Genomic DNA, 57,671 nt, shown 5'->3' with positions numbered 1-57,671 from the left:
TGTGGCTCTGGTGTCACGAACCATCAGATTATCCTGCTACCACCAAGGTGCGACACCGATAGCGTTCGCGCAGCGTCTCGTAGAGAAGCGTTAGCGAGTCTTGCCTAGGGCACGCTGGCGCGAACGAGCGTCATAGCCCGTCGTACCCCTACAATACAAGCAAGCTACGCGTAGCGGCAAAGAAGACATCCTTCGGGGGTGGCGTAGCCTATCACCTCCTGGAAAAAAGGGTCGTGTAATAAATTATTTACTGTTCTATCAAATTAACGTTGTTAAGTAACTCAGCAGGTGTAGTTCTCACCTCCAGGCTGTGTTAAATATTGTGGCACCAAACAGGAGTATAGATACGTTGCAAAAGCTTTCTCCAGAATCTCCTCTATTTGTTTTATTAATTATTATTAGTTTTCTAGTAGTAACTTTATCAACTTGGTTATCATCTAAACCATTTGTTTTAAAACCATTTGGGCTTAATGATATTATTCAGTTACTCACATTACAGTTATTTATTTCTTTGTTATTAGAGCGTTCTTTAGAAGTTTTTATAACTACTTGGCGAGGCCCATTTGTTGAACAATTAGATATTAGTATTCAGCAAGAAAAGGCTCTTATGTCTGAGAAGATAAGACTTATGGAAGTCCAACAGAAACAGTTTCCTTCTTCGGAATCAAATCAAGTCAGTGGACTACCGCCTGAAGGAATGAGTTTAGAAGAACAAATCATCCAAAACTTTACACAAAATCAACAAGACTCATTAAAAATTTTCCAGCCACAAATTGATGATTTAAATGAAAAAGAGCGTCAAAGAACAGCCTATAAATCTGATACACGAATAATTGCTCTATGGACATCCCTTTTATTCGGTCTTTTAATGAGCGCAATAGGTATTCGCTCAATCGAACCACTTGTAGTTATTGATTTAGATAATCCAATACAAGTAGTTCTTTTCCGTTGTTTAGATGCATTGCTTACAGGAGGCTTAATTGCAGGAGGTAGCGAGGGAATCCATAAGCTCATAAAAGTTTTTATCGACTTTATGGAAGTTACATCTAAACAAATCAAAAATCAAGGATTATCTTGATAAACGAAGGATTTTACCCTGCACAATACAGGATAATTACATTAGTAATATCTATTCTAGATATATAGTGTCATCTTCCCATAAATAATCTTTAATATCTACAAAACTTTTATTTAATTTACTGAATAAATCTCCCTCAAATAAAACCTTAACTCCTTCAGTTTCTAACTTATTTTTTTGTTGGTTAACATAAGTTATCAAATAAGCTTTAGAGTCTAATATTCTATGTACCGGATAATCAACCGCCGAGGTTTTTTTCAGGTATGTAGGAATAGCTCTTAGATAGCTATTATCTACTCCCATGCCTCTGATTATCTGTTTATATGTAACTACTTTCCCACTTGGAATTTTGATGATAAAATTTAGGAACCGTTCATAGGGATTTTCAGATAATGCTGGAAATTTATTAGCTTGAACCTGAAAATTACTACCAACCTGGATTTTACCTGATTTAATAACTACGCCTAAAATTCCTCTTTTACCTTGGATGCTTTTTAATGATTTTACTAAATGGGCTATTCGCTTACACGGTTCGCAGTGAAAAGTTAGACGAATTGCCGCACCACTTTCAAAGGTTAGCAGAGAACCAGGGATAAAATTATCAAATTCTATCCCTGTAACCACAATATTTTCTCGTAATTCTCCTGGTTTAATTGATAAGTTGAAAATATCTTCATACCTAACAATTAAAACTTGCCTGGGACTTAAAGGATCGGCATTAACATCTTTTTCTATACCATAACCTACTCTTAAATTTAATGTTTTAAGCTCTACCATAGCAGAACCTCGTTTTACCTTGGTGAAAAGATGCATTATTGAAAGAGCCATATTCATTCGGCGGTGCGATCAATTTCCAATTTAGGAGGTAAAGTCAGGTAAATCATTGGATTTACTAAGAATGAATAAACTTCCATCTCCTCCACGTCCAACTCTTAAGGTTTCATCTAAGTAAGTAATGTCCAGTGTGGCAGTTCTGCTAGTAGGATTATTTGCTGGGACAACCTTAAATTGGTTGAGTTGAGGGGTATTAATGCCGATAATTTTCTCAATCGATAGGCAGCGTTTGTCAAAATAGACGTTGAGGCGTTTGTTCGCTAAAGGCTCTGAAACTTCTTTGGCTGGCTCAAAGCTAGCTGTCACTTTGACATATCCCGATACTAGCCCCAGAGAATGTTTAACTTTAGCTAGATTGAAAAACAATTTATTTGCAACATCAATCACTTGATAAACTTTACCCAGCTTTAATCCCAATGGGAGAGAAACTAAAGAACGGATTTCTCTCGCAGTGGAGTATTGCAATTGCCAAGCTCCATCCAGCAAATAAGTAGCGTTGAGAAGAGGATTGAGATTGGGATTGACACTCTCCAGTTCCGTCGTCAATTGTTCAATTTCTTCGGCTAAAGTTTTATCTAGCTTAAAATCGGTAACGGGAGAACCATCGCTCTTGGTTTGAATCTTCTCAAGCTTGGCTTGTAATTTTTCCTTAATTAAGAGTTGATTGTTCAATGGTTGAAGATTGTCCTTTAGAGAATGTTTTAAAAGTTACTAGTGATGTATCAAATACTTCTTGTGCCCCTACAATGGAATATTTTTTTAACTGGAAGTCTCTTATCTAGATGAGATTAGTCAATGAGTTGTGGGGTGGGAATTTGCGTATCGATATCTGCTTGGGACAAAGTTGGGAGCAACCAGCTGCTCTCACCCGCCTTGAATATTTTCGCAGGTTCAACATTGAATTCAATTACACCAGTGGCTGGATTGGTTCTAGCAATAGACTGTGTACCATCGACAAACTTGAGGGCAATTGGTTGGGTCAGTTGTTGTGGTTGAGCGTTCGGGCTTAGAACCACTTGAGAACCTGCGGGTAAGTAAATGCCATCACAATCCCAATCATCATCCGTGATTGTTCCTGCGCCCAGGAAGTAGAGCTGGGTTGGAGATTTTTTTGGTTTATTGGCATAGACAGCCAATGTCTTTCCAGTTTCATTGCGGCACTGTGCCCGCTTTCTAGCTGTTTCTATAATATTTTTCTGAAACTGCAATTTTGCCAGTCGCTGCTGGAACTGCTCAGGTGTATAGCCAGCTTGCTCAGGTGTATCCTTTACAGTTAGAAGTTGATTGAGCGCCTGAGTTACCTCAGCATAGTCAGCCCCCTTAGTAAAATCCTTGCCTGCCGAAGCGGGTTGAGCAATTACCAGGTTCACCATCAACACAAGAGTGACAAGAACAATTTTGAGAAACTGCATATTGTTCTCCTTTTTTTGAAATTAGTGTTTAGTACCACTGAAACTTTACCAGATTTCAAAACCTTGAAAATTTTAACTGGATTAGCAATTTTGATCGCGATCGCGCTAAATAATAGCCATAAGATTAATAGTCCTACAAGCTCTCCCCAATGTCCAAATAACGCTTAAATTTCGGCTGTACTGAACTACAATGGGTAAATTAAAATTCTTAATTTGGATAAATCGCACTTAGTAAAATGTTTATTACTAATGTTTAGTGAATTAGTCGAGCAAAATGTTAAGCAACAAGGGTATAATTACTGAGACTTAATTAGACTAAAAACTTAGCTTAATTAAAAGTATCCATTTTAACCATCCATTTACTTAATCTTCGTTAAGTTTTTGATAAGCACAATTATGGATAAATTGAAGCTGATTTTCCTTAACTATATCTTGGGAGGGGTGACTAATTATTTTAGATATGTAGTTGAAAACTCGTTAACTGACAAATATGAATGCGTTGCACTCTAACCAGCCCTGCAATAAATTGATTGCTCATAGCTCAAGTCCATTAAAATAGACCCAAAAGTATATCTAATCTACTTTAGCAGACTTAAGCTATTAGCTTGGGAATTGATTCCCAAGCGGGACGAAAGCGAAGGAACAAGACTTTGATAATTTTTGTCAGTCAACCAGGATCAAGAAACTTGATTAAGAATTGTCATCAATTAATTACGTATAAGTAGCTAAACACAACATTGGGTAAAAGCATCAAAGAACAAAATCATACATATTATCGGAATGACAATGTTATTTAATATTTGTACTGAAATTAATTATTTCAATTGGTATTAGGAATTGTACTAAGATGCTCTTTCAAAATTAGGGTATAAAGAAATGATTTCAGCAGGAGTTGAAGTAAAAATAAATCGCTTGGAATCTATTGTTGAGCAAATAGGGGAAGCAGTACTTTCTACGACTGAGACAATTGAGCGTCTTGCAGAAAGATTGGAGACTCTCAGCATCCAAGTTGAAGCACAGGGACAGCAGGTGCAACAGCAAGGTTACCAAATTATCGCGTTGTGTGATGCTGTACAGACTCTTGCAGAATCTCATCATGATTCACTGCAAAAACTCAACCAACTGACACAAACTGTAGATCGGTTTATGTCCTTAATTCAAGCATTGGATGACTAATAGCAATTTTAGGTTTTGGTGAAGGAGCACGGTCTTCTCCTACAGCCCTTCTCCTAAAGCAGACGCTCTTGTGTTCGGGCATCCTACGGCAGACGTTAGCCTCTCCCTTTGGTATCTGGGGAACCACTCCTTGGTGATTCCAAGAGTTGAGCAAGTGGCGTGAGACTATGCCGCGCATAGCGCAGCTAAACCGAGTCTTCGTACTCCTACAGGGATCTTGCTACGCCTTGGTCTGGTAGAAAGGGTCTGGGGGCTTCCACACCAGTTGCAACAAGAGTCGCTCCCCATGAGTGACTACACCAAGCCCAAGGGATTCAATCGTCACTGTTAACCAAATGTCAAACCTTTAACTGAGTTACCGCAATATTGCCGGAAAAACATACATCCACATCGCTACCAGGAGTGCGATCGCGTTTGCCATATTCTCCTACATAATAAAAATCATCGCCTTCAATTCGATAGTTGACAGGCAAAGGTTTGGTACAGGCTTGGCAAAACACCACATCAGGATCTGGTTCTCCTGGTTGCAGATGTGGCAAATTCACATTCCAGAAGCTTCCTGGTTCTAGGGGACGCTTGAGTAAGTGCGCTAAAACTTCAGCTGTCAATTTGGCGGCCAGATCCCAATCAAAATTCTGCTTGGCTTTGCGATAGTGGGAAATGGCAATTCCGGGAATACCATGCATTGCAGCTTCCCGCACGGCAGCCACTGTGCCAGAAATGTAGCTATCGACTCCCAAGTTGCCCCCAGCGTTGATACCGGAAAGCACAAATTTGACATCTGTGTTAATTTGTGTTATTGCGATTCTCACACAATCTGCGGGAGTGCCTGCGATCGCATATTCAATCTCAGAACGTCGCTGGAGGTTAATGGCACGAGTGGTGGTAACTTGATGTCCACAGCCAGACTGATGATCAGCAGGAGCAACGATAATAGCATTTTTGCCGTTTACAGCTTTGAGCAGCGCTTTTATACCGGGAGCGTCAATGCCGTCGTCGTTAGTTAAAATTATGGTCATGTATATATTATATTGATATAGGTTTAGCTAAAATATTAGAAAAATGCAGATATCGCCTATCGATGTCTACAGCAAAAAAAGCTACTTGCAGATATAAAAAAATATCCTTGAAGCTGCCAAAAATATTGGTTATACGATATCATCTCTAGATGGTTTGCAAATTCCGCCCTAAGTATTTGGGTTAATTCCTAAAATGGGCAGTATTTCTTGTCAGGTTAATGCTTGCACCCGCGATCAAAACAAATTTGTGCAATCAAAAAATCTTCTAAAATATATATCTGCTGGCAGTAGCAGAAACTTCATACTGGACAAAACCGGGAATGAGGTGATTTTTACAGTGGTTCTATAGTATTTTTGGTGCAAGTCTGTCTTAAGGTTCATATGATGAAACAGCTTCTTAAACAAGTATTTAGCAGTCAAAAACACCTCATCCGGCTAATTCTACCTTTGGTGACGGTTATCATAGCAGCTTCGCTGTTCGCCACACCTGCTTTAGCTACAGGTGTGGATCAAATATCCAACCTTACAGCAGGGAATGACACCTGGGTTTTGGATCAAGGTGAAGTCATCAGCCGTCTGAATGAAGGTAAGATTAGCAGCGCTTTCAAGGATTTGGCAAAGCAAACAGATAAGGAAGTCAGAATAGTTACTGTTCGCCGCCTCGACTACGGTGAAACACCGGAAAGCTTCACCAAAGAGTTGTTTGAAAAATGGTTTCCCACAAAATCAGCCCAAGCTAATCAAACCTTATTGGTTGTTGATACGGTTACCAATGGTACTGCGATTATCACTGGAGATCAAGTTAAGCCTTTACTCACTGACTCTATTGCCGAAAGTGTAGCTACTGAAACAGTAAGTGTGCCGTTACGCAATGGTAACAAATACAATCAGGCATTTCTAGATGCAAGCGATCGCCTTGTTGCCGTCCTCTCTGGGAAAGCCGATCCAGGGCCACCCGAAATAATTGACAATGTACAGGTAGAAGGCACCTTCAAGAAAGCAGAAGAAACTGACCAAGGTAACGCTACTGCTTGGGTAGTAGGATTGTTAATTGCCGCCACCGTTATCCCAATGGCGACTTACTACATCTATCAGATAAATCAGCCATCATCTTAATGGGTAATGGGAGAGTTAGGAGTTAGGAATTTCTAACTCTTAACTTTTAACTTTTAACTCCTCATTCCTAACTTTAATCTTGAACATACTCTTGCTCTGTGACTAAAGCCACCTCAGCCCGAACAAATTCTCGACCCAAATAAGCTGCATGATTTAATTGAGTTACAGCAGGGGGCTGAGTTTCTTCAAAAATCTTCACGCAAAGTTCTTTCGCCGTCCTCGCGCTAAAAACTGTGGTGTGAGTTCGTTCTACCTTTTCTCGTGCAGGAATTACCTTTCCCGTTTCTGGATCGACAGCTAAACCACGCTCATCAATCACATTTGTGAAATGCTTGGCATAAATTAACCTTGCGTCTCGATCCAAGTAAATAATGAAATATCCACCGGGATCAAGGTCAATATGACGCTGGGAAAGTTTATCATCAATTGCAGCTAAATCTTCAACTATTAAATCCATAAGCACTCTAAAAAGCAAATTTCTTTCTTCAAGATTTTTACACCTATATCAAGTGTAATTCCTATCTTACTTAGCATTCTTTATATCTTTAATATATTTGTGATTCTTTTTACTTAAAGGTAAATTCTATTTTTTGCTATAAATTATACTTTTATTGAAAAATAGTCCGCAACAATACTAGTACATAAATTTTTTGAAGCCATAGTTAGAAAAAACTATATACTCACCTCTGAATGAATGTCACAATTGTGAAAAAAGGTAAGCAAGCATCTGTTTGCCGAGTAAAGTTTAATTATTCGGCAAACTCTGCTACGAAAATAGTTCCTTTTCCTCAACCATTTTTCTCACTAAATGGCAACTCTGCATTAATCGCCTCAATCTGCTGCTGTTCGAGTTGATTTACTTCCTTAATATAGGGAAGTAAAATTTGTCCTAAACGATTATTGTAAAAGCGGTGCAGGCTGTGATTGGGCATAGCGGGGAAACCGCGCCGTTTTTTGTGGCGTCCACCCGCACCAGGGTCGAAAATTTCGATGCCGTTAGCGATCGCCCACTCAATCGGCGCATAATAGCAAGCATCGAAATGTAAGCAATCTATTTCTTGAAAACTCCCCCAATAGCGTCCATAGAGTTTGTCACCTTTAAACAAACAAAAGGACATTCCTAAAGGATGAGAGTTATCTTGCTCGCTATATGCAGCAATAAACAAGACTCGATGGCGATAATCGGTGTTTAGCTGCTCAAAAAACCGCTGTGTGAGATACTTGCTACCCCACCAGCCAAACTTATCACAGGTGTCAGCATAGAACTGGTACATCAAAGGAAATAAAGACTGAGGAATTTGATCACCAGTCAACGCTTGCAATTGTAAACCTGCTTTCTCCACAGTTTTGCGTTCCCGCTTGATATTGCGGCGCTGATTGGCGTTGAAAACTTTCAAGTAGTCATCAAAAGTTTTAAAACCAGCATTTTCCCAGACGTAGCTGTGGTGCAGCCAAGTTGTAAAGCCATGCCGTTCCAGCATCGGACGCCATTGGGGATCAACGTAGAGAAAATGACACCCGGAAATTCGATTTTTGGAGCAAAAAGTGTCAATTTCATGCACCATCATCGCTGTGATTTCATCTTCATCTTCTCCTGGGGCAATTAAGAACCGATAGCCTTCAGCGGGAGTAAATGGTGTCATTCCCAGCAATTTTGGATAATATCGGACTCCGATGCGATCGGCTAACTCTGCCCATTGGTGATCGAAAATAAATTCACCAGAACTGTGTCCTTTGAGATAAAGTGGCGCAGCGGCAATCAGCGTTCTATCTCGCCACAATGTCAAGTGATTTGGCAACCAACCAGTTTTAGCCGTAGCACTATGGGAGGTTTCGATATTGTTTAGCCACTCCCATTCTAAAAACGGCGTTTTAAGTGGCATTGCCAAAGCATTCCAGGCATCTTGGGGTACTTGGGCAATTTTGTTCGTCCAAACAACAGAATAGCGAGGCTTAAGTTGTTTCACCATTGTCTGGCTTTTTTTAGAGGAGTAGGGATTAGGGATCAGTAAGAGGCAGGGAGGCAGGGGAGGAATAATTAATGCCCAATGCCCAATGCCCAATGATCAATAACTTTACTTAGCGTAATCTAATCTGCTGGTCGTTGCAGGCGATAGTGCAAAAACACTTCTTGCTCAACTGTATGAACTTCTAGAAGTTGCAATTTGGGAGCTAAATCGGATAAAAATCCTTTCCCTTCAACGGGTGTGGGTGCGGTATTACCACCTAAAATCAGCGGACAGATAGTCAGCCATAATTCATCGATTAAATCTAATCCCAACAAAGAAGCGACTAATTCACCTCCACCTAAAACCACTAAGCGTGTTATATGTAGAGTGGCTAGATGCTTCAAAGCTGCGGGAATGTCAATTTCTCGCGTTGGTGTTTCAAAAACCAGAATCTGCTCAAATTCTGGAAGGCACTTCTGTACTCCGGTTCCCAGAGTTGAGGAAAGTGTTTCTAAGCCTCCTTTCCATGAAAGTGCTCCTGATGTTGTCGTGAGTAACCAGCGTCTAACTGGTTGCTTAAAAAACTTAATTTCCGGATTGAGGTTTGCAGAGTGTGTAGTCACTATATAAACTGGCTGCGGAGGCTTCCCTGCTTGTGCCCGAAGTTCCACTAAAGTTGGATTTGATACAGGAAGTGTTGTTCCGTAGGCGTCCAGAGTACCAGCACCGAATAAAACCGCATCAGAGGCAGCGATTTGTTTTTCTAAATGTGCTTTATCAACCTTTGAGCCAAACCGAGCAGGCGATCGCCTAAAATCCGCTATCTTGCCATCTGCACTCATTGCTAAAACAACTGTAGTATGAGGACGATCTTGCAACATTAGATTGATTTGATAGTTTGAATATTTTCTTTGCTCGTGTGTAGATTCTCAAAAAAATCCATGCTTGCAAGCTACTGTTTTACAATTTCAACACTGTATTTATATGCAACACAAAGCGTTTTTACATCTAGCATATATGAGTTTTGGTATCCCACGTTTCTTTTTGAATTATAGCAATTTGTTATTTTTAAACATTGAAAATAAAATTCTGATAATTTAATAAAATGTCTCATCTAGCTAGTCTAATTACATATCTTTGCTGTTGTGTTTTGCAGATGCAAAGTGAGACACTCGATGACTAATTCCCGCCAATCTTCCTTTCGTCGAATTTTAGTAACGAGAATACTGCTGCTGTTCGTTCCAGTTTTACTTATAGGCGAGATTGTTGCCTTGAATAAGGCACGTTCTAGCATATTGGGAACTGCACGTCAAAATTTAACAGAAAGCGCCATCAGTAAAGGGGAGAGAATTGGAGATGCGATCGCTATCTTAAAAGCGAATTTGCTGAGTGTAAGTAAAACAACGGTGATTCCGTCGGGTTCGTCTATACAAGAGCAAGAAATTCTCACGCAGTTAAGGCAACAACTTCCAGCCAGTATTGAGTGTATCCAATTAACGAATCTCCTAAACCAAAAGATAATTGCTAGTAGCTGTGGGGATCAAGCAATTGGAGAATTGAGATTACCTTTGCCTAGTGACGGAATTGATGTTAAAGCAATCTTTCCGCCAAACACAGGAATAACTGGAAAAAGAAACACACAAAATCAACTGCGATTAGTGTTATCTGCACCAGTCTCTGATAGCCGAAGAAATTTAATTTACAGCTTAAGTATTCAGTCTGCATTGTACCAACAAATCAGAAATCCGCCGGGATCGCTCACAGGCGCTATGGTAGTGATTGCTGAAGACGGGACAATTTTGGCGCACCCATTTGCAGACTGGGTGGGAACTAATATCAATCAGCACCCAAATGCTTCCCAACTCAAGAGCATAATTAAAAATGCAATTGCAGGACAAAACAATTCGATAAATTTGTCTTTTACAAAGGGGAAAGAATTAGTAGCTGGCTATACGGCTATTGCAAATCCTCTCACCCAACAGCAGCAGCAAAAATGGATAGTCTTAGCTGTTACTAGTGTCGATAATGCGCTTTTTGGTTTAGAGGAAATCAAACTAATTCTCATTGTTTTGACAGTTGGTTTGATTGGTACAAGTTTGTTAGCATCCCTATATCTAGCTCCTTACTTGGCACGTCCTGTAGAAGAATTGCGAGACTACGCTCTGAATATTCACTCTCACCACGCCGCACAACCAGTTCCGCACAATTTTCAAATTCGGGAATTCAATCAATTGGCCCAAGCATTAGACCAAATGGTAGAACGGCTAAAAGCTGGTGCAGAAGAACTAGAAATAGCTTGGAAAGAAGCAAAAAGTGCTAACCAAATTAAAAGCCAGTTTTTGGCTACAACTTCTCATGAATTGAGAAACCCATTACATACTATTATTAATTGCATTCGCGTGGTTGAAGATGGATTATGTGATAGCCGGGAAGAAGAAATGGACTTCCTCAAACGTGCCGATGAAACAACGATTCATTTGCTAAGTATTATTAATGATTTACTCGACATTTCTAAAATCGAAGCAGGTAAGCTTTCTGTAGTCACCACACCTCTTGACCTCCGACAAATATTACTAGAGGTGATTAATTTACAATCAGTTAATGTTCAACAAAAGGGCTTGCAATTAAAATGCGAGTTAGATCCTAAACCGATACCAATTAAGGCAGACGCAGCAAAACTGAAGCAGGTGCTAATTAATCTTATCGGCAACGCCACTAAGTTCACCGACACAGGAAGCATCACCATTGCTACAGAAATTCAATATAGTACTAGTAAATCTCAGGTGGTGGTGATAGTCAAAGATACAGGTATAGGTATTGATCCAACTCAACAGCACAAACTATTTCGCCCCTTTGTAATGGTGAATGGCACAACCGCACGTCAGTTTGAAGGTACTGGGCTAGGACTAGCAATTTCACGAAACTTAATCGAACTCATGGGAGGCAGCATTACTCTTGAGAGTGTGGGACTTCATCAAGGTACGACACTGAAAATTACCTTACCTTTGATTGATATCTCGCTGTTACCTGTTCCAAAGAAAGAAGAAAATGTGGGGGATCTAGGATTTTCCTCTAGGAATGAGGAGGCAAAAGCAAGCCACTACACTACCTTACAGGAGTCTGGGGGAAGTCCCTCTTTAGGGATCAACAAGTCTGTGAAAGCAGTTGTAGATAAAGAGAAGTCCCTAAAGTTCCAGGTGTTACTTGGGAACGAGACTTATGAGATTAGTCTTTCGCCGCAGCAAACTATCTTGGTAAGTCTTCCAAAACGTGGAGTTTGTGTGAATGGGACTTTGGAGAGGTAATCTTCGCTACACTCTAATTCAAAAGTTAAAAATTGACTTCCACAACCGATCCTCTGTAGGACTATCGCTTCACCCTGAATTATTTATCAAGCCGTTGGTAAAAGATGCAACAGCGGTGGATATAGTGATTAGACCTCTTGCAAAAGTTCCTAACACCCCACCCCCAACCCCTAAGAGCTTGCTTTTAGAGGAGACAATGCATAGCTTTGGCGGGGTGGGGTTCTTATTTTTGATTTATGCAAGAGGTCTAATGCTTGAAAGATATGCTTCCTAGAGAATTTTGATTCTATATCTAATTGTATATATCTAAAGTTCTGAATATCACAAAGAGCGGATTTTTAGAAAAAGTCTAATCTTAATATTGAAATATTGAAATATTGATATAGATTATGCGTGCAATGATTTTATCAGCACCGCGTCAGCCTTTACGTTTAATTGACTTGCCACTGCCAAAACCCAATCCTGAACAAGTACTAATTCGCGTTCATGCTTGCGCTGTTTGTCGCACAGATTTGCATATAGTTGATGGAGAATTAACACAGCCAAAACTACCTTTGGTACTTGGACATCAAATTGTGGGTACTATCGAGGGCATTGGCGAACGTGTTAAACGATTTACTATCGGTCAACGTGTTGGTGTTCCTTGGCTAGGCTACACTTGCGGCGTTCACTGTCGTTACTGTCTCTCTGGTCAGGAAAACCTTTGTGATTATGCTGGGTTTACTGGTTACAATTTTGATGGCGGTTATGCCGAGTATACTGTCGCTGATCATCGCTTTTGCTTGACCTTAGACCCTAGCTATTCTGATTTACAAGTTGCCCCTTTGTTGTGTGGTGGTTTAATTGGCTACCGGGCTTATAGAATGACTGGTGATGCCCAAAAACTTGGTTTTTATGGCTTCGGTTCCTCTGCCCACATTTTAATTCAACTGGCACGCTATCAGGGGCGGCAGGTTTTTGCTTTTACACGTTCTGGGGATACTGAAGGTCAAAGCTTTGCTCGACAATTGGGTGCAAGTTGGGCAGGGGATTCAGATGTCTTACCGCCAGAACCCTTGGATGCAGCAATTATTTTCGCTCCGATAGGTCAGCTTGTTCCAGCGGCTTTGCGTGCAGTTGTCAAAGGCGGCACTGTAGTTTGTGCGGGGATTCACATGAGCGAAATTCCTGCTTTTCCTTATGAAATTCTTTGGCAAGAAAGGGTATTACGGTCTGTTGCTAATCTGACTCGCAAAGATGGAGAAGAGTTTCTCGCTTTAGCACCCAAAGTTCCGATCCAGACACAAGTAAGTCTTTTCCCTTTAGCTCAAGCTAATGAGGCTTTGAATGTACTTCGCAATGGCTTATTTGAAGGTTCGGTAGTATTAGTCATTGATGGTGAAGGCTGTAGTTGAAAAATCGGCAGCAGCAAGTAGGGAAAAGACATTTTTTCTTTGCAAATACCTAAAATAGAGTTTGAAAGTTCAAAAATTTCTGCCTACTCAAATTTGGGACTTGTTCCAATCCATCAGCACCACATCTACGCAAGCAATCCCCGACTATGGATACTTCGCCAGTAATTTCTTGACCGCAATCTGCTTTCGCCGGATCATCCGACCAGCACTTTTGCAAATACTCGAAACCTGTATTTTCTCTCAAAATCCCTGCCCTGATTGAGTTTTTCCAGTCTTCCAGGGGGTTGGGGTGGGGTATTGGGGACTTTTGCAAGAGGTCTAATGAAGCAATCCCAAACCCTTGTGATTGCTTCACTTCGTACCCTACGGGTTCTCCAAAGGAGTACGCAATGACTGTAATATTTTTGTCCAGCTACTTAATAAAAACAGGTTTGCCGCCTTGCTCAAGAGATACTGTTAGAGCAGCAAGAATTTCTACTAACTGTGTGCCTACCCAGCCAGAGGAAACCTTTGAGGGAGTATTGTTGAGGATAGAGACAACAAAGCCGGAGCAAACTCGCCCTAATGGTTCACCTGGCTCTAATTCCAACACCACCTGTTTTTGATTTACCGGAATAAATTGATTGCCCTGCTGTTCAAACTCCCCATGTAGCAGCGTTAGAGGTGACGATCGCGACATTTCATCGAAAATCAAACTACCAAGGCTACCTACAATCCCTAGCCGTCGCTGCTTATCGGGATTCAGCCAGCACAAATGAATATAAGCTTGAAAGCCATCTGGGTATGTCAGTGTTACCCATACTAGATCAGCTAAACCTTGGGATGGAGAGTGGGTAATTTCCCTATTGGCTTGCCCCTGTAGCCACACTGTACCCGTTGCCTGTAGTTTTACGGGTAGCTGACCCAGCCAAGCGTTAAAGATAGCAATATCGTGAATAGCTAAATCCCACAGTGCATCAACATCTTGCCGAACAGGCCCTAAATGGGTGCGGGTGGCGTAGCCATAGCGTAAATCACCTAATTTACCCGCTTGTACTACAGTTTTTCCTCGCTCAACTGCTGGGTGAAATAAATAAGTATGGTCAACCATGAGTATTAAATGATGCTGCTCTGCCAGTTGGCAAAGTTCCCGACATTGTGCTGGGTCGAGAGTTAGGGGTTTTTCAGCTAAAACATGGTATCCCTGTTGGAGAGCGTCTTTAATTAAAGCATAATGGGTGGTAGCTGGAGTGGCGATCGCCACCCCTGTCAACCCTGGCACTTTCTTTAAATCTTGCCACTGGGTTGTTAATACTACATTTTCATCTAACTTAAACTGCTGCTTTACCGCCGCTAATCGTTCTAGATGGGGGTCTACTACAGCAACTACATTTACTTGGGAATCTACTAAGAAATTCCGCAGCAGATGCACTCCCCAACGCCCAACTCCGATAACAGCAATTTTAATTTGGTTTGTCATTAGTTATTTATCATTTGTATTGAAAGGACGAAGGACAAATGACAATCAACTGATTATCAGCTAATCAACCGTTTTTTCAACTCAGGGTATTTCCGGATTAGAAATTGCTAAAAAAGCTACCTTAGCTGCGGCTTGTTCAGCAGTTTTGATCGAGCGCCCCTTACCAACTCCTAGCTTATTTCCGTTCAGCCAAACTTCAGCCATGAAACGTTCTTGATTGCGGTACGGTTGACTGACTTCCACAACCCGATACTCTGGTAGAACTTTAAATTGTGCCTGAGTCCATTCTTGGAGAGCAGCTTTGTAATTAAGTCTGGCTGGATCGAGGCGAATTTCTGTCGTTAGTTGTTGGAAGTGGGGATCTAGCCAAGAGCGGATCAGTTCCAGATTTTGAGTGCTTAAGTAAAGCGCACCCAAAACTGCTTCAAAAGCATCTGCCAGTCGTGACTCTAGACCAATTTTATCAGCAGTAGCACTACCAGCGACTAGTAAGTATAACTCCAAACCATAAACTCTTGCCAATTGGGCGAGGATGCGATCGCTCACCAACACCGAACGAATTGCCGCAAAATCCCCTACTGGACAATCGGGATAATTTTCCCATAACACAACAGCCGACACCAGCCGCACCACTGCATCGCCAACAAACTCCAGCTGTTCATAATTTGCCGAATCAGAGACAGTGGGATGAGTTAGCGCTAAATCCAGCAGTTCCCACTTTATAGGTGCTTCTAGCGACAAACCTAATTTCTGGACTAAACTTTCGAGTTGGCGCTGACGGCGTGGATAAGCAAGGGGCATTACATGACAAAGGGATGGGGGCAGGGGAGCAGGGGAAGGCAACTAGCTATCTATTTTATATCCCTAAAGTTCTTGGACTATTACTTTAGCAACTTTTCGCTACTTCTCTCTATCTAACTTCTCTTAGATAGCTTGACGGCAAAATTAATCCACTCCTGACCTTCCCTGTTGTAGCCTGCAAGCAAGTGTCAGAGAATAAAGGATTGAAGTTGAAGTCTCCTATATTCTCTCAAGTACAAGCGCTAGAAGCAACGCTAGAGGCTATGGGAACACCTACACCGGAGCAGTCAGCATTGCTCAAGGTGACGATGGAAGGAAGTATTTCAGTGGACTAACGATCACTCTATTATTGGGCGATCGCTAACTCTGGTTACATCTTAATAATAACCGCGATCACGATGCGCCATTGCATACACCGACTTCTGGGCAGCTTACGCAAGAGTTCTGCCGAGCAAGCGACATCTAGCTGTGGGCAAGGAAACGGGCAAGACCAGCTACATTGAGCGGTTCAACAACACGCTCAGACAACAAGTGTCACTGGCCTAAAGCAATAAGTACAAATACTACTTCTATTAGACCACCATTAGTTCTTGCAGCACAACCCGATGCGGTGCGGCGCGTTAATTAGCCACGGGGGAGTGCAGCATGTCTTTCGGCGTCATTGCCCGGAATCAATACGAACCCTTCGTAGCCTTTTGCCGCAACGTCGTCGCATTTCTGCACGTATTGGGGAAAGCCGAGGTAGGGCATGAACATGCGCGACTTACCAGGGATGTTTGCCCCTAGGTACCACGAGTTGCACGTAGGATAGAGCGTAGCACCGGCCACTTCGTTGACGTGGTTGACCCAAGCGTCCTGCGCCGCGAGCGTCGGCTCGATACACGCAAAGCCGTGGTTGAGAACGTAGAGAACGCAGTCGGCGATCCATTCAACGTGCTGCTCGATGGACGGAATCATGTTCGTTAGCACGGAAGGACTGCCGGGACCGGTAATGGTGAACAGGTTTGGGAAGCCGACCGTCGCAACCCCGAGATAGGTGCGTGGTCCCTCGGCCCACGCCTCCTTGAGCGATCGCCCACCCTTGCCGCGAATATTGATTTTCAGCAATGAGCCCGTCATCGCGTCATATCCGGTGGCGAACACGATGGCATCGAGCTCGTATTCTTTGCCCTTCACCGTGAGGCCGTGCTCCGTGATCTCCTCAATGGGCGAGCTGCTCACGTCGACCAAGGTAACGTTTGACCGATTGAACGTCTGGTAGTAGCCTGTATCCACACACAGGCGCTTGCAGGCGACGACGGTGCGAGGCGACAGCTTTTCAGCAATATTCGGATCGTGCACAGCCTCGCGGATTTTCCCATGAATAAACTCTACTGCCGTATCGTTGGCTTCCTTGCTGAACAACAAGTCGGCAAACGCCCCGAGCAATGACAACCCGCCATGCTCCCATCGCTTTTCGTATTCGCGCTGTCGCTCTTCCGGCGGCGTCGCCAACGCTGACACCTCGTTGTGACGAATGTTGATACCGGAAGGCAGCAGCTTGTTGTGTGCTCTGAAATTGGCGTAGTTGGCTTTGACTTCTCGCTGCACCTCTGGGTTCAGCGGACCGTTGTGCGCCGGAATGGTATAGGCGGGAGTGCGCTGGAACACGAAGAGGTGAGACGCTTGCTGGGCGATCAGGGGAATAAACTGAATGGCAGACGAGCCTGTGCCGATCACGCCGACCCGCTTGCCGATGAAGTCGTCTCCCTCGTGCGCCCAGTTGCCAGTGTGATACGATGGACCTGCGAAGTGCTCGCGCCCTTTGAAGTTCGGCGTCTTCGTGGACGAGAGGCATCCCGTCGCCATCACACAGAATTGTGCCGATACCTGATCGCCCGCACTCGTCTCGATGCTCCAGCGCCCTGCCGTCTCATTGAAGGTGGCGGTCAGCACGCGCGTGTTGAGTTGGATATCACGCCGCAGCTCGAAGCGATCCGCAACGTGATTGAGATATCGCAGAATCTCCGGTTGCGAGGCGTACCGCTCCGTCCACATCCACTCTTGCTGCAACTCATCGGAGAACTGGTAGGAATACTCCATGCTCTCGATATCGCACCGCGCCCCTGGATAGCGATTCCAAAACCATGTGCCGCCGACGCCGCTACCCGCCTCGAAGACGCGGGCAGAAAGCCCAAGCCCACGCATACGATGCAGCATGTAGAGTCCGGCGAATCCAGCACCGACAATCACTGCATCGAAATCACCGCCCGGTTCCTGGTTAGTTTCCATAGGGTTCAGTTTTACTTCAGCCATATCTCAGCCTCCTCCAGGGCAAACGCATCTAAATTACTCTTGATCGCTACCAAAATTAAGAACCATCGTTTGATTTACTTTCCAAGACTCAATGCGATGTCTACGACAGGCTACGCCTACGCTAAAAGCTTTGTCAATAAGTAAGGATTAATGAGATTCTTTTTCAGCTTATTGAGAATAAACTAGTATTATTGACATGATACGGCTGCCCTGTAGCCTTTTCGGAGTCGTAATTCAAACTAACAGGGGCTTGGCTCATCGGTCTCTTAGCTAACAATCTATTGTACCCTGAGTTTTAGGTTGTCTTTGGCTAGGATTTGGCACACTTTTCCGATTTGGTAAGTGTTTGGTACTTTCGTCCGTTCCATGATTCGCTGTACCACGTCTAGCGCTGCGCTCCAACTATTTGTAATCGCTTATCGATTTGCTTAACGGCTGACTCTACTGCTCCAGAACCAATCGAGCTTAATTGCTCGGCTTGGAAGTACATATAATTGACCAAACGATGTCTATGTTTGCGTAGGTAGTTTGTAAATTGGCTAACTCCTACATGTTTAGTGTTGTTGAGCTTGGTAATTGCTTGTTCGACTTGTCCGTACCAAAGTTAACGATCGCACAAAATCCGTACAAAAAATAATGGAGTACAAACCGTGAAAGGTTCATACTCCATTGCAGGGAAAGACTAGGTAGTAAGCCGGGTTCTGTTCTCTTGCGAGGGCAGTTATCTATCTGGGACGCTTGTTACCAAACGCCTCTAGCGGCTCTCATTGAACGGAACTGGTAAAAGACCAACCGTAGTTCCTATCGCCTTGCTCCCAACCGGGGTTTACCGAGCCAGCACCTCTCGATACTGCTGGTGCGCTCTTACCGCACCTTTGCACCCTTACCAGATCAGTTAAAAATGTAAAATTAAAAATTAAAAATTACTCATTTTACATTTTTAATTTTTAATTTTTAATTGTTCTGGCGGTATCTTTCTGTGGCACTATCCTCACGATCGCTCGCACTGGACGTTATCCAGCAAGTTTGGTCTTTCGGGAGTCCGGACTTTCCTCAAACCAGTGATTATGACTGATCTGCAACCGCCTGCGCCTACTCTCTCCTTAGATCCAGTGTACCCGGTTGACAGAGGGGGTTGACAGGTTATTGCTTTTTTTTATTCCAAGGTAGAGCGTAAGTCCAAGGTAGTTTTCTGACTGTGAAAGGACAATTGATAATACTAATGGCAGGAAAATCACGACCTGGGGCTAGACCTAAACGCACTTCAGATATCCTAAGCACCAGTTGCAGGGAAAAGTCCAACTCCTTTCTTCCGTTAATAAAGTCGTTGTACAATTTTTTTTGCCCTTTTTGCAGCCCGTTAATATCAATTAGTGGTTTTTTTGCTGAATAGGTTCCAGCTACTTGGTCGCGCTCAAAAACATCTTCTGCTGTCACCGTTTCAGAAAGTGTTTTTTTGGGGGCAATCAGGCTAGGACTTTGAGGCACAGCTAAGTCGCGGGTTAAGTCTGGTGATTTCCGAATCACGCGGCGCGATTGCTTGCTATGTTCAACTACCAAAGAGCTATTGTCCCAGTCAACGTATACGGCAACATTATCAGATTTATTTTCAATGCTAATTCCTAAATCTTTCAGTTCATCAATTGGGTATGAGGATTTGAGTTTAAAGGAAATCCCAATTTTATCGTCGAGATTGTGTTCTTTCAGTTGCTCCTCAACGGTTCCTTTCTTAAATTCATATTTAACTTGGTCATCGATGGATTCAACCATGCGGTTAAAAACATAGGAAACACCAATAATATAAATTGTCAAAACTACTAAATTTTGGTCGTTACTCCTCATAACTCAAAAATCTCAACTCTCGGTGCTAATAAATGTATATTTGACTCATCGTCCATCTGCAATTATTAATTACGCTTCATTGTTACAGAATTTTGCAGCCAGCCTCGTTGCCAAAAAAAGAATAGTAAACCAAATGCGATCGCTAACATTATTGCCCAGCAAAGTGGATAGCCCCAATACCAATTCAATTCAGGCATATTATATGGCGATTTTTCAGTACTGAAATTCATCCCATATACTCCGGCAATAAAAGTCAGTGGAATAAAAATTGTTGAAACTATCGTTAGTACCTTCATGATTTCATTCATTTTATTACTCACTGCCGAAAGGTACACATCCATTAATCCAGATGCTAGTTCTCGGTAAGTTTCCACCATATCCATCACTTGCACTGTATGGTCATAACAGTCTCGCAAGTAGATTCGCACTTCCTCACCAATCAAATCACTGCCATCTCGAATCAAAGAATTAATTGCATCTCGCTGGGGCCAGATAGCACGACGCAGTTGCAATAATTCTCGCCTAATTTGATAAATATGTTGTAGTGTTTGTGGGGTAGGTCTGACTATCACCTCTTCTTCTAACTCTTCGATTCGCTCACCATAAAGCTCTAGCACTGGGAAAAAACCATCAATAATCGCATCTAACACGGCGTAAGCTAAATAATCGGCTCCCTGTTTGCGAATAGTACCTTTGTTTTTTTCAATTCGCAATCGCACTCCTTCAAAACAATCATGTTCTGGCTCTTCTTGTACTGTCAGCAAATAATTTTTCCCTAATATCAAACTCACTTGCTCGCTATAAAAACCACATGTTTTTTCCTTTGCTACTACCATGCGGGCAATGAATAGCAATTGGTCTTCATAATCCTCTATTTTAGGACGCTCTGGTACATTAACTATATCTTCTAAAACTAGAGGAGGTAACTTAAAAACCTTACCCAATCGTTGTAATATATCTTGACTACCTAAACCTTGTACGTCTACCCAAGAAATAGATTCCATTTCTAGATATGGGACACACTCCTCTGGGGTTGCTATTTGCTCACGGATGAAATTAGTTTGGTTATAGTCAATCAAGAAAATTATTGGCGGCGGAGCATCTGCATCAATAAAAATGGTTCCAGGTAGAGTCCCTGGTTGGTGATAGAACTCATCTTCATATGGCCTAGTTACTATTTTGGGAGGGCGGTGCAATTTTCGTGCCATTAGATATTACCTAATAGTTATTAGTAATTTGTCATTTGTCAGTCGTAAAAATAACTGACTAGTTATAGAAGAAGCGTTATGATTTATTTCAGCTTTTGCTAGTAATTTTACAAAAATTAATCCAAAGACAGTTATTTTGAGATTAAGCAACCCTAATGATTATATTTATTTATGTCCAGCGACTTCCCAGCAATACAGATAACATATCGCCTCTAAATCAGCAATGCGATAAAAAACAGTTTGCCTTAATAAGACAAACTGCTTAAAAAATATTTATCTGGGTGAGCAGAAGTTAGAACATGCCGCCCATGCCGCCCATACCGCCCATGCCACCCATGCCGCCCATACCGCCCATACCGCCCATATCAGGGGCAGGAGCAGCGGATTTCTTCTCGGGCTTTTCAACAACGATCGCTTCGGTGGTTAAAACCAAACCAGCAATGGAACCAGCATTTTGCAAAGCTGAACGCACAACTTTGGCAGGGTCGATAATACCAGCAGCGATCAAGTCTTCAAAATCACCGGTAGCGGCGTTGTAGCCAATGTTCAAGTCGCCATCGCGGACTCTAGAGACAATCACAGAACCTTCAGCACCAGCGTTCTCTGCTATTTGGCGCAAGGGGGCTTCTAGCGCTCGTCCGACAATATCAGCCCCAATTTTTTCTTCTTCGTCTTCTAGGCTGTTTTTAATCGTTTCTACCGTCTTGGCTAAGTGAATTAGGGTCGTTCCACCACCAGGAACAATACCTTCTTCCACAGCGGCTTTAGTAGCGTTGAGCGCGTCTTCAATTCGCAGTTTGCGATCTTTGAGTTCGGTTTCGGTTGCCGCACCCACTTTAATCACTGCCACACCGCCAGCGAGTTTGGCGATCCGTTCTTGCAGTTTTTCTTTATCGTAGTCAGAATCGGTTTCTTCTAACTGCCTGCGAATTTGACCAATCCGCTTTTGTACCTCTGGCTTGGTGACACTGCCAGCTACAATGGTGGTGCTTTCTTTGTCAATAGTGATTTTGCGAGCAGTTCCCAGCGCTTCTAAAGAAGCGGTATCCAAACTTAAGCCGATTTCTTCAGAAATCAACTGTCCATCGGTGAGAATAGCAATATCTTCTAACAAAGCTTTGCGGCGATCGCCAAACCCAGGTGCTTTGATCGCAGCTACAGTAAGTACACCCCGCGCTTTGTTCACCACCAAAGTTGCCAAAGCGTCCCCTTCCACATCTTCAGCGATGATCAGCAAGGGCTGACCAGAACGGGCGACTTTTTCCAACACTGGTACTAAATCCTGGATGCTGCTGATTTTTTTGTCAGTAACCAAGATCCGGGCGTTTTCAAATTCTACGATTTGCCGCTCATTGTTAGTGACGAAGTAGGGAGAAATATAGCCCCTGTCAATCTGCATCCCCTCAACTACTTCTAGTTCAGTTGTCAGGGATTTAGATTCTTCAACGGTAATTACACCATCTTTGGTGACTTTTTCCATTGCTTGGGCTAACATTTCGCCAACTTCTTCATCATTACCAGCTGAGACAGTGGCAACTTGAGCGATCGCACTTCCTTCTACTGGCTTGGCTACCTTGGTAATTTCTTTTACCAGTGCTTCAATAGTTTTGTCGATCCCGCGCTTCAAGCTAACTGGGTTACTACCCGCCGCGACGTTCTTCAAACCTTCCCGAATCAAGGCTTGGGCCAAAACTGTGGCAGTGGTGGTGCCATCTCCAGCGACATCTTTAGTTTTTGAGGCTACTTCCTGGATGAGTCTTGCACCAGTATTTTCCAAAGGATCTTCTAATTCAATTTCCTTGGCAACAGTGATACCATCATTGACAATTTGGGGTGCGCCAAATTTTTTCTCTAAAAGGACATTGCGACCTTTGGGCCCCAAGGTGATTTTTACGGCATCTGCAAGGGCGTTAACACCCCTTTCTAGAGATCGCCGTGATTCCTCGTCAAATGCAATAATTTTCGCCATGTTTTATTTCTCTAGCGCTTCCATTAGACAATTTAGCACTCACACGGCAAGAGTGCTAATCTCCCAACTGGCTCAATTTACAAATGGAAATAAAAAAAATTGATTAATATACAGGTGATGCTCATATTAGATACTGGCAGTAATGCTTGAATTGGGAGATGAATCTAGACAACTCCCTTAAGTCCCTTGGTATTGCCGACCCTAGCGGCACCGGCTGGTTGGCGGTAGTATTTACATTCCTCTTGGCTTGTCTTGTAACTTGGCGTTTAATTCCGACAATCCGCAAATTCGCCTTGCGCGTAGGTTGGGCTGACCAACCCAACGCACGGCGACTCAACCGAGAACCTTTACCCAATGCAGGGGGGCTAGCTATCTACGCGGGTGTGATTGCCGCGCTGGTATTAGCTAGCCTTTTACGACCTATCGAACTCCAAAACGTATTGGCTCAGGTGCTGACTATTCTGCTGGGGGGTTCGATATTAGTCCTTGTGGGCTTTATCGATGATCAGTTCGGCTTACCGCCCTCTGTTCGATTGTGGGCGCAAATTGTCACGGCCCTGTTACTAGTTGCTAATGGTATCAGTGTTAAAGTTCTATTTGGCACACCCATCGACTCGCTCCTGTCGATGTCGCTAACAGTACTATGGGTAGTAGGAATTACTAACGCCATCAATTTGATGGATGGTATGGATGGCTTGGCAGGAGGAATCAGCTTTATTACCGCCATGAGTTTGTTGGGGGTTGCAGCCCAATTTAACAATCGGGCGGCAGCAATCTTGGTACTTGCAGCCTTGGGGGGTGCAGCACTAGGCTTTTTGCGCCATAACTTCCATCCATCACGAATTATTATGGGTGATGCTGGAGCATACTTTTTCGGCTATGTACTGGCAGCAACTAGTATTTTAGGCAAACTGCAACAAAACACAGTTTATGCGCTGATTCCTACGGTTTTATTTCTGTTGTTACCAGTGCTAGACACCACTCAAGTATTTGTGCGGCGGTTACTAGCAGGAAATAACCCTCTGAGTACTCCTGGCAAAGACCACCTGCACCACAGTTTACTTGCTTGGGGACTCTCCCAGCGCCATGCTGCATTCACGCTTTGGTCAATTACCTTAGTTTTCAACTTGCTGGCGATGAGAATACAAGGTATGAGTTTAGCTGTGATCCTGACTACTGCCAGTAGCATTATCATTCTTTTGGGCTTTACTGTCTGGCAAAGAATACGCCAACAGCCCTAGTTGCTTGTAGGGTGGGCATTTAACTTCAACAAAATAAATTGGGTGACTGTTAGTATCAGCAACAGAAAGAAAGACTCCATCGATACGAAATGCTGTTTGTTTCAATTCTACTGAAGCGAAATTATATGCATTTGCTTCTGATGATTGCAGATTGATTAATTCAAAAAAAGCACTGGGAAAAGTTTGAAATAAACAATAAAAAATGGAGTCTGTTTTCATGTAGGCGAAGATGATTGTTCTAAGTTTTTTCAGCCTGTTTGTCTCAAAGGTTGGGTGAAGCAAGACAATCAAGTGCGCTGATTAATGTTTTGTAGCTCTTTGTAGGGTGGGTTAAGTGATCGCTTAATCCACCATCAAATGCCATATACAACCAGTCCAAAACTAGTTCAAAGGCCAAAATAGAAGATGATTCAAGAACAGGCAATCAAAATTAAAAGAGGCTTTGTGGATAGGTCGTGGGGTCAAGTGCATTACCGGACGGCTGGCAGTGGTTCGGCACTGGTACTCACGCACAAAACTTACTTTTCTTCTCGTAGTTTTATTAGAGTTATGCCGCTGCTAGCTCCCGATTTTCGAGTAATTGCGCTAGATACTCCCGGTCAAGGCGAGTCAGAAAATCCACCCACTCAATGGACTATTCCGCAATATGCTACAGATTTATTTGAGGTACTGGACACACTTAAAATTGAAGATTTTTACCTGGTGGGTAACAGCACTGGAGCTGCAATTGCTTGCGAAGCTGCGGTTATTTGTCCAAGTAGAATTAAAAAGCTGGTACTTTTTGGAATGCCTCGTTGGAAAGACTCAGCAGCACGCCAAGATTTACGCCAATCACCATTCTTTTATGGGCCACCAGAGGTAAAAGAGGATGGGAGCCACTATAGCGCCAATTGGCAACGGATAAAATCACTATGTGTTGGTGAACCCCCTGAATGCTTTGAAATCTATTTCCAAGAAGTGATGTCTCGGCAAGAGCGCACCTACGAGGGGATAGAAGCAGTCTTGAGGTACGATGAAGCCAGCCGTTTACCACTTATCTCGGTTCCGACTTTACTTATGTGGGCAATGGAAGACGCCATGTTCGTGCCTTTTATTGAGCACACTGCCCGACTTGTTGGGCATTCTATCACTAAGGTTTTACATGGTAGCCCCCTGATGTATCTGCGCGATCCCAAACTTTACGCCGAGACCTTACTAAGATATCTGAAATCGAATGGCACTAAGAAAGCAAACGCCTCATGTCAATAAGGCTAAAATATTATCAATAAACTGAAAATTAATCGCATTAAGCCATATTTATTGACAAAGGTTTAGGCGATCGCAGCACTTCATCAAGGACAATCGCCTGCCCAGTCCCAACACTGTTTAATAGCTTTAAAATCTGTAGCGTTTATCCTGCATCTGGACTTTAGCCTAAAGGATAAATGCAGGTATATTTGCCAAAATTCGTTGATAATAAGAGGTTTACGAGGCGTGAAGTTAATTTAAAAGTTGAAAACTCGATTTAGAAGTTAAAAACTTGATTTAGAAGTTGAAAACTCGATTTAGAAGCTCAAAACTCGATTTAGAAGTTGAAAACTTGATTTAGAAGTTCAAAACTTGATTTACAAGAGTGGACTACCTGAAATCAAATCGGTGCGTTACGCCGAAAGCGTAACACACCCTACGAAAATTGCTGTAGACGCGATGAATCACGTCTCTAAAAATTGTTGTAGACGCAATGAATCGCGTCTCTACTTAGACCATGACCATGCCGCCATCTACGTTAAAGACTTGCCCGGTGATGTAGGCGGCTGCGGGATCGGCAGCAAGAAAGCGCACCATCCCAGCAACTTCTTCGGGCTGACCAAAGCGACCGAGTGGAATATATTTCAGAACATCTTCGGAGTTGTTGAGATTACTGGTCATGTCGGTGGTGATGAATCCAGGGGCGACAGCGTTGACAGTGATGCCGCGAGTAGCAAGTTCTTTGGCAACGCTTTTAGTGAAGCCGATTACACCTGCTTTGGCGGCACTATAGTTTGACTGACCTGGGTTGCCAATTTGCCCAGCAACGGAAGTAATGTTGATAATTCGCCCCGATCGCTGTTTGAGCATGATTTTACTGACGGTGCGTGTACATAAGAAAACACCAGTTAGGTTAAGGTCTATTACAGCTTGCCAATCTTCTGGCTTTAAACGCAAAAGTAGTGTGTCGCGGGTAATACCTGCGTTGTTGACTAAGATATCCACGCGACTGAACTTTTCCATGACGGCGTTAACTAGTGCGTCTACTTGATCACTTTTAGAAACGTCAGCTTGGATAGCGATCGCTTGACCTCCCGCATCTGTAATTTCTGTAACAACTGCCTCGGCAGCTGCACTCGAACTGGTATAATTGACAATTGCGATTGCTCCCTGTGTGGCTAATTCAATTGCGATCGCTCGGCCAATTCCTCGTGAAGCACCTGTGACAATTGCGACTTTATCTTGTAATAGTGTCATTTAATGTTCCTCAATCTTAGAAATATCGCGCTAATTATCTTATGGTGATTTGGGGAACATCTGAATATTGTCTGGATAAAAATCTAACTCTTGCGGGGTGACAATCTTGCTAGCATGATGTAATTGAGATAGTTAATAGATAATAAATAGATAAAGTTCTATGTCGTTTTTAGCTAGATATAACTCGATTAACACAAATTAACGTTTTACTATAATTAAATATCTATAGTTATTTGTCTATTAATGGATGAATAACTTAAATTGTTGATTTAATTGTAGCTGCGACGCCGATAGCGAAGCGTTAGCGAGTCTTCTCCCAAGGGGAGACGCCAAGGGCGAACGAGCGTCATAGCCAGTCGTAAACATCGTCTAATAGGATAAACTAGGAAGTGTTGCAGCTACACCCGTCGTAAACATCACTCTGGTGAACGTCTGTATAATTATTTGGTTGGTCAGGATAGGTTTAAATACATATCTAATGCATATTCACAAACGCAAACAATATATGAATTTTATTATAATTATTTAAGATTTTTGCCTGGCAAATCAGTCTATATTGATTAATCTAATCCTTTACTAACAAAAACCCATGAATCTATACCGATTTTATTTTCTAAGAATTACGATTGAAACAAACAATTGAAAATCGGTGTGTGTCATATGGCAACTAAAAAGCAATTTAACAGTTTTGAAGAGATGCTGTCTGCTTCTGATGTACCTGTATTAGTAGATTTTTACGCTGACTGGTGTGGCCCATGTCAAATGATGGTGCCAATTTTAGAGCAAGTCAATGCTCAACTCAAAGAGCGCTTGCAGATTGTCAAAATAGATACAGAAAAATACACAGATTTGGCCAGTAAGTATGAAATTTCCGCTCTACCAACTCTAGTACTATTTAAGCAGGGTCAGCCTGTGGAGCGGATAGAAGGAGTGATGCAAGCACCGCAATTGGTGCAATATCTACAAACAAAGATTTAAGCTAAGACTTACAATTTGGATTTTGGTTCTTAGAGGCGCGAAATGTTGCGTCTCTTTCAGTAGATAGTAATCCGATGTAGGGGCGCACAGCTAGCCATGCGCCCCTACACTGTTTGATTAAGCTGCTAGCAGATAAAACCTTAAGGAAATATTAGGCATATTTACTTATACGTCTAGAAAAAGTAGTTTAGAAATTAATATCACTATATTGTATAGATATAAAAAAATATCTTGACAATAAAAGCAATATATGAATTATAAGCAAGAAAGACTTGACAAAGCCTATATCTGGGCGAATATTGATTTTGATAAGGTTAAACACAGAATAAATGCAGTAACTTGGCAGATTGAGCGGGTTATACAAAAGTACCAACTTTCAAATAAAACTGGTAACCCAGGCAAAAGAACCAATTAGGTTATCTGTAAGGCGATATCTACAAAATCCCCCAAAAAATTGGGGGATTATGACTGCCTACTCCCAATCTCTTAAAATGTAAAAGTAGTCCGAAGTACACCTACAGTCGTAGTGTCATTATTGCTGTTCCCTTCTGGGTTAAACAGAACAAACGCACCAGGGGTAATGCTGATATTATCGCTAACTTGAAGGCGGTAATAGGCTTCTAAATGGTAAGGAGTCGCCCGATTGTCGCCTGTAGGCGTAAGTTGAGCAGAACCACCAGTATTACTACGAAAAAGCGGCTGACCAAAAAGAATCCCAGCAGTGTTTCCTGACTTGAATAAATCTCTGAAGTGAATTCCCGCCATCCAACTTGTAAAGGTGGTGGAAGCATCCACGTTATTGGAAGCAGCATCAGCAAATATTGCTGCACCGTAGCCAGATAATGCTATTTTGGGAGACAATCGCCATGTTACCGTACCGCCAACAGAGTTGAGTGTGAGCGGTGTTCCAACTGCAACCCCTGATAAAGCACCGATATCACTACTAACTAATCCTGTAGCCAAAATATTGATTTCGTGATAACTATGGGCATAGTTTAAACCAATATCCAGAGCAGGACTTGGCTTGAAGGTTAACTGTGTGGCAATAATACTACTACCACTAAATAAACCTGCTCCCAAAGGTGTAGTAGAAACTCCTGGTACTGCTTCAGCCGCAGATTTTTCAGGTAAATTGGCATTTACACTGCCGTATAAAGCTCTTAAATCAAAATTTGGCGAAATGTTAAAAATAAATCCCGCCGCCGATGCTAAACCTGTACCCGAAGTACCACCAGAAACCCGTAGCACAGGATTCAAGTTGCCAAAACGAGAAATTGACTCTTGTCCTTCACCATAAAAAGGCGTAATTACTGGGAAAGCATCTGATGTCTCTGCCGCAGTTCCCGCAAACAAGGTTAATTTATTAGCGACGGGAAAGACATACAGTAATTTGTAAACCTGAACACTGTTTGCGCCAACACCCGACAAAGTATTGACATTTAACCCCGGAAATTGCGGCTCAAAACTGGTACGAGCGCTACTTGCACTTAAAAGTGGCGAAGCTAATCCTAAACTTTGTTGCAGGCTACCCTGTCCATCGGCTCCACCTAAAAAGTTATAGGCTTGCAATCCAGTAATTAATGAATCTTTACCAGTAAAGCTAGTGGTGAGATTTAACCGCACTCTATTGACTAGGATGATGTTCGGATCACCCTGATTAGCAGCGCCACCACTAGCACCAACACCAGCAATTATTGCCTCTCCACTGAGTTTGGTTGTAGTAGAAAACCGATTTGCTTCTAGTTCTGCTGTGCGAGCTTCTACAGCATCTACTCGACCCCGCAATGTTGCCAATTCCGCGGCAAATTGTTCTTGTAGTTTCTGCAACGTGGCTAAATCTCCTTTGTTGACCAAATCACCAGTTGCAGTCGCAATCAGTTCGTTGATTCGGTCTAAACAAGCATTTAAGCCAGCAGCAAATTCATAGCGGGTCATCGCCCGATTACCGCGATAGGTTTGATTGGGATAACCTGCGATACAACCATAGCGCTCGACTAAAGATTGGAGTGCCTGAAAAGCCCAATCATTCGGCTGTACATCAGACAATTGCGATACGGATGTTACTTGTGCAAGTTTGTATGAGGGTGAAGATGAACTTTCAGGTTGTGGTATGATTGGCTGCCACAAGTTAATAGCAGAATCTACTTTTATATCTTGAATTTTTTGCTGTTGATTGACTGAGGGTAAATTTTTTTGAGTTTCATTAGCTATCAGCAATTTACTGGAGATATTTTTTGCTAAATTGCTTTGATGAGAATAATTCTTTTCATAGCTGCCGTCATCTTGATTAACAACTACATTTTTTTCTGCAATTTCTAAACTAGGAAGGGCTTGCACAGGTAATAACCCGACAATTAAACATAAAAATCCCATCCCACTAGCAAAAGCTAGTAGATATTTTGCCATGATCACTCCCAACACCTATAAAATAGTGGAAAAATTTATTGCGATTTTAAAATGGATTGATAAGTAAATTTAAAGTAGATTTAGCAAGAGAGTCTTGTTAACTTTAAATTTTGGATATCAGGATTTTTTCTGAATTAACTTACCAAAACATCAGTTTATATCGCAAGTATTAAATTCTAGTAAATACTATTTTGGGAAAGAATTAACAATACATCATATTGATAGTTTCTATAATTACGATAGCAATCCTAAATGGTTTTTGAACAATGCATTACGTAAAATGCTTGATTCATAAGCCTTTCAAATTTTCTCTGTTCAAATATAAAATAGGATTGCTATATTGACAAAATAATAATTTACATAAGTCTGATTTTGTGATAAGGAATAGAGGTATTGAGCCGAAATCCTTGGCTCAATAGCTAAGAAAAAATAATTTACTTAAAAAAAATTAAGAGACTGCGATCGCTGATCGATTTGGGCGCAGGCTAAGATCGGGGGGAAAACGGTGGAAATAACTTTCAAGAATTTAATCCCACCAATAGGTAATAATAACTGCATCACAATCCTGGTGAACATCTTCACCCGATAGCCCCCCTTCCAATCTAGTTCTCAGTCGGCGCTTAAGCCGCAAACCATAATCTTCATTCGTGCCATCACTTACCTCTACTGAGTCAGCTCGCCACTTTTTGCCCAAATCTAAAAGCTCTGACACTTTTATGTCTTGGTTCTCTGTAAGAATGTATAAGGTATCGGCAGGATAAGCAATGAAATGAATGATGCTGGTTTCAGGCATGGGACGATAGTTTGCCATTGCAAGAAGGGTATCGACCATACCACCAAAGCTTAAACCGTTTTCATCTGGTGCAAAGATTGGTTTTGTGAACAGAAAGCTTGCCCATAAATTCCTGTGGTTGGAAAGGTCAGTAATTACTTGTTCGCCATTAAACTCATTGAACCGACGCTCGCTGCCAAACCAAAGCAGCAAAGAGTTCTTGAGGAGAATAGGATTGAGCAATCGATTGGATTTTGGCTAAGTCAAGCATCGCATTTACGGGAAGTAGTATTTTTAACAAAACATTTGTAACTACCCTTGCAGTTTATTTACCCACTGCCTGTTATTCTGATAGTTACTTCGGTCTGTCATAGCAGATAGATTATCCTCAATAATGTTTTCATTTATTAGCGCTCATATACCATCCTGGTAATGTGGGTGCTTTTACTTTATCCCTGATGGCAAAATCCGGTTTAATTTTGAGGAAATGTCTGGTGTTTAGTACACTACGCTGACAATGAAGCTTTAACTTGACTAAAACGGCGATCGCGTCCTTGGTAGCTCAACAAAGCCTGATAAAATGCTTCTCTATTAAAATCTAGTCCTGTACTAATGAGTAATTCCAAATAAATCTTGCAAATACTCTGATGTCAAGCTATTATTCCAACTCCACAGACGACGCATTGTATAGGTGAAGGTGTAAAGGAGAGTTGTTTTGTTGGTCAATGACCAAGCATTCCAGTTGAGGGTAGCCATCATCCGCCGTAGGGTACGCATCAGGTTATTGCGCTGATAGTTTTGCGATCGCGTTTTGATCAGCGTGCGTCCAATTCGTATCAACCCAGTATCAGGGAAAGTCCAGACTCCAAACCCCCAAAATTTAGTCATGTGGTTGATTTCATCCTGTGCTAATTCCTCTAGAACATCCTGGAGTGCGCCAGTGGTGTGAGCCATCAGCCAAATATAAAGACAGGTAGCACCGTATTCTGTGGCAATCCTGTGTAAGCCGTGGCGATATAGGTCTTCATCAGCGTCACCTGTGGGGAGATAGCTTCTAACAGTACGAAGTTTTGGGGTAATTTTCTCGCCTGTTAATTGGGTGTAGACTTTGATTAATCCTGGTGTATGCTGACGTTCTTCCTTTTCCCACAAACCAAGTTCCAGCAGTTCGCCATCTTCACCGACTGTTCCACCAACAAACCGAGCCATTTGAGGATGCAATTTTTCCAAATACTGCCGACTTGTTTGGGTATAGCCGCGAATCGGGGCTTCTGTATTGATCGCACCTATCAATATAGATAAAAATACCTCTGCGTCTAAGCCGATAATTTGATTGCGGTTAATTGTTTGCCAGTCGATGGGTTTCCAGGGACGCGGTTGGGGGTTAGCAAACTGTATCGGTAAATCTTGCAGATGATCATGTAGTTTTTCAACCGCAAGATATTTGTCTATGAGCGAACGAATACGGCGCTGTGTTTGAAGGTAGTGAGGGCTGGGATAGCTTTGACCTGCTAAGTCTTCTGTAACTGGGCTGATAGAATTAAGCATGTTTTTATACCTTTATTTTTATCTCTATGCCCAATAGCCTGAGCGATCGCACTTTGTTTTGTCAGTCGGCTCAAGTCGGCAGTTTTGGATGATGGAGTTGGAAGGGTGTGAGAAAATGTTTGAAAACTATGCTTTTAGGGGAGACAAAGCATAGCTTTAGCGGGGTGGGGTTCTTGGCTATCTAACCTGACACTATTTAGTAAATGATTTTGAGACTTGCAGTACTTTTTTTGGTGATTCTTGTTTCAGTTCCTTAAGTAATTGAATTACATAATGCTCAAATCTTCTATTTCGCTCTTTAACTAATTCAATCAAAGGTTTATCAAATAAATTAACAACATACTTACCTACTTGAATACCTAAAGGTTTTAAGTGTCCGCCCTCTAAATTTTTCAATAATTTTTTTGGTGGTTTACCAAGAGTATTAGTAAACCATTGACAGGTTGATTTAGCAATATCATCAGACTGAAAAGAGACTAAACCCATGATATTAAATAGCTTACTATCCTTGATTAAGCTATGGGTTTCTTCAGGGGTCGGTTTTACACCCCAGCCAAGATTATCGATGATATCCGCTAAAAATTGAGGACGGATTGCGCTGGCTGTATCACTAATATCAGGTGCTAAGAGGATAGAAACTTGCCCCTTAATAAAGACACTGTTAATTGTAATTTTTCGACCTACATAAGTACAAATTAGGTTTTGAACTTCTACAATTTTTTGTTTAAGCTGCTTAAAGAGAATGTCAATGTCTGCAATGACACTTTCTATATGTGACTCATCCGAAGTATGAGATAGCAGATTCCGAATAAACTTTTGCCTATTTTTACGATCATCTGGCAAAGCAGTAAATCCTTCTAATAGGGAGATATATTTACAGCCAAGGCTATGTCCAATCCAAGAAAAGTTTTTATCATCTAGATAGGCTTCATAATCATATCCCTCAACACTTGCCATCCTCACAAGCTCTGGCAGAATTTCATACTGCTCTCTCATCAGAAAACTAGCTTCTACATAATGGTTAAAACTAAAATTAAACGGCAAAAGAATAATTGTATATCCCTGCTCAAATAGAGATTGAAGCAGATAGCGATAGAAAAGCATGGGGCCAAATGTACCAAAAAAAGCCCCTGCAATAAATTGAATTACCCCTTTAGGCTGTGGATGAAGAGCAACCCAACTGTGAGAAACAGGTTTAAATCTCAGTTTTAAATTTGTATTTACCATGACTTAGCAATGAGTGCATCTCATTTTGGTATGTGTATACTTAATCTCCAAACTTAAGTTGCTACTTTTCGGATTTTTTAAAAGAGATTTTTGGAAAACTGAGATGCTTGTCTTAGTAAGATAGTAAACATATAGCAGTCCTAAATCATTTGTAAAAAGAAATTAACCGCAGAGGCAAGGCAGTGCGTTGGGCGGGTTCCCCGACTTGAAGCAACTGCCGCGCAGAGAGCGCAGAGAGAGGAATCGGAGATTTTCAGGACTAATTTAGGATTGCTATAGGTGGTTCTCAAAGTATTTATGAAAGGGGGTGGGGAGTAGGGAATAGTGTAGTTCGATAGTGAGATTGAATTGGCACTAAACTTCTAATAGGCTCTTTAATAAGCTGCGATCGCTCAACATAGCTGCGAATATTTAGAGAGATATGCCAAAAGTTTTGTGATGGAGAAGTTTAGATAGGTTTAATCAAGTTTTTGGCTATTTAATTATCCTCCGTTCCCCTGGAGCGATGCCTACAGCGGCAAGCTACGCAGTTAACTCAACCTTGAACGAGGGGACTGAGTTTGTGATTACCTTGCCAGTCAATGAATAGCCTGTTATTTCCTTGTTTCCAGCTAAATCACTTCTTGCCTACCTTGTCAATGTGTAAATCTTAGCAGTGTCACTTTAATTAGCTGCGGTTTTGGCAGCATTTTGAAGATGCTGGCGCAAGTCCAGTGAACTTTTCCCGCTTCAGTTTAGCTAAAGACTTTTTTTTGTCACATCAACTTTATCAGTAAATTAAGACCAGTATTGCTCGATTTTGGCATTGTAGGCAGCAATTTGTGCGTAATAAAGCTTGTACAATTGTCAAGGCGGTTTTTACTGCCAGAATACTTCTCAGGTGTAAGATTTATCGACAGCAAAATTTTTCTACTTTGTATTTTTCCATGCTTCACTTGTGGCTAGAATGACCCAAGCTAGACGTTTCTATCTTGCAATAGATAACTTTTACCCTTATGACTGGAGAGCAAAATCTTGGGAATAGAACTACGCAGTTTCGTATTTCTCGACAGCCTGCAACCTCAACATGCAGCATATATGGGAACAGTAGCCCAAGGCTTCTTACCATTACCAGGGGATACATCACTGTGGATTGAAATCTCTCCTGGTATCGAAATTAATAAGATTACGGATATAGCCCTAAAATCTGCCTCTGTCCGTCCGGGAGTACAGATAGTTGAACGACTATACGGACTATTGGAAGTTCATTCTGGTTCCCAAGGCGAAACGCGAGCTGCTGGTCAAGCCATTTTGGCGGCATTGGGAGTCCGAAGAGAGGAATGTCTCAAACCGCGGGTTATTTCTAGCCAGATTATCCGCAACATTGATGCCTACCAAACACAACTGATTAATCGCACGCGACGCGGACAGCTACTATTAGCAGGGCAAACGCTGTATGTATTAGAAGTTGAGCCTGCTGCTTACGCCGCACTGGCTGCGAATGAAGCTGAGAAAGCAGCGTCGATTAACATTCTTGAGGTTCTAGCTGTAGGTAGTTTTGGACGGCTTTACTTAGGTGGACAAGAACAAGATATTTTAGCAGGTTCGGCGGGAGCGTTAGCGGCGATTGAAAGTGTAGCTGGTCGGGCAAATCCTCTGGGTGGGCGTAAGGAGTAAAAAAGAGAAAATGGCAAATCGAGAGCATCTAGCTTTACTAAAAGCAGGTGCAGTTACATGGATTGAGTGGAGAAAGAAAAATCCTCAAATTGAACCAGACCTCAGTGCCGCAAACCTGCAAGGGGATAACCTCAGAGGCGCAAACCTCCAAGGGGTAAACTTGAGAAAGGCGGATTTGGGTAATGCTTTACTGGTGCGAGCAAACCTCAGTGGTGCTGACCTCAGTAGTGCCAACCTCTACAAAGCCTTCCTGGTTGAAGCTAACCTGAGTCATGCTAATTTCAGTGTTGCTAACTTGAGTGGTGCGATACTTACGCAGGCAGATTTGAGTCATGCCAATTTGATTGGAGCTGACTTGAGTGAGGTGAATCTTGGAGGCGCTGCGATCGCTGATGCTAATCTAATTGGAACTGACTTAAGAGGCGCTAACTTGAGGGATGCCGATTTAGGTGCAGCGAAGTTAATCCGAACTAATCTCTCTTTTGCCAACCTGATTGAAGCTAACTTGATTGCGGCTGACCTCAGCGAGGCAAGTTTGTACGACGCGGAAATGTTGGGTGCTTATCTTTATAAAACTGACTTATACAAAGCTAATCTGACCAAGGCTCACCTCAGTGGTGCTTATTTGTTGCAGGCTAACCTAAGTGAAGCTGATTTGAGTGAAGCTGATTTGAGTTGGACTAACCTTAGAGGTGCGAATTTGACAGGGGCAAATCTCAGAGGAACTAACCTCAGAGGAGCTGACCTTAGGGGAGCTAACCTCAACGGCGTAAATCTTCAAGAGGCAATTATGCCTTACTCTTCAAGGGACAATTACTTTAGAAGAAAATAATTGACATTTAGCTGAAGCCCGTTGTTGAGAATCAGTCTATCTGCCAGTCCTTCCCCCTCGAGCAACCGCTGGTGTGGGAATAGATTGAGCGATCGCTACTAATATCAATTCTGTATGAACATGCGCCAAATTATAGCGGTTATTGTTTACGTAAGGTACATCTGTAAGGGCACGGCAATGCCGTGCCCCTACACCTGGCGATATAATGTTGTACCGCATCTGAATGAGAACCGCTATATATGACAATACAGTTCAGTTAAGTATTTCTTCCTTAGTAATAGATATGGTGTCTGGCATTGGGACAGTAGAATAAATGCTGGTCGTTTTGAGAAAGTCTTACTTAAAGCGACAAGATTGCTCGAAAGTTGGAGTCTCTTCAAGTTGCACCATTATGAGAACAGCTGGCTCATCACCTACTGTTCCAGATAAGTGACCTTTATTACCTTGCGCGTCCGGTTTCGTGCCTTGGTCTTCTCCAAATGAAATCTCGCCAGGGCCCATCTCTACTCGCTGCCCGTCCATAGTTTCTACAAACCAGCGTCCCGACAAAGGGATGACCCACTGGGGCTTCGGGTTCTCATGCCAGTTGCCAACCCATCCCACGGGTAGCACAGTAAAGGTAATTGTGGCACCGGACTGCTTCAAATTAGAAAGCCACTGCGGCGATGTATCCGGGGCAATGCCTTTCTCGATGAAGTCCTCAATTTGGCAACGGGACTGGTGACTTACACCGTCGTGGTCAATCCAAACATGCCAGTAGTCTATTGTCGGCTTGGGCGATTCGTTATTTTGCATAAAAATGGCTCTCTTTAATTGTGTGGTTATCTTAGAAAAATCTCCAATAAGTCAATCGAAACAGGTTTTTCTTCGTCGGAGGCGATCGCTACTAATCGCTACTATTGGATAATGCCTGCTCGTACTGGTGTAACTCTGACTTTACCTGTGCAAGCGTTAATTTTTTGAGAAAGGGTAAAGTGATGGTAGGCGTTAGGGGGCGTAATTTGAACCTTCACAGATGTCGGGCACGACTGACCAACATCTTTGGTGTGGTTGTAAGCAATCTCAAATGAGGCTTGCCCACCTGGGGCTAGAGTCACCCTTTGTGGAGACTGCTTAGATAAGAAGTATGTGCTTTGGGAACGGATGACCTTAACCCCCTTTAGAGGCTGATTTTTGGAGTTTAGCAACGCGAATCCAGGATATCCATAAAGATTACAGGGTGATGAGCCTTTATTAGTGAAAGCATAAATAATTGCGACATTTCCCACACCTGCGTCTCCAGACACCTTACGTACTGATAATTGTTCAGTTTGGCAACGTGGAGAATTAGAGGCAACGTTGGTTTGTGGGCTAGAACGCTCTGTAGTTGCTGGCTTTAATTGTTGCTGTGTTGTGGCTAAAGCGGAATTTGTACAGACAGTAGTCAGGGCAGTGAGAATCAGGAATGTACTGGCACTACAAGTAGCTAAAAATCTGTGAACTTTGGGAAAAGATTTCATTTTATGCCTCAAAAATTAGATCGCCCGTTTCATCTTATTAACTACCGTATACACTGTACCAATTCCTAATTTTCTCTAATAAAAAGATGAAAGCTAATTACTGCTACTCAATTACAACCGTGTAATTGCGCTGTTCCCATTTGCTACTTTCAATCCAGAAAAAGGTAAAGTTGATTGGTTGTTGCTGGTTATCAGAAACAGAGATGTCTACAAAATTCACTCCTAACTTTGTGGAAGTAGAAGACATATCTTCTACAGTTTGCCAATTATCCTGTGACCAGTGCAACTGAAAAGATGCTAAAGCGTGAATTCGCAGTGTATAACCCTTTTTAACTTTGTCTATTTTACGGTTAAACTTCCAAATTTCCAATAATTTACACTCTTGTCTTTCGCCTAGATATCGATTCGCCACCTCTGGAATAAAATCAAACACCTGACCGTCATGATTTGACCGTAGCAGCTTAATATACTCTGCGTGCGCCCACATCAAAGGCATTGCAGAACCTGTTGGTTTTCCTAAACACATATGGATTTCTGGTCTATCTGCTTCATCCCAAACCTGTTCTGGTAGCAAATAAGTGTTTGAAGCAAATCCTTCCATCGCCTTAATATATGTTTTGACATCACCGCCCGCAGCTAGTTCATAATGTCCTCGTTCTGCCGTTAAGAGAGGCCAAGCACGTCCTTTACCCCAACCCGTGTACGCATTACCATCTTCTTGCTGTCCGTAGCCGTCGTGGTTGTAACGATGCCAACAAGGCCCAACGGGTGTATCTACTTTCAAGACTGCATCAATTACTTTTACAGAATCAACAATAATCGGGTCATCAGGTTTACGAATTCCATAGCGCACCAATTGTAAAAACCCGCCATCAACAATTTCCTTTGCGAGAAATTCTGCTGGTTCACCAGGTGGTTGACTACTGATGAAAAGAGTTCCTTGGTTAGGATTTTCGTTGGGTTGAGGATTATCAATATTTGAAGGAGTAATCCGAATATAATGGCGTTTGATGCCAGGAACTAAGGTTCCTTCAGTAGTAACTGTCCAAGCTTCAAGGTGAGATTCTAAAAAATCAGCGTATTCTTCAATAAATTGTGCTGTTGCTTCATCCCCACGTTCACGGGTAAATTGGGCAGCACAAATCAGGGCGGCAATATTAGATGCTAGTGTTGATGGTGAATAACCACTGTTTTCTTCCCAGCGTTCTTGTTGCGTAGCAGGGCCGTGACGAATTAAATAACCCGCCGCCCGCTGAACCATCGGATAGATATCGAAGTTTGAGCAAGCATTTTTCTGGTGCAATAGCCATCCCAAGAGAATAGGAAACGCTACTTCATCCAACTGGATGCCCTTCCAATAAGGTTCGCCATCAACCCAGAAATTTTGGGCAAAACCTCCGTCTTCCTGTTGGCTGGTGGCAAGGTAAATGAGCGATCGCGCTGCTGTTTGAGTTTCGCCAGCAGCCACCAAACCTGCTACACTACTGACCATATCCCGCGTCCAGACGAGATGATATCCTCCTTGGTCTTGGTCGTCTTTGGCTTCACCCCAAGGAATGGCAAGGGATGCGATTAAAGCACCTGGATAAACTTTGTCTTCATGAGCTAAAAGTAGACTGATGCTGTTGTGATACAACTTCCCTTGATCATAGGAAACATTTTCTAATGAGTGGATGCCCTTGCGCGATCGCTCCCACTGTTCAATATAATGTTGCTTCTGCTCTTGGAAAGAAATATTTAGCGACTGAAACAGTGTGGAAACTGCATTGTGCAAAGTTGTGCCAAATGCCAGTCCTAAAGTAAACTCATTACTACCATCCAGATTTAGTTTTCCAGTCAAAGCAATATTACCATCCACAGCACTGCCAAACTCCCAATCCATCTGGAAATTGTCAGCTAAATCTGTCCAGCCATCACTTTCACCGACATAACCACAAGAAAGATGCGTAAAGGGAACTGTTGCACCCAGCGCCAACCATCTTCCTTCTTTTTCGGCCGTTAGAATCCGATGCCCAGCAACTTCGGTAACATAACCATTGTTACCTCTGCCACTAACTTCTAGATGTGGCGCACACAAGGCGTATAGCTGGAGTTGAGAGATAAATTCAGGTTTTCCTGTTAATTTTGTATGTTGTAAAATACAGGATAAATGCGGGTCGGCAATCACTTCTTTGACCACAGCATAACGGCCTTGTGGATCGGAATTAGTGATCCGGTATCCTAAACCATGAGTCCACATAGATTCTACTTTTGATTCGAGATCGGATTGCTCCTCATGGAAAAAGCTTTTCCCATCAGAAATGAGATACTGCAAATCCCGAATTTGGGGTTTATCTACTGTAGGGTGGTAAACTTCTGTCACAATACCGTTCCAGATAGTAAACCAAACGTGACTTGCGCTAGAGTAGGCTGTTCCTACTCCATCTTTATTGGCATGAGTCCATCGGGGATCAATGCCTGGTGAGCCAAAAGCCTGGCCTTGACCAATTATCTTTACCATAATTTATTGTTTTGAGTGCTATTTTTAAACGCTGTATTTCATATTATCTAATTAAATTTTATTCCAAAGTTTAAGGATATTTGCGAGTAGCAGCTAAAGATTTTGCTTCAATAAAAATTTGTTTTATTTCTGGATGTTTTTGACTAATTTTTGCTTCTAGACTCTCCACAGTCAAGGCTATTTGCTCACCTGTGAGATTTTTAGCAAACTGGATTTCCAAGTTGAGTAATACTTCCTGTGGTGCAAGCTGCATTGTTAGTATTCGGATGACTTCTTGTACCCCTGACTCTGTTTTTGACAAAGAACGAATGCTAGCTATAGTTTTAGGATTAGCACTTTCACCAACTAATAATCCTTTACTTTCCCTAGCTAATAATATTGCTACTATAGCCAAGATAATCCCAATAATAATCGAGGCGATACCATCAAAATAAACATTATTAAATAAATGTCCTAAAAAGATTCCGATTAAAGCAACGAATAAACCTAAAACTGCGGCAGTATCCTCAAATAATATTGTAAATACTGTAGGGTCTTTACTGTTTTTGATTGCTTCCCAAAAATTTTGCTTACCTTTGGTTGGCAAAAACTCTTTTAAAGCCACAGTCCAAGAAAACCCCTCTAAGAATATTGATACAGTCAATACAATATAATTCCACATCGGGTCTTCTAAAGGACTAGGCTTAATTAAATGAGTAATTCCTTCATAAATTGACATCCCGCCACCAATGGCAAATATAAGAATAGCAACGATTAAAGTCCAAAAGTAAAGTTCTTGACCGTAACCAAACGGATGGCTATCATCTGCTGGTTTTTTGCTCATGCGAATTCCCAGCAAAAGCACCAGTTGGTCGCCAGTATCTACCACCGAATGAATACCTTCAGATATCATGGCAGAACTGCCAGTGATGGCGGCGGCGATAAATTTAGTAATAGCGATCGCTAAGTTAGCCCCCATCGCTGCAAAAATTGTTTTATTAGATGAATCAGTTGCCATGATTGTAAAGAAGTAGCTATTCAAAAACTTGTTAGGACTTACGCAGGAGATTTATTCGTTAACAGCGGGCATAATGCATAGGGTTCAAGAGGCTCTAGGGGTAGAGGAGAGTTCCGAAATATAGCGCTTTTCGTTTGTATACAATACAGTTTGACCTCTCTCCAAACCTCTCTCCTAAAAGGAGAGAGGCTTTGAATTTACTCCCCAACGGTAGTAGGGAAGGGGCTGGGCGCTAGGTCTGTATTCGACTCAATAGAGAAGTGCTATAGCTTTTGTTGTCTCCAAAATAGCTTTTGTTGTCTCCAGAATAGCTTTTGTTGTCTCCGAAATAGCTTTTGTTGTCTCCGAAATAGCTTTTGCAATCTCCGAAATAGCTTTTGCGATCTCCGAAATAGCTTTTGTTGTCTCCAAAACGGCTTTTGCAATCTCCGAAATAGCTTTTGTTGTCTCCAGAATAGCTTTTGTTGTCTCCGAAATAGCTTTTGTTGTCTGCGAAGTAGCTTTTGCGATCTCCGAAACGGCTTTTGTTGTCTGCGAAACGTAACTCAGTTGCTTGTAGTTGAGCCAACCTGACAAGCGTACCACGGGCAAAATCGTGGTAAACTGCCATCGTTTGCAAGCTGGTAATTATAGAGTCACGTCCAAAGACAGCCATAAACCAGGGAATACCAGCCGCAGGCATCCAAAACTTATGGCCGTTATCATCTACTTCAATCCGCAACGCTCCTATATCGATGATCGCCTGCTGATAAAATCCTTGAATGTCAGCATTAGACGATCGCAACTTTGTGGCATTAGTCAGAAATTCATCACTGGTCTCTCCAGCTTTTGTATTGTGAGACACAGTAGAGTTTTCTTGAGGTTTGAGGATTTCTCCATTGGCTAAGGCTGTAGTGTTGATAGAGGTATGCCATGTTTTACCAGGGGCGATCGCTACATCAAACATCAAACGACCGTTTGCATATCTTGCTGTTGAACTTGCACAAACTGTCTCAGTTACAATCCCTCGGACAAAAGAACCGTTACGGTACTCAGTAGAAAGTATTCCATCTTTCCATGTTGTTGCTGTCTCTCCCCGTGTCAAAATTTTCTTTGCTTTTACCTCAAAGATATCTGCAAAGTCCGAACGAATCGCCAACATCAGTTGAAACTCAACTGCTTCTAAGTGATGGTTGGTGATCTCGATATCTTCGTGCATCCCTCCTACAATGTCGCGCCGGATGGTTACAAGCAAACTACCAGAGGGGAAAATGCCGTTGACAGTGGTAAGTTCCGGGTTGGTGAATTGGTAAAGCGCACTGTGATGCGTGATGTTACTAGAAGCTAGCAGTGAAAGTTGGTAACGATTGAGAGAAATTTCGTAATAAGAAATTAAGCGGGTATCACGAACAAAAAAACCTTGGGCTTGATTGTCATCAATGGAACCATCACTACCTGTAACTAAAAATGAGGAACCATCGTTAATTGTGATCAGATTAGGATTGACAATAACTTTTGTAGGCATAGAAGTCAGACTAATTCCTAATTCATAATGACGCTTGAGAGCGTTCGCAAAGGGTTTCTAAGAGTTGCTTGAGCGACTGTGCGTGAACAAGTCGGGGAACCGCAAGCGTTTTCGATTACCTGTGCGTAAGTCCTATAAATATGAATTTCCTAATTACGAATTATTTTAACCATTCCCCTCAAACCCTGGATATAAGGTCATGCCACCATCTACAAACAATGTTGTACCGTTAACATAATCAGAGTCATCAGAAGCTAGCCAAACCGCGGCTTTGGCAATATCATCAACATCACCCACTCGTTTTGCTGGAATCAGTTGGAGTAACTTCGCCTCTGCTTCTGGTGTGTCCCAAGCTGATTTATTGATTGGGGTTTTGATCGCACCAGGGGCAATACTATTGACACGAATTTTGTGGGGAGCAAGTTCTTGAGCAATACTTTGCATCATCATATTAATACCACCCTTACTAGTAGTATAATTAACGTGCCCTGCCCAAGGTATTACTTGATGTACTGAACTCATGCAAATAATCTTACCTGCGGCAGATGAAATATCAGGCTTGACACCTCGACGCAAGAATTCCTTTGCAGCTTCTCGCGCACACAAGAATTGTCCTGTTAGGTTTATCCCAATAACCATGTTCCAATGGTCAAGGGTCATATCTATAAATGCTGAGTCTTTTTGAACGCCTGAATTACTAACTAAAATATCAATAGTGCCAAATTCTTGGAGCGTTTTGCTGAACATTGCCTTTACTTGGTCTTCTTTGCTGACATCAGCTGGAATGGCAAATGCTTCTCCATTAGCGGCTTTGATATCATCGACAATTCTTTGGGCTTCTTCTGCTTCCGAATGGTAGTTAACAGCTACTGCTGCACCTGATGCGGCCAAATGGCGAGCTATAGCTTCACCAATGCCAGAACTAGCACCCGTCACAAGTGCTTTTTGACCTTTAAGCAGGTTAGGGGAATAGCTCATAATTTTGATACTTTGAAAAGTTGTATTTCTTGCAAGTAGCTGAAGACTTGCATAATATTGTTACTTTTTAGGCGTAGTATTAAGATGGCGATTTAGATTGTCAAATCGATAAAGTTTCGATTAAAAAATCAAAACTTTTTTTAGTCTAAGAATACACAGTATTTTCTTAATCTATCTAAAGAAAGATAAACAGTATGTTATTTGACTGATTAATGTTTTAATTATTTGTCATTTCGGTGACAAAAGTATGTCTTTAGTTGTAAGATTTTTAAAAATGTAATTTTAAAGCTCATATCAATTTTAATCAAAATTTATGGTATATTCAGAGCAACTTGGGTAATTAGTTAAAGTAAAATTTTTAGTGAATCAATCTAAATGACCTAAATAAGAGAACCATATAAGACGTTAGGCATTTTTAGCCGCCTCTAAAATGTCTAATTGGCTATTGTCAAATAGCCAATCTAATCAACTTAATCAAGAATAATAGCAATTCTGTATAGCAGTCCTAAATCATTTGTAAAAATAAATTAACCGCAGAGGCACAGAGAAGCCAGTGCGCCCTTGCGGTTTCCCGACTTGAAGCAACTGGCGCGGCGCAGAGAGAGGAATCGGAGATTTTCATGACTCATTTGGATTACTATATAAAGCTGTTTATTTAAAAATTTACTTTCAAAATTGAAGTGCATCGCAAATTTTTAATGTTTTTTAATAGGTTTAGCTGCGGCGTTAGCAGTAGTATTCTTGACAATATGAGTGGTGCGTTAGGCGGATGGCAATTCCATGCAACGCATCTACATAACTTAGATCCATGAAGGAGAAAGCGATGCCTAGTCTGTCTCTGAATAACCAAGATTTACCATACCCTGACCCTCTACACCCGATCATCGTCCACTTCGTAATCGCGATGGTGCTTTTTTCTTTCGTATGCGATGTGCTGGGCTATTTCACCCGTAACGTGCGTTTATTTGAGGTGAGTTTCTGGAATATGTTTGTTGCTTCAGCAGCCATTTTTGTAGCGGTGATTTTTGGTCAGTTTGAAGCAGGTTTGGCAAACATCTACCAAGCCGTTGAGCCAACGTTGAATTATCATACTATCTTGGGTTGGTCACTGGCGGCTATTGTCGTGGCGATCGCAGCTTGGCGTTTTGTGATTCGCAACCGCAACCCCCGAAAAGTACCGCCTGTTTACCTGGGTGCTGCAACATTTTTAGTCTGCCTAGTGTTTTTGCAAGTGTATTTGGGGAGTAAACTGTTTTGGGTATATGGGTTGCACGTGGAGCCTGTAGTTCAAGCCATGAAACAGGGAGTTTCACCATGAACTGGCAACTGATTGAGCAGTTGAGATTGCGGCTGGGTGCTAACGGATTACCCTACGAAATTCCTGTACATCCCCAGTTGGTGCATCTAACGCTGGGTTTGTTGATCATTGCGATCGTTTTTGATATAGCAGGAGCGCTGTTTCCCTTAGAAAAACCAATTTTCAAATTTTTGGGATTGACAGCCATCCGTTCTAGCTTTTTTGATGTCGGCTGGTACAACCTTATAGCAGCAGCAGCTATCACGTTTTTCACGGTTGCTGCTGGTTTTTTTGAGCTTCTGTTGGCAAATCCACCAGCTGATCAAAAGAGTGTTTGGGGGTTAAATGCTGGTTGGACAATGCTTTTACATGGTTTGGGTGGCGTTTTGCTGCTGGGGATCATTGTAGGCATGACTGTATGGAGAGGTTTGCAACGCTACCGCTGGCGTAAAGATGCTTCCAGGCAGGTGCAGTGGAGTTACTTGTTAGCAGGCATTGCGATAATGGGCATATTATTCGTTCACGGAACTTTGGGGGCGCAATTGGGAGAGGAATTTGGGATTCACATTACCGCTGCTAATACGATTTCCAAAAATCTTTACAACAAATAATTAAACGAGAATTTATCGAATTTTATGTTTAGTGTTTTTGAATATGTATTAATGGCGTTTTATGTAGCAGTGCTGCTCATCATCAGTCGGTGGATTGGGCAGCAGGCGTTTTCTTGGATGCCTCCCCAAGCTACAACAGAAGCACAACGGGTAGATGATTTATTTAGCTTCTTAGTCTCAATTGGAGTATTCATCTTCCTGGGGCTGGTTGGCATTATGGTGTATGCGATCGTCTTCCATCGTGCCAGTCCAAAAGACTACAGCGAGGGACACCCCTCTAGAGGTGATGCGAGGCTAGAAATATTGTGGACAGCAACCCCGACTTTGTTAGTAGTGTGGATTGCTTTGCAAAGCTTCAATATTTATCAACAATTAAATATTCTCGGTCTAAACCAAATTGTGCATTTGCACACACCCCTAGAATCTGCACCCGCCTACGCCGCAACTGTCAGCGATGTCCCCAAACCTGCGTCTGAAACTATTGATGTTTTCGCTAAACAGTGGGATTGGTCTTTTCGTTATCCAAATAATGTTACTAGTAATCAACTGCATCTGCCGATCAATCGCAGCACTCGCTTAAATCTGCAAGCGCAGGATGTAATCCACGGTTTCTACGTCCCTGAGTTTCGCTTAAAGCAGGATATTGTTCCAGGGCGCAAGATTAATCTTGTGCTAACACCCATTCGTGAAGGCAAATATCGGCTGAAAGATTCTCAATATAGCGGTACTTACTTTGCCTTAATGGAAACGGACGTATACGTTGAATCCCTTGATAAATATAACCAGTGGCTCACGCAAACTGCTAATAGCGAACAAACTCCAACAAATCAGGCAGTTGCCGAAAATATCCAACCACCGAAAACATTGTTTAATAGCGGCTGGTACACCGTCGCACCGGCTCAACCTGCCGTAGCGAATCAAAGGAAGATAAATAATGACACATGATTTAAGTGAAGATATTACCGGGGATCAAGAATCGAAAAATTACCAGAACAAGTCTGAGAATACTTGGCGGGAATATTTCAGCTTCAACACCGATCATAAGGTGATTGGAGTTCAGTACATGGTGATGACCTTCATTTTCTTCCTGATTGGCGGGCTGTTGGCAATGCTTATCCGGGCTGAGTTGCTCACTCCAGAATCAAATTTAGTTGACCGTCCCCTCTACAATGGTTTGTTCACCATGCACGGGACAATCATGATTTTCCTGTGGATTATTCCCTTCAATGCAGGTCTTTCTAACTACTTAGTACCGCTAATGATTGGAGCGCGGGACATGTCTTTTCCCTTGCTCAACGCCATCTCCTTTTGGATTCTGCCACCAGCTGGTCTTTTACTACTATCTAGCTTCTTCCTACCTAACGGGACTGCACAAGCTGGCTGGTGGTCTTATCCACCAATTAGTCTGCAAGTTCCAGGCGATCAGTTGATTAACGGTGAATTCATTTGGATAGTTAGCCTAGTCCTGATCGGTATTTCTTCAATTATGGGGGCTGTCAACTTTGTAACTACTATCTTTTGGATGCGGGCACCAGGGATGACATTTTTCCGAATGCCCGTCTTTGTGTGGTCGGTTCTCAGTGCCCAGTTATTGCAGCTGATTAATTTGCCTGCCTTGACGGCTGCATTAATATTGCTGTTGTTTGACCTTTCGTTCGGTACACAATTTTTTAAACCGGACGCAAATGGCGATCCGATCATTTACCAACACCTATTCTGGTTCTACTCTCACCCAGCAGTTTATATCATGGCACTACCAGCCTTCGGCATTTTTGCTGAGGTTTTGCCTGCATTTTCTCGCAATCCCCTATTTGGTTATCGGTCAGTTGCGATCGCTACCTTAGGTATTGCTGCGGTCAGCATCTTCGTTTGGGTACATCATATGTTCACCAGTGCCACCCCTGGTTGGATGCGGATGACCTTTATGGCTACCTCAATGTTAGTTGCAATACCCACTGGTATTAAAGCCTTCGCTTGGACTGCCACCATCTGGAGGAGTAAGCTGCACCTAGAGACACCAATGCTGTTTGCGATGGGAGGTGCAGCGATGTTTATTTTTGGCGGTGTTACTGGTGTAATGCTTGCTGCCACGCCATTTGATATCCACGTTAATAATACCTACTTTGTTGTGGGACACTTCCACTACATCGTTTTTAACACGATTACAATGGCAATCTTCGCGGCAATTTACTACTGGTTTCCCAAAATAACTGGAAGAATGTATGCCGAGGGTTGGGGTAAGCTGCATTTCTGGCTGACCTTTATTCCTGCCAATATCACCTTTTTCTCCATGCACCCATTAGGTTTACAAGGGATGCTACGCCGAGTTTCTTCCTACGACCCACAGTATCAGGGATGGAATGTGATCGCTAGCTTGGGGTCATTCTTGCTAGGAGCATCGACGCTGCCTTTTATTGCTAACATGGTAGGCTCTTGGCTTTACGGGCCAAAGGCAGTTAACAATCCTTGGCACGCTACCGGACTGGAATGGACAACCTCTTCACCACCTCCACCAGAGAACTTTGAGGAGATTCCGGTTGTGACAAAACCTCCTTATGACTACGGCGATCCAAAGTACTCGGTAGTCCTAGAGACTGATAATGGTGAGTAAGGATAAAACACCTTTTACTGAGGACAAAGGGGATAAGGAGGATAACCCATTTCTAATACTTCTCTACGATAGGCTGCGCCCTAAGCGTAGTTATGCCGCAGGCTTTACGGCAACTCTTAGAGACGCTCTTGCGTTCGCTCAGTACAAGTGCCCAATACCCAATGCCCCAATTGAGTTATGCAACGTCGCCCTATTCATAAAGATGAAAGTCCTATCCGTTTTGATCTGTGGCGGCTACGCTTGCCAAATTGGTTACAGCGCTTCCTACCAAGTGGTGGCGGTACTCATGAAGATCATCATGGTAAGGGAATGTTCGGGTTTACTGTATTCCTGCTGTCGGAAAGCATCATCTTTTTGAGTTTTATCTTTACTTATGTTGTTCTGCGACTGACTACTAATAACTGGCTACCGCCTGGTATTTCTGGCCCAGAATTGTCTACACCTGTGATTATTAATACGGTAGTATTACTTTCCAGTAGCTTTGTCATTCAACCAGCAGAAAATGCTCTGAAGCGTAATCAACTCAAGAAATTTCGCTGGCTGTGGCTGATGACGATCGCAATGGGAACTTACTTCTTAATTGGTCTATTAATTGAGTGGAAAAATCTCGATTTCAAGATTACTACAGGGTTAGTTGGTTCTACATTCTACTTGTTAACAGGCTTCCACGGTCTACACGTTCTGGCTGGTGTTGTGCTTCAGATAATTATGCTGATTCGCTCCTTCATTCCAGGCAACTATAATAAGACTCACTTCGGTACAAGTGCAACCACTCTGTTTTGGCACTTTGTTGATGTAGTTTGGGTCTTCCTTTTCTCGCTTATCTACCTTTGGCGAGCATAAAAACATTCACAAATTTTAAGTGTTTTAAGGAGTAATTTTATGAGTTTATACTTGCAAGAAATACCAGCATCACAACGCGCCCCAAAAACAATTCAGGAAACTCCAGCACCAGGTCAAGACCCACTAATTGCAAGTGGGTTACAAAAACAGCAATATGTTGGCATTATTGGGCTGGCGATCGCTCTAATTGCTGCTGTAGGATTTTTTAGTCGCCGAGTTGAATACGCTATTGCATTCGCTGTGATCCTGAGCATTGCTTTGATTACTTTCTTGTTATTAATATAGGAAAGTGTTAATTTGAACATCCTGATTTTAGAATAGTTTGGAGAGTATTTCATGAACAGCCCAGTTTATCAAACTGTGATTATCGGCGGTGGCTTTACAGGACTATTTACAGCCTTACACTTAGCTCACGAACATTATCCTCGCTCTGTTATCTTGATTGATCAAAACGAGCGCTTTTGCTTTAAGCCGCTATTATATGAATATTTCAATGGCGAGATGGATACCTTTCAGGTAGTCCCGCGCTTTTCGGAACTACTCAAAGGTAGCGGTGTCATTTTTGTTCAAGATGCAGTGCAATCGATAGACTTGGATCAACGGGAAGTCAAATTAGCTTCAGGAAACTTCTACAACTACAGCAATTTAGTATTAGCTTTGGGTAGCGTTACTACCTATCATCAAGTTGAGGGTGCTAAAGAAAATGCCTTTCCTTTCTGGACACAAGCAGATGCGATCGCTCTTGAACGTCATTTACGCGATCGTTTACAACGAGCAGTGCAAACAGAAGATTTAGAAGAACGCCGGAAACTGCTCACAGTAGGAGTGGTTGGTGGTGGTTCTAGTGGCGTAGAAATTGCAGCAACTTTAGCTGATTTTCTACCACATTGGTATGAGGTTTTGGGAGGTAATTCTAGTGAAATCCGGATAGTATTGCTCAATCATGGCAAAGAAATCCTGAATGACGATATTAACAATCCACTGCGCCCAATTGCTGAGAAAGAATTACAAAAACGCCGGATACCAATTGAAATACTTACGGGAGCAGAAGCCACTACTATTCATCCTAACGCTGTTGAATATAAGCATAATAATCAAGTTAAGACATTAGCAACACATACCACAATCTGGACAGCTGGTACTTCTGTCCATCCACTGATTAAAGATTTACCAATTTCCCAAGAGCATCAGGATCATCATGGTCGGCCACTAGTCACTCCCACCATGCAACTCCTAGACTTTCCAGAAGTTTTTGCAGGCGGTGATTGTGCAGGACTTCCGGATAATTCGCTACCGCCTACCGCCCAAGTAGCTTATCAACAAGGAGCTAATATTGCCCATAATTTGAAAGCGATCGCTCTAGGAGCAGAACTTAAACCTGTTAAGGTTAATACCCGTGGAACCCTTTTGAAATTAGGGGTAAATAATGCAGCTGCTAACTTATTCAATGTTTTTGAAGTTGTAGGCGAACCTGCACATTTAATCCGTCATGCCACTTATTTAACGCTGTTGCCAACACCAATTCATGATTTTAAAGCCACAACTGAATGGGTAGATGAAGAGATTTTTCATCAGCACCTCGACCCTCAAGATGTAGGGAAAAAAGTTGTGCAAGCAGCGGAAATAGTCGGTGCAGGAGTTGTGGGTATTTTAGCTGCAAGAAAATTACTGAAAATGTTGGGAGATGAGGATAAAAAAGATTAGGAAAAGGAATAAAGCAGGGGAGAATGAAGGCAGAATAAAACGAGGAAAAAAGCTCTTATAGCAGTCCTAAATCATTTGTAAAAATAAATTAACCGCAGAGGCAAGGCAGTGCGTTGGGCGGGTTACCCGACTTGAAGCAACTGCCGCGCAAAGAGCGCAGAGAGAGGAATCGGAGATTTTTACGACTTATTTAGGATTGCTATAACTAATGATTAATGCCCAATGCCCAATGTCCCATGCCCAATTCCCAATACCTTTTAACAGAAAGTTAATTGTAAGTTTAAGGGCTGTTAAATATGCCTAGCCAAATCAATGTAGGGGTACAAAAAATTCGAGCTATTGGATTAACGGTGACAAGCTGCGATCGCTCTTTAAATTTCTATAAAGAAGCGCTTGGTTTTGAACTATTTTCTGACATCACAGTTGAAGGACAGGATTACAGCGACTTAGAAGGCATAACTGAGGCAAAAATTCGTATTGTCACCTTGCAACTTGGAGATGAACTCATCGAGTTGATGGAGTATATCAACATTAAGGGTAAACCCATCCCAAAAGATTCACAAAGTAATGATTTATGGTTTCAACATCTGGCAATTGTGGTGAGTGATATGGATCGCGCTTATGCACAAGTGCGTTCATTTCCGATTGAACCCATTTCAGTTGCACCGCAGACAATCTTATCTGATAATGAAACATCTGGTGGTGTCGGTGCCTTTAAGTTTAAAGACCCTGATGGTCATGATTTAGAGTTAATTTGGTTTCCTGCCGAGAAAGGACAGGATAAATGGCATCAAAATAGGAATCGCTTATTTTTGGGAATAGATCATAGTGCGATCGCTATTTCTAATACTGAGCAGAGTCTACACTTTTACCGCGACCTCTTGGGAATGCAAGTCGATAGCCACAGTCTCAACTGGCGTCCTACCCAAACTCGCTTGGATAACTTGCCTGGAGCGGAAGTCCGAATTACAGCACTGCGACCTGCTCAAGGCGGCTTAGGGATTGAATTGCTAGACTACCTTGTGCCTGGAAAAGGTCGTCCTATACCGAGTAACTGGAAAAGTTGTGATATTGCGAGGGTGCAAGTTGAGCTTGTTGTCAATGATATTGAGCAGATGGTAGAGATACTGCGGCAAGATGGGGTTCAGTTTGTGTCATCACGGATTGTGCAGTTTGCAGATAATACAAGTCCTTACCAAAAGGGTTGTCTAGTTAAAGACCCTGATGGACATGCAATATTGCTAATTGCAGAATAATGTAAATCGAATTATTTGACGATACTAGGCACAAAGGGGTTCAGTTTGTATCATCGCAGATTGTACAGTTTAGTGATAGTACAAGTCCTTATCAGCAGGGTTGTCTAAGTAAAGACCCTGATAGACACATCTGCTAATTGCAGAAGGTTATTAGAGAAATTATCAGAAATCAAAAGTATCGGCTTGTGCTACATAACCCTTAATAAATTAGTCATGCTTTTGTCACACTTTTATCATATTTTTGCAATAACTCTGTCAATATAACGTGTGATGCTATAGCTCTGGGTTAAAAAATAGGTTCGCTCTATACCAAATCCACACACCAGAATTGATTGAGGAGAATCACTATTGGGTACAAACTCTTGTAGCATGACTCTTCAAATCAAAATTGCAAAATTTATCATAATTGGAAGGAACAAGAAAATGAATTGGAAAGTACTTGCTTTGATCCCGGCTCTGACTCTAGCTACTGCTTTGCCTGGTTACTCTTTAACCAATAATAAAAGCCATAATCCGACTACTGCTACCCACCTTGCACAAAATACTCCGCAAGGCAACATGATGAAAAAGCCTAATGCTATGCACAAGTCTAATGCTATGCACAAGTCTAATAGTATGGCAAACCGTAGTAGCGTACTGACAGTAGGTAGCAGGGGAGAAGCAGTCAAAACTGCTCAGAATGCTTTAAAGCAGCAAGGATTCTATACCGCAAATGTGGATGGTGTCTTTGATAACAAGACACGTTTAGCGGTGATGAAATTTCAAAAGTCTAAAGGATTAAGAGCAGACGGAATACTTGGACGTCGCACTTTAGCATCTCTAAAATAAGATGATTTGCAAGGGACAGGGAATAGGGAACAGATAAGAAACATAAGTGGAGAGTGAGTTAAAAGGTCACTTAAAAATGCATACGTTTTAAGGGGACACGCAGCGACCGACGAATTCATGGTACTTAACTACCCCATCAATGTAACTGCGAAGGTTCTGCTCAATTGCAGGTAAATTATCTAAGAGGAAATTTAACTGATCTAATTGATCAGCCATCTGTCCAACTTCGGCTGGTGTCATTGTTGGTAACGTTGTCAGGAAATCTCCGATTCCAAAATAGTTGTTCAGCAGCCCCCGCATTTCGGGGGCTGAATCAAACGATTCGATCAATCCAAGGACTGACGGAGCAAGTGGAGTATTCGCTCTGTCAGTAAGGATTTGGGGATTGCGATCGCTCTCAGCCACTGACGAATTCTGATTGTTTCCCCTGTACTTGGCCAAAGCACTAGCAAAGGCTGAAGCGAATGTTTTTCCTCGTGAGTAAAACGCCTTTGATTAACCCTTCAGATTCTGCTTTCTGGTGTTCTAGTTGAGCGCCAGAAAGCAGAATCTGATTCTTTGTTTTGAATTTCCTGCTTCAGTCGGGCTTTGTTCGTCCACAGACAAGGGATTGTTACTGCGATCGCAATCAGCAAGGCATAATAGTCAGGCTCTGGTAATTTGAGAAATCTTTTCACCGCATCGTCGGTAAGCAGTGCAAGACATAGCAACGCACCAGACATGATGTAGACAACCCACATCACCCAAAACAAAGCTGGGTGTAACGCCCCTAGCCAAACCACAGAGCTAGAGGCGATACACCCCAGAAGGAACCAAGCCCCCAAGTGTATCGCCTTTGCCATTAGTATTTTATCCTTGATTTTGGCTTTTAACTCTTCAACCCGTTGTGAAGCCTTGTCCTCAGCCCGGTCTAGACCGAAACCCAGTTTGGCATATTCAGGTCTGAGTGTGTGCAGATGCTTTGCGGTTGATGCATCAGCGCGTTTTTTAGTGAGTTGGTTGTCAGCAACTCCCTTGACGCGATCGCTTGTTGATTTACACTTCTTTTCTAGAGCGATGTCTCCGACGGGCTACGCCTACGCCAGCTTTCGGCTCAATGATATACCAAAATGAATGCGTGAATTACTCAAATGAGTAAGCAAACTAGGGTTTGAGAAAGTAAAAGCTGCTTTTGCTTGCGGAAAACACCAAAATGAGAAAGTAAAAGCTGCTTTTGTTTGCGGAAAACACTAAAATGCGAAATTAAAAGCTGCTTTTGTTTGTGGAAAACACTAAAATGCGAAATTAAAAGCTGCTTTTGTTTGTGGAAAACACTAAAATGCGAAATTAAAAGCTGCTTTTGAAGAAGTAAAAGCTCATTTTGAGGAACTAATCAAGCATTTTTACTTACATTTAATATGAATTTTAGTCTAGGCGATCGCTCCTTCAAGTTTTATCATAGTACGCTTTGCATAAAACCTGTAAATTCGTATCCTTCTGTAGTCTATTCTTGATTTGGGGGGAGGCGATCGCTTGTGGGTTTAAAATCAAGTATAGAGCGCTAGGCTTTACAATATCATAATTGCACCTCAGAACGATAAAAAAGATTTTGGAGCGACCATTTATGTTAGGTCTGGAGAGAATTACATTTGACCCTAGCATTATGGCTGGACAAGCTTGCATTCGCGGGATGCGAATTCCAGTTTCTTTAGTGGTAAATTTGGTAGCTCATGGAAAGCCTATAGAAAAAATTTTAGAAGAATATCCTGATTTAGAAGCAGAAGATATTCGTCAATCTCTTCTTTATGCAGCGTGGTTGACTCAAGAACGGGTTTATACCTTCAAAAGTGCTTAACAAGTAATAATGAAGTTTTTGGTAGATATGGGAATTTCACTACGCACTGTAACTTGGTTGCGTGGTGCTGGTTATGATGTAGTGCATTTGCGCGATGAAGGTTTGCAAAGACTACAAGATAATGAGATTTTAATTAAAGCCCGTGCAGAAGGAAGAATTTTATTAACTATAGATTTAGATTTTGCCCAACTTTTAGCCGTGAGTGGGGATAGTTTACCCAGTGTGATTTTGTTTAGGTTGGGGAACGAAAATTATGATGCAATTAATGAACGATTGACTCAAGTTTTGAGTGAATGCCAGGAAGATTTAGAGTTAGGGACAATTATTTCTGTAAGTAATGAAACTTTCCGAGTAAGGCGATTGCCTATATAACAATACGCTTGGGTTAAGGCTAAAAACTAAAACTGGCGTAGGTTGTGGGGAACCTCATTCTACCTCAGAGTTCAGAACAGGAAAGGCCGAGTTAAAGCGATACCTTCGGTAAGCTCCGCTAACGCGCTTTTCAATTTTATTACGGTACGCTTTGCACAAAACCGTCTATTCTTGATTTGAGGAGAGGCGATGCCTGCGGCGGACTTCGTCTACGCGAAGACTTGCCAGATTTTCACGGACGAGAATAGTGTTGGGATGATTAACCCCTAAGCATTGCTCACGGATCTTTAAAGCTTGCAAATAAAGGGGTTCTGTTTTTATATAACAATCTTGTGAATCGTAAAATAATGCTAAATTGAAGAGGCATTGAGCAACATCTGGATGTTCATCTCCCAATAGGCATTGACTAAGTTTTAAGGCTTGCATATAAAATAATTCCGCTTCTGCGTAACGACCTTGCGAGTCGTAAATTAACGCCAGATTGAGGAGACTTTGGGCAACGTATGGATGCTCATCTCCTAAAAAGCGTTGTCTGATTTCTAAAGCTTGCAGACTCAGTAGCTCGGCTTCCTGGTAACGACCTTGTGAGTAGTAAATTCCTGCCAAGTTATTGAGGCTGTCAGTAACATATAGATGCTCATGTCCTAGTAGACATTGCCTAAGTTCCAAGGCTTGCTTACAGAGTTGTTCGGCTTCTGTATAACGACCTTGTACAAAGAATAAATTTGCCAGACTGTTTAAGCTAGTGGCAACAGTTTGATGTTCGTCTCCTATCAGACGTTGTTTGAGTTCCAAGGCTCGTTGATAGAGCGGTTCCGCTTCTGTATAACGACCTTGTAAAGAGTAGAGTAAGGCCAGATTATTCAAGCTGATGGCAAAATCTAGATGCTCAAAGCCAAAGCGCTTTTGAGTAATAGCTAGGCACTGTTCGCGCCAAGGTGCTGCTTGGTTATAAAGTCCCTGACTTTCGTTGAATTGGGCTAATTCAATGAAAAGTAAAGTTAGATCCTCATCGCTGAGACAATCGGTAACATTGTTTGCTACTTCTGCCACATGAGGTATCAGAGGGGAAACGGCAGTGATTAACTGACGAATGGGCAAGTCAGGAATCTCCTTGGCAACTGCTACCATTACCCGACAAAGCGATCGCTTTAATTCTTGTGCCTGTTCTAAATCTGTAAGCTTATATTGGAAAAACTCCCTAAGCAGTGAATGCAGTTGGTAAATTCCCTCACCTTTACGCTGTAGCAAATGCAGTTTCAGCAAGGTATCATCTCTAATTTCCTCTAACTCTTCCTCGTCTAACTCTGGTAAACACTGTTCCACCAACTTCCAAGATATAGGTGCGACGGCAAATAAACTCAGCAAACAGCCAAGCTGCTTATCGCTATCTTCTAATTCCTGCCAACTCAACTCAAAGGCTGCTAATACACCCCGTTCTGCTGTCATATCGGCTTCTGGTTTAATGAGGGCGGGTTGTTCTAGTCGCTTTTTCTCCAACCGCCGCAACATTTCTGTGAAAGAGAGGTCTTGTTTTCGCGCCAAATATCGCCCGACTAATTCCAAACCCAAAGGCAAATATCCCAACCATTCACACAACTGATTTGCAACAGCCAATTCTTGCTCAATTCGCTGTGGTGTTTTTTTAAAAAATGACTTTAATAACTCTAGCGCTGCTTTTGGTTGCAATACATCTAAAGATAATTCCTTTATAGATGCTCCTAAGTGTTGGCGCGTGGTAATCAACACTTTAAATCGAGAAGATGGCGAAGGTAGATAAGGCTTAACTTGTTGATATTCTCCAACATCGTCTAATACTAGCAGCACATCGCCGCCCTCACGCCAATGCTGAAAGCAATATTGCACTTGCGCGAGTAATTTTTGGTTAGGATCTTCTGTTAAATTATCTGGTGGGTTTAAGTCAAGCTGCGTTCTGGCAAACTGTACAACTTGAATACCCACATCTCCAGCCTTTGCCAGCAACCAGCAAATTCCACCCTTGTAGTTTTCACGGTGAGCCTTTGCATATTGTAAGGCCAATTCTGTTTTACCCAGTCCACCCATGCCAGCGATCGCTGCAATGGCTACTTGATTATTTTTCTGCAACATCTGATGAAGGGTTTGCAGTTCGTCTTCACGTCCAACAAACTTCACCACCCCACTCAGGGGAAGATTTTGCGGTATTTCAGTAGAGGGATTTAACTTTACCTGTTCCTCAACAGGCGGGTACAGTCAGAAATTATTAGTACCAATGAAAGTATTTCCCTGAAAGACGTTTTTAATAGAGTCAGCTAACTTTGTAGAATTGATAACGCCTGCTGGTTGCGAGTTTAGGTCATTTGCTAGCGCCTGGACTTTTGGCGCTACTTGGGGATCGGCATTTGCGGCTGCTTCCACTTCCCGCACAGATTGAGCAATTTCACTATCTGCATCTGCTGCTGCTTTTAACTCCAGCACTGCTTTACCATAATCTAATGGCTGCTGTGGATTTTGCTGTGTTGCATTCGTTAGCAAGGGCAACTTATTTTTATTATGTAGCTGTTCGATTAACTCACGACTTTTGTTTAATGCAGCTTCCCCAAGCTTTTCGCCAGTTTTTTCTAGAGCTTTAGTTAAAACTATAGTAGTGATCGCTGTTGCAACTGCTGTTAATGTTACAGGTTCCATAATTTAGTAATAAGATACGACATCATCTGGGAAATACAAATGCAGTTCTATCTATTTCGGAAATATATCACACACATTAGACTTGTCGCTTAATAAGGTAGAGTAACGATTAGCAACTGGAATGAGACAGAAAAATGCTAGACATCAATCGGGTGTTGAAAGAAGACCG

The 57,671-nt window shown here is 42.2% G+C and carries 54 protein-coding genes, 1 other RNA gene and 4 pseudogenes; 25 read left to right on the top strand and 34 right to left on the bottom strand.

Going from position 1 to position 57,671, the window contains the following annotated elements; translation table 11 throughout:
* Positions 1-322 precede the first annotated feature (322 nt).
* Positions 323-1,078 (top strand): hypothetical protein, encoded by a 756-nt coding sequence (locus tag V7K40_RS30055; RefSeq protein ID WP_334966292.1) that lies wholly within the window; start codon positions 323-325, stop codon positions 1,076-1,078.
* A gap of 51 nt (positions 1,079-1,129) precedes the next feature.
* Here the strand turns inward: V7K40_RS30055 and V7K40_RS30050 are convergent, their stop codons facing one another.
* The 3 genes from V7K40_RS30050 to V7K40_RS30040 form a co-directional block, all read right to left on the bottom strand.
* Entirely contained in the window at positions 1,130-1,855 is a 726-nt protein-coding gene (locus V7K40_RS30050) for an MGMT family protein (protein WP_334966290.1), read from the bottom strand.
* An 81-nt stretch (positions 1,856-1,936) separates the two neighbouring features.
* On the bottom strand, positions 1,937-2,584 hold the full coding sequence (locus V7K40_RS30045) for a PAP/fibrillin family protein (RefSeq protein WP_334966288.1): 648 nt from the start codon (positions 2,582-2,584) through the stop codon (positions 1,937-1,939).
* 116 nt (positions 2,585-2,700) lie between these two features.
* Positions 2,701-3,324 (bottom strand): hypothetical protein, encoded by a 624-nt coding sequence (locus V7K40_RS30040; RefSeq protein ID WP_334966286.1) that lies wholly within the window; start codon positions 3,322-3,324, stop codon positions 2,701-2,703.
* Positions 3,325-4,200: 876 nt separating this feature from the next.
* Between V7K40_RS30040 and V7K40_RS30035 the strand changes: the two genes are divergently transcribed.
* The gene (locus V7K40_RS30035; protein ID WP_334797311.1) at positions 4,201-4,500 is read left to right on the top strand and encodes a hypothetical protein; all 300 of its coding nucleotides are present in this window, start codon (positions 4,201-4,203) and stop codon (positions 4,498-4,500) included.
* 338 nt (positions 4,501-4,838) lie between these two features.
* Here V7K40_RS30035 and surE read toward each other — a convergent pair whose 3' ends face one another.
* Positions 4,839-5,519, bottom strand: coding sequence for a 5'/3'-nucleotidase SurE (gene surE / locus V7K40_RS30030; protein WP_334966284.1), 681 nt, complete (start codon positions 5,517-5,519; stop codon positions 4,839-4,841).
* Between the two features lie 384 nt (positions 5,520-5,903).
* On the opposite strand from surE, the gene V7K40_RS30025 reads away from it, so the two are divergent.
* Positions 5,904-6,635 (top strand): TPM domain-containing protein, encoded by a 732-nt coding sequence (locus tag V7K40_RS30025; protein WP_334966298.1) that lies wholly within the window; start codon positions 5,904-5,906, stop codon positions 6,633-6,635.
* Positions 6,636-6,708: 73 nt separating this feature from the next.
* Here the strand turns inward: V7K40_RS30025 and V7K40_RS30020 are convergent, their stop codons facing one another.
* The 3 genes from V7K40_RS30020 to V7K40_RS30010 form a co-directional block, all read right to left on the bottom strand.
* Positions 6,709-7,092, bottom strand: a complete 384-nt coding sequence (locus V7K40_RS30020) for a DUF4346 domain-containing protein (protein WP_334966282.1) — start codon at positions 7,090-7,092, stop codon at positions 6,709-6,711.
* A 331-nt stretch (positions 7,093-7,423) separates the two neighbouring features.
* Positions 7,424-8,605 (bottom strand): GNAT family N-acetyltransferase, encoded by a 1,182-nt coding sequence (locus tag V7K40_RS30015; RefSeq protein ID WP_334966280.1) that lies wholly within the window; start codon positions 8,603-8,605, stop codon positions 7,424-7,426.
* A 119-nt stretch (positions 8,606-8,724) separates the two neighbouring features.
* Positions 8,725-9,465 (bottom strand): RibD family protein, encoded by a 741-nt coding sequence (locus tag V7K40_RS30010; protein WP_334966278.1) that lies wholly within the window; start codon positions 9,463-9,465, stop codon positions 8,725-8,727.
* 294 nt (positions 9,466-9,759) lie between these two features.
* Between V7K40_RS30010 and V7K40_RS30005 the strand changes: the two genes are divergently transcribed.
* Complete coding sequence (locus V7K40_RS30005; RefSeq protein WP_334966276.1) at positions 9,760-11,889, top strand: ATP-binding protein; 2,130 nt, start codon at positions 9,760-9,762, stop codon at positions 11,887-11,889.
* A gap of 389 nt (positions 11,890-12,278) precedes the next feature.
* Positions 12,279-13,283 (top strand): zinc-dependent alcohol dehydrogenase family protein, encoded by a 1,005-nt coding sequence (locus V7K40_RS30000; RefSeq protein WP_334966274.1) that lies wholly within the window; start codon positions 12,279-12,281, stop codon positions 13,281-13,283.
* Between the two features lie 49 nt (positions 13,284-13,332).
* Here the strand turns inward: V7K40_RS30000 and V7K40_RS29995 are convergent, their stop codons facing one another.
* The 3 genes from V7K40_RS29995 to rnc all read right to left on the bottom strand — a co-directional run bounded on the left by V7K40_RS29995 (position 13,333) and on the right by rnc (position 15,543).
* Positions 13,333-13,638, bottom strand: a complete 306-nt coding sequence (locus V7K40_RS29995; RefSeq protein WP_334966272.1) for a hypothetical protein — start codon at positions 13,636-13,638, stop codon at positions 13,333-13,335.
* Positions 13,639-13,695: 57 nt separating this feature from the next.
* Entirely contained in the window at positions 13,696-14,742 is a 1,047-nt protein-coding gene (locus V7K40_RS29990) for a Gfo/Idh/MocA family oxidoreductase (RefSeq protein ID WP_334966270.1), read from the bottom strand.
* Between the two features lie 81 nt (positions 14,743-14,823).
* Positions 14,824-15,543: a ribonuclease III gene (gene rnc, locus V7K40_RS29985; RefSeq protein WP_334966268.1), complete on the bottom strand. Its 720-nt coding sequence runs from the start codon at positions 15,541-15,543 to the stop codon at positions 14,824-14,826.
* Positions 15,544-15,728: 185 nt separating this feature from the next.
* Between rnc and V7K40_RS29980 the strand changes: the two genes are divergently transcribed.
* Entirely contained in the window at positions 15,729-15,878 is a 150-nt protein-coding gene (locus tag V7K40_RS29980) for a hypothetical protein (RefSeq protein ID WP_334966266.1), read from the top strand.
* Positions 15,879-15,939: 61 nt separating this feature from the next.
* Positions 15,940-16,080: pseudogene (locus V7K40_RS29975) on the top strand (IS1 family transposase); the annotation flags it as partial.
* Between the two features lie 87 nt (positions 16,081-16,167).
* Here the strand turns inward: V7K40_RS29975 and V7K40_RS29970 are convergent.
* The 6 genes and pseudogenes from V7K40_RS29970 to groL all read right to left on the bottom strand — a co-directional run bounded on the left by V7K40_RS29970 (position 16,168) and on the right by groL (position 22,857).
* Positions 16,168-17,838: an NAD(P)/FAD-dependent oxidoreductase gene (locus tag V7K40_RS29970; RefSeq protein ID WP_334966264.1), complete on the bottom strand. Its 1,671-nt coding sequence runs from the start codon at positions 17,836-17,838 to the stop codon at positions 16,168-16,170.
* A gap of 385 nt (positions 17,839-18,223) precedes the next feature.
* Positions 18,224-18,364 (bottom strand): annotated as a pseudogene (locus V7K40_RS29965) (ISKra4 family transposase); the annotation flags it as partial.
* A 148-nt stretch (positions 18,365-18,512) separates the two neighbouring features.
* Positions 18,513-18,938: RNase P RNA component class A (gene rnpB / locus V7K40_RS29960), an RNA gene on the bottom strand.
* Between the two features lie 43 nt (positions 18,939-18,981).
* The gene (locus V7K40_RS29955; RefSeq protein WP_334966262.1) at positions 18,982-19,680 is read right to left on the bottom strand and encodes a hypothetical protein; all 699 of its coding nucleotides are present in this window, start codon (positions 19,678-19,680) and stop codon (positions 18,982-18,984) included.
* A gap of 65 nt (positions 19,681-19,745) precedes the next feature.
* A complete protein-coding gene (corA, locus tag V7K40_RS29950) occupies positions 19,746-20,888 on the bottom strand; it encodes a magnesium/cobalt transporter CorA (RefSeq protein ID WP_334966260.1) in 1,143 nt (380 codons plus the stop codon).
* Between the two features lie 292 nt (positions 20,889-21,180).
* Positions 21,181-22,857, bottom strand: coding sequence for a chaperonin GroEL (groL, locus tag V7K40_RS29945; RefSeq protein ID WP_334966258.1), 1,677 nt, complete (start codon positions 22,855-22,857; stop codon positions 21,181-21,183).
* 158 nt (positions 22,858-23,015) lie between these two features.
* Here groL and V7K40_RS29940 point away from each other — a divergent pair, with 158 nt between their 5' ends.
* Positions 23,016-24,098: an MraY family glycosyltransferase gene (locus V7K40_RS29940; RefSeq protein WP_334966255.1), complete on the top strand. Its 1,083-nt coding sequence runs from the start codon at positions 23,016-23,018 to the stop codon at positions 24,096-24,098.
* A gap of 18 nt (positions 24,099-24,116) precedes the next feature.
* Here V7K40_RS29940 and V7K40_RS29935 read toward each other — a convergent pair.
* Positions 24,117-24,317, bottom strand: a pseudogene (locus tag V7K40_RS29935) (DUF2887 domain-containing protein); the annotation flags it as partial.
* A gap of 186 nt (positions 24,318-24,503) precedes the next feature.
* Between V7K40_RS29935 and V7K40_RS29930 the strand changes: the two are divergent.
* Positions 24,504-25,346, top strand: a complete 843-nt coding sequence (locus V7K40_RS29930; RefSeq protein ID WP_334966253.1) for an alpha/beta hydrolase — start codon at positions 24,504-24,506, stop codon at positions 25,344-25,346.
* A gap of 489 nt (positions 25,347-25,835) precedes the next feature.
* On the opposite strand, the gene fabG is transcribed toward V7K40_RS29930, so the two are convergent.
* On the bottom strand, positions 25,836-26,582 hold the full coding sequence (gene fabG / locus V7K40_RS29925) for a 3-oxoacyl-[acyl-carrier-protein] reductase (protein ID WP_334966251.1): 747 nt from the start codon (positions 26,580-26,582) through the stop codon (positions 25,836-25,838).
* Positions 26,583-27,242: 660 nt separating this feature from the next.
* On the opposite strand from fabG, the gene trxA reads away from it, so the two are divergent.
* Positions 27,243-27,560: a thioredoxin gene (trxA, locus tag V7K40_RS29920; RefSeq protein WP_334966249.1), complete on the top strand. Its 318-nt coding sequence runs from the start codon at positions 27,243-27,245 to the stop codon at positions 27,558-27,560.
* Positions 27,561-27,810: 250 nt separating this feature from the next.
* Positions 27,811-27,975 carry a hypothetical protein gene (locus V7K40_RS29915; RefSeq protein WP_334966247.1) on the top strand — a complete coding sequence of 55 codons (165 nt, stop codon included), beginning with the start codon at positions 27,811-27,813 and terminating at the stop codon, positions 27,973-27,975.
* A gap of 71 nt (positions 27,976-28,046) precedes the next feature.
* Here V7K40_RS29915 and V7K40_RS29910 read toward each other — a convergent pair whose 3' ends face one another.
* From V7K40_RS29910 to V7K40_RS29890, 5 genes and pseudogenes are all read right to left on the bottom strand, one after another.
* Positions 28,047-29,966: an iron uptake porin gene (locus tag V7K40_RS29910; RefSeq protein ID WP_334966245.1), complete on the bottom strand. Its 1,920-nt coding sequence runs from the start codon at positions 29,964-29,966 to the stop codon at positions 28,047-28,049.
* A gap of 526 nt (positions 29,967-30,492) precedes the next feature.
* The gene (locus tag V7K40_RS29905; protein WP_334966243.1) at positions 30,493-30,981 is read right to left on the bottom strand and encodes a hypothetical protein; all 489 of its coding nucleotides are present in this window, start codon (positions 30,979-30,981) and stop codon (positions 30,493-30,495) included.
* A gap of 263 nt (positions 30,982-31,244) precedes the next feature.
* Positions 31,245-31,337, bottom strand: a pseudogene (locus V7K40_RS29900) (isoprenyl transferase); the annotation flags it as partial.
* Between the two features lie 10 nt (positions 31,338-31,347).
* Positions 31,348-32,286: a ferritin-like domain-containing protein gene (locus tag V7K40_RS29895; RefSeq protein WP_334966241.1), complete on the bottom strand. Its 939-nt coding sequence runs from the start codon at positions 32,284-32,286 to the stop codon at positions 31,348-31,350.
* A 192-nt stretch (positions 32,287-32,478) separates the two neighbouring features.
* Positions 32,479-33,513 (bottom strand): DUF1350 family protein, encoded by a 1,035-nt coding sequence (locus V7K40_RS29890; protein ID WP_334966239.1) that lies wholly within the window; start codon positions 33,511-33,513, stop codon positions 32,479-32,481.
* Between the two features lie 1,014 nt (positions 33,514-34,527).
* Here V7K40_RS29890 and V7K40_RS29885 point away from each other — a divergent pair.
* Positions 34,528-35,169 carry a hypothetical protein gene (locus V7K40_RS29885; protein ID WP_334966237.1) on the top strand — a complete coding sequence of 214 codons (642 nt, stop codon included), beginning with the start codon at positions 34,528-34,530 and terminating at the stop codon, positions 35,167-35,169.
* A 10-nt stretch (positions 35,170-35,179) separates the two neighbouring features.
* Positions 35,180-36,001 carry a pentapeptide repeat-containing protein gene (locus V7K40_RS29880; protein WP_334966235.1) on the top strand — a complete coding sequence of 274 codons (822 nt, stop codon included), beginning with the start codon at positions 35,180-35,182 and terminating at the stop codon, positions 35,999-36,001.
* Positions 36,002-36,037: 36 nt separating this feature from the next.
* On the opposite strand, the gene V7K40_RS29875 is transcribed toward V7K40_RS29880, so the two are convergent.
* The 7 genes from V7K40_RS29875 to V7K40_RS29845 form a co-directional block, all read right to left on the bottom strand.
* Positions 36,038-36,220: a hypothetical protein gene (locus V7K40_RS29875; protein ID WP_334966233.1), complete on the bottom strand. Its 183-nt coding sequence runs from the start codon at positions 36,218-36,220 to the stop codon at positions 36,038-36,040.
* Between the two features lie 117 nt (positions 36,221-36,337).
* Positions 36,338-36,646 carry a hypothetical protein gene (locus V7K40_RS29870; RefSeq protein ID WP_334966231.1) on the bottom strand — a complete coding sequence of 103 codons (309 nt, stop codon included), beginning with the start codon at positions 36,644-36,646 and terminating at the stop codon, positions 36,338-36,340.
* Between the two features lie 251 nt (positions 36,647-36,897).
* Complete coding sequence (locus V7K40_RS29865) at positions 36,898-37,500, bottom strand: DUF4232 domain-containing protein (RefSeq protein WP_334966229.1); 603 nt, start codon at positions 37,498-37,500, stop codon at positions 36,898-36,900.
* Between the two features lie 103 nt (positions 37,501-37,603).
* Positions 37,604-40,000, bottom strand: coding sequence for a glycoside hydrolase family 15 protein (locus tag V7K40_RS29860; protein ID WP_334966226.1), 2,397 nt, complete (start codon positions 39,998-40,000; stop codon positions 37,604-37,606).
* A 70-nt stretch (positions 40,001-40,070) separates the two neighbouring features.
* A complete protein-coding gene (locus tag V7K40_RS29855; RefSeq protein WP_334966223.1) occupies positions 40,071-40,997 on the bottom strand; it encodes a cation diffusion facilitator family transporter in 927 nt (308 codons plus the stop codon).
* 232 nt (positions 40,998-41,229) lie between these two features.
* On the bottom strand, positions 41,230-42,501 hold the full coding sequence (locus V7K40_RS29850; RefSeq protein WP_334966221.1) for a glycogen debranching N-terminal domain-containing protein: 1,272 nt from the start codon (positions 42,499-42,501) through the stop codon (positions 41,230-41,232).
* Positions 42,502-42,666: 165 nt separating this feature from the next.
* Positions 42,667-43,479 carry an SDR family oxidoreductase gene (locus V7K40_RS29845; protein ID WP_334966219.1) on the bottom strand — a complete coding sequence of 271 codons (813 nt, stop codon included), beginning with the start codon at positions 43,477-43,479 and terminating at the stop codon, positions 42,667-42,669.
* A gap of 823 nt (positions 43,480-44,302) precedes the next feature.
* Here V7K40_RS29845 and V7K40_RS29840 point away from each other — a divergent pair.
* From V7K40_RS29840 to V7K40_RS29800, 9 genes are all read left to right on the top strand, one after another.
* On the top strand, positions 44,303-44,797 hold the full coding sequence (locus tag V7K40_RS29840) for a DUF2231 domain-containing protein (RefSeq protein WP_334966217.1): 495 nt from the start codon (positions 44,303-44,305) through the stop codon (positions 44,795-44,797).
* Positions 44,794-45,387, top strand: a complete 594-nt coding sequence (locus V7K40_RS29835; protein WP_334966215.1) for a DUF2231 domain-containing protein — start codon at positions 44,794-44,796, stop codon at positions 45,385-45,387. Before V7K40_RS29840 ends, V7K40_RS29835 begins: the two co-directional genes overlap by 4 nt.
* 24 nt (positions 45,388-45,411) lie before the next feature.
* On the top strand, positions 45,412-46,332 hold the full coding sequence (locus V7K40_RS29830; RefSeq protein WP_334966213.1) for a cytochrome c oxidase subunit II: 921 nt from the start codon (positions 45,412-45,414) through the stop codon (positions 46,330-46,332).
* The gene (locus V7K40_RS29825) at positions 46,322-47,998 is read left to right on the top strand and encodes a cbb3-type cytochrome c oxidase subunit I (RefSeq protein ID WP_334966211.1); all 1,677 of its coding nucleotides are present in this window, start codon (positions 46,322-46,324) and stop codon (positions 47,996-47,998) included. The genes V7K40_RS29830 and V7K40_RS29825 overlap by 11 nt, the downstream gene beginning before the upstream one ends.
* A gap of 177 nt (positions 47,999-48,175) precedes the next feature.
* Entirely contained in the window at positions 48,176-48,841 is a 666-nt protein-coding gene (locus V7K40_RS29820) for a heme-copper oxidase subunit III (RefSeq protein ID WP_334966209.1), read from the top strand.
* A gap of 39 nt (positions 48,842-48,880) precedes the next feature.
* The gene (locus V7K40_RS29815) at positions 48,881-49,126 is read left to right on the top strand and encodes a hypothetical protein (RefSeq protein WP_334966207.1); all 246 of its coding nucleotides are present in this window, start codon (positions 48,881-48,883) and stop codon (positions 49,124-49,126) included.
* Between the two features lie 51 nt (positions 49,127-49,177).
* Positions 49,178-50,545 (top strand): NAD(P)/FAD-dependent oxidoreductase, encoded by a 1,368-nt coding sequence (locus V7K40_RS29810; protein WP_334966204.1) that lies wholly within the window; start codon positions 49,178-49,180, stop codon positions 50,543-50,545.
* A 296-nt stretch (positions 50,546-50,841) separates the two neighbouring features.
* Positions 50,842-51,801 (top strand): VOC family protein, encoded by a 960-nt coding sequence (locus tag V7K40_RS29805; protein ID WP_334966202.1) that lies wholly within the window; start codon positions 50,842-50,844, stop codon positions 51,799-51,801.
* A gap of 369 nt (positions 51,802-52,170) precedes the next feature.
* Entirely contained in the window at positions 52,171-52,629 is a 459-nt protein-coding gene (locus V7K40_RS29800) for a peptidoglycan-binding domain-containing protein (RefSeq protein WP_334966200.1), read from the top strand.
* A gap of 87 nt (positions 52,630-52,716) precedes the next feature.
* On the opposite strand, the gene V7K40_RS29795 is transcribed toward V7K40_RS29800, so the two are convergent.
* Positions 52,717-53,034 (bottom strand): hypothetical protein, encoded by a 318-nt coding sequence (locus tag V7K40_RS29795; protein ID WP_334966198.1) that lies wholly within the window; start codon positions 53,032-53,034, stop codon positions 52,717-52,719.
* A 98-nt stretch (positions 53,035-53,132) separates the two neighbouring features.
* Entirely contained in the window at positions 53,133-53,471 is a 339-nt protein-coding gene (locus tag V7K40_RS29790; protein WP_334966196.1) for a hypothetical protein, read from the bottom strand.
* A gap of 19 nt (positions 53,472-53,490) precedes the next feature.
* On the opposite strand from V7K40_RS29790, the gene V7K40_RS29785 reads away from it, so the two are divergent.
* From V7K40_RS29785 to V7K40_RS29775, 3 genes are all read left to right on the top strand, one after another.
* Complete coding sequence (locus V7K40_RS29785) at positions 53,491-53,742, top strand: hypothetical protein (protein WP_334966194.1); 252 nt, start codon at positions 53,491-53,493, stop codon at positions 53,740-53,742.
* A 490-nt stretch (positions 53,743-54,232) separates the two neighbouring features.
* Positions 54,233-54,463, top strand: coding sequence for a DUF433 domain-containing protein (locus V7K40_RS29780; RefSeq protein WP_334966192.1), 231 nt, complete (start codon positions 54,233-54,235; stop codon positions 54,461-54,463).
* Positions 54,464-54,472: 9 nt separating this feature from the next.
* Positions 54,473-54,835, top strand: coding sequence for a DUF5615 family PIN-like protein (locus V7K40_RS29775; protein ID WP_334966190.1), 363 nt, complete (start codon positions 54,473-54,475; stop codon positions 54,833-54,835).
* Positions 54,836-55,000: 165 nt separating this feature from the next.
* Here V7K40_RS29775 and V7K40_RS29770 read toward each other — a convergent pair whose 3' ends face one another.
* Complete coding sequence (locus V7K40_RS29770; protein ID WP_334966188.1) at positions 55,001-56,992, bottom strand: tetratricopeptide repeat protein; 1,992 nt, start codon at positions 56,990-56,992, stop codon at positions 55,001-55,003.
* A gap of 75 nt (positions 56,993-57,067) precedes the next feature.
* The gene (locus V7K40_RS29765; RefSeq protein WP_334966186.1) at positions 57,068-57,502 is read right to left on the bottom strand and encodes a hypothetical protein; all 435 of its coding nucleotides are present in this window, start codon (positions 57,500-57,502) and stop codon (positions 57,068-57,070) included.
* Positions 57,503-57,671 lie beyond the last annotated feature (169 nt).

The organism is Nostoc sp. (assembly GCF_036917195.1).
Lineage (GTDB): Bacteria > Cyanobacteriota > Cyanobacteriia > Cyanobacteriales > Nostocaceae > Nostoc.
This window is presented reverse-complemented; position numbering and strand designations above follow the sequence as displayed.

Bases quoted from the DNA above. Each gene is read 5' to 3' on its own strand.
- V7K40_RS30050 (WP_334966290.1), bottom strand. From the start codon at position 1,855: ATGGTAGAGCTTAAAACATTAAATTTAAGAGTAGGTTATGGTATAGAA.
- V7K40_RS30040 (WP_334966286.1), bottom strand. From the start codon at position 3,324: ATGCAGTTTCTCAAAATTGTTCTTGTCACTCTTGTGTTGATGGTGAAC.
- V7K40_RS30035 (WP_334797311.1), top strand. From the start codon at position 4,201: ATGATTTCAGCAGGAGTTGAAGTAAAAATAAATCGCTTGGAATCTATT.
- surE (WP_334966284.1), bottom strand. From the start codon at position 5,519: ATGACCATAATTTTAACTAACGACGACGGCATTGACGCTCCCGGTATA.
- V7K40_RS30025 (WP_334966298.1), top strand. From the start codon at position 5,904: ATGAAACAGCTTCTTAAACAAGTATTTAGCAGTCAAAAACACCTCATC.
- V7K40_RS30020 (WP_334966282.1), bottom strand. From the start codon at position 7,092: ATGGATTTAATAGTTGAAGATTTAGCTGCAATTGATGATAAACTTTCC.
- V7K40_RS30015 (WP_334966280.1), bottom strand. From the start codon at position 8,605: ATGGTGAAACAACTTAAGCCTCGCTATTCTGTTGTTTGGACGAACAAA.
- V7K40_RS30010 (WP_334966278.1), bottom strand. From the start codon at position 9,465: ATGTTGCAAGATCGTCCTCATACTACAGTTGTTTTAGCAATGAGTGCA.
- V7K40_RS30005 (WP_334966276.1), top strand. From the start codon at position 9,760: ATGACTAATTCCCGCCAATCTTCCTTTCGTCGAATTTTAGTAACGAGA.
- V7K40_RS30000 (WP_334966274.1), top strand. From the start codon at position 12,279: ATGCGTGCAATGATTTTATCAGCACCGCGTCAGCCTTTACGTTTAATT.
- V7K40_RS29990 (WP_334966270.1), bottom strand. From the start codon at position 14,742: ATGACAAACCAAATTAAAATTGCTGTTATCGGAGTTGGGCGTTGGGGA.
- rnc (WP_334966268.1), bottom strand. From the start codon at position 15,543: ATGCCCCTTGCTTATCCACGCCGTCAGCGCCAACTCGAAAGTTTAGTC.
- V7K40_RS29970 (WP_334966264.1), bottom strand. From the start codon at position 17,838: ATGGCTGAAGTAAAACTGAACCCTATGGAAACTAACCAGGAACCGGGC.
- V7K40_RS29955 (WP_334966262.1), bottom strand. From the start codon at position 19,680: ATGAGGAGTAACGACCAAAATTTAGTAGTTTTGACAATTTATATTATT.
- corA (WP_334966260.1), bottom strand. From the start codon at position 20,888: ATGGCACGAAAATTGCACCGCCCTCCCAAAATAGTAACTAGGCCATAT.
- groL (WP_334966258.1), bottom strand. From the start codon at position 22,857: ATGGCGAAAATTATTGCATTTGACGAGGAATCACGGCGATCTCTAGAA.
- V7K40_RS29940 (WP_334966255.1), top strand. From the start codon at position 23,016: ATGAATCTAGACAACTCCCTTAAGTCCCTTGGTATTGCCGACCCTAGC.
- V7K40_RS29930 (WP_334966253.1), top strand. From the start codon at position 24,504: ATGATTCAAGAACAGGCAATCAAAATTAAAAGAGGCTTTGTGGATAGG.
- fabG (WP_334966251.1), bottom strand. From the start codon at position 26,582: ATGACACTATTACAAGATAAAGTCGCAATTGTCACAGGTGCTTCACGA.
- trxA (WP_334966249.1), top strand. From the start codon at position 27,243: ATGGCAACTAAAAAGCAATTTAACAGTTTTGAAGAGATGCTGTCTGCT.
- V7K40_RS29915 (WP_334966247.1), top strand. From the start codon at position 27,811: ATGAATTATAAGCAAGAAAGACTTGACAAAGCCTATATCTGGGCGAAT.
- V7K40_RS29910 (WP_334966245.1), bottom strand. From the start codon at position 29,966: ATGGCAAAATATCTACTAGCTTTTGCTAGTGGGATGGGATTTTTATGT.
- V7K40_RS29895 (WP_334966241.1), bottom strand. From the start codon at position 32,286: ATGCTTAATTCTATCAGCCCAGTTACAGAAGACTTAGCAGGTCAAAGC.
- V7K40_RS29890 (WP_334966239.1), bottom strand. From the start codon at position 33,513: ATGGTAAATACAAATTTAAAACTGAGATTTAAACCTGTTTCTCACAGT.
- V7K40_RS29880 (WP_334966235.1), top strand. From the start codon at position 35,180: ATGGCAAATCGAGAGCATCTAGCTTTACTAAAAGCAGGTGCAGTTACA.
- V7K40_RS29875 (WP_334966233.1), bottom strand. From the start codon at position 36,220: ATGCGGTACAACATTATATCGCCAGGTGTAGGGGCACGGCATTGCCGT.
- V7K40_RS29865 (WP_334966229.1), bottom strand. From the start codon at position 37,500: ATGAAATCTTTTCCCAAAGTTCACAGATTTTTAGCTACTTGTAGTGCC.
- V7K40_RS29860 (WP_334966226.1), bottom strand. From the start codon at position 40,000: ATGGTAAAGATAATTGGTCAAGGCCAGGCTTTTGGCTCACCAGGCATT.
- V7K40_RS29855 (WP_334966223.1), bottom strand. From the start codon at position 40,997: ATGGCAACTGATTCATCTAATAAAACAATTTTTGCAGCGATGGGGGCT.
- V7K40_RS29850 (WP_334966221.1), bottom strand. From the start codon at position 42,501: ATGCCTACAAAAGTTATTGTCAATCCTAATCTGATCACAATTAACGAT.
- V7K40_RS29845 (WP_334966219.1), bottom strand. From the start codon at position 43,479: ATGAGCTATTCCCCTAACCTGCTTAAAGGTCAAAAAGCACTTGTGACG.
- V7K40_RS29840 (WP_334966217.1), top strand. From the start codon at position 44,303: ATGCCTAGTCTGTCTCTGAATAACCAAGATTTACCATACCCTGACCCT.
- V7K40_RS29835 (WP_334966215.1), top strand. From the start codon at position 44,794: ATGAACTGGCAACTGATTGAGCAGTTGAGATTGCGGCTGGGTGCTAAC.
- V7K40_RS29830 (WP_334966213.1), top strand. From the start codon at position 45,412: ATGTTTAGTGTTTTTGAATATGTATTAATGGCGTTTTATGTAGCAGTG.
- V7K40_RS29825 (WP_334966211.1), top strand. From the start codon at position 46,322: ATGACACATGATTTAAGTGAAGATATTACCGGGGATCAAGAATCGAAA.
- V7K40_RS29820 (WP_334966209.1), top strand. From the start codon at position 48,176: ATGCAACGTCGCCCTATTCATAAAGATGAAAGTCCTATCCGTTTTGAT.
- V7K40_RS29815 (WP_334966207.1), top strand. From the start codon at position 48,881: ATGAGTTTATACTTGCAAGAAATACCAGCATCACAACGCGCCCCAAAA.
- V7K40_RS29810 (WP_334966204.1), top strand. From the start codon at position 49,178: ATGAACAGCCCAGTTTATCAAACTGTGATTATCGGCGGTGGCTTTACA.
- V7K40_RS29805 (WP_334966202.1), top strand. From the start codon at position 50,842: ATGCCTAGCCAAATCAATGTAGGGGTACAAAAAATTCGAGCTATTGGA.
- V7K40_RS29800 (WP_334966200.1), top strand. From the start codon at position 52,171: ATGACTCTTCAAATCAAAATTGCAAAATTTATCATAATTGGAAGGAAC.
- V7K40_RS29790 (WP_334966196.1), bottom strand. From the start codon at position 53,471: ATGGCAAAGGCGATACACTTGGGGGCTTGGTTCCTTCTGGGGTGTATC.
- V7K40_RS29780 (WP_334966192.1), top strand. From the start codon at position 54,233: ATGTTAGGTCTGGAGAGAATTACATTTGACCCTAGCATTATGGCTGGA.
- V7K40_RS29775 (WP_334966190.1), top strand. From the start codon at position 54,473: ATGAAGTTTTTGGTAGATATGGGAATTTCACTACGCACTGTAACTTGG.
- V7K40_RS29765 (WP_334966186.1), bottom strand. From the start codon at position 57,502: ATGGAACCTGTAACATTAACAGCAGTTGCAACAGCGATCACTACTATA.